This window comes from Bradyrhizobium sp. WYCCWR 13022, assembly GCF_030435535.1.
Lineage (GTDB): Bacteria > Pseudomonadota > Alphaproteobacteria > Rhizobiales > Xanthobacteraceae > Bradyrhizobium.
Genome location: NZ_JAUIZJ010000010.1, coordinates 224,222 through 281,139 on the forward strand (window position 1 = coordinate 224,222; position 56,918 = coordinate 281,139).

The 56,918-nt window shown below is 65.4% G+C and carries 52 protein-coding genes (2 of these 52 running past the window's edge); 39 read left to right on the plus strand and 13 right to left on the minus strand.

Translation table 11 applies throughout. From position 1 onward, the window contains the following. A protein-coding gene (locus tag QY049_RS16770; protein ID WP_301269639.1) for a hypothetical protein crosses the window boundary here: on the plus strand, positions 1-27 show its end. Its footprint begins 525 nt before the window's first position; the window shows 27 of its 552 coding nt (coding positions 526-552); its start codon lies beyond the left edge, outside the window; its stop codon occupies positions 25-27. A gap of 182 nt (positions 28-209) precedes the next feature. Beyond that, a complete protein-coding gene (locus QY049_RS16775; RefSeq protein WP_301269640.1) occupies positions 210-2,531 on the plus strand; it encodes a molybdopterin guanine dinucleotide-containing S/N-oxide reductase in 2,322 nt (773 codons plus the stop codon). 229 nt (positions 2,532-2,760) lie between these two features. Here QY049_RS16775 and QY049_RS16780 read toward each other — a convergent pair whose 3' ends face one another. Further along, entirely contained in the window at positions 2,761-3,336 is a 576-nt protein-coding gene (locus QY049_RS16780) for a TetR/AcrR family transcriptional regulator (protein WP_301269641.1), read from the minus strand. Positions 3,337-3,492: 156 nt separating this feature from the next. On the opposite strand from QY049_RS16780, the gene QY049_RS16785 reads away from it, so the two are divergent. The 9 genes from QY049_RS16785 (at position 3,493) to QY049_RS16825 (ending at position 13,404) form a co-directional block, all read left to right on the plus strand. Then, positions 3,493-4,935: an MATE family efflux transporter gene (locus tag QY049_RS16785; RefSeq protein ID WP_301269642.1), complete on the plus strand. Its 1,443-nt coding sequence runs from the start codon at positions 3,493-3,495 to the stop codon at positions 4,933-4,935. A 365-nt stretch (positions 4,936-5,300) separates the two neighbouring features. After that, positions 5,301-6,335 carry a putative FMN-dependent luciferase-like monooxygenase gene (locus tag QY049_RS16790; RefSeq protein WP_258765575.1) on the plus strand — a complete coding sequence of 345 codons (1,035 nt, stop codon included), beginning with the start codon at positions 5,301-5,303 and terminating at the stop codon, positions 6,333-6,335. A gap of 32 nt (positions 6,336-6,367) precedes the next feature. After that, positions 6,368-6,985: a CMD domain protein gene (locus QY049_RS16795; protein ID WP_301269853.1), complete on the plus strand. Its 618-nt coding sequence runs from the start codon at positions 6,368-6,370 to the stop codon at positions 6,983-6,985. Beyond that, positions 6,982-7,560, plus strand: coding sequence for an alkylhydroperoxidase domain protein (locus QY049_RS16800; protein WP_301269643.1), 579 nt, complete (start codon positions 6,982-6,984; stop codon positions 7,558-7,560). Before QY049_RS16795 ends, QY049_RS16800 begins: the two co-directional genes overlap by 4 nt. A gap of 61 nt (positions 7,561-7,621) precedes the next feature. Beyond that, positions 7,622-8,773 carry an ABC transporter substrate-binding protein gene (locus QY049_RS16805; RefSeq protein ID WP_301269644.1) on the plus strand — a complete coding sequence of 384 codons (1,152 nt, stop codon included), beginning with the start codon at positions 7,622-7,624 and terminating at the stop codon, positions 8,771-8,773. 53 nt (positions 8,774-8,826) lie between these two features. Beyond that, positions 8,827-10,650 (plus strand): ABC transporter permease, encoded by a 1,824-nt coding sequence (locus QY049_RS16810; protein WP_301269645.1) that lies wholly within the window; start codon positions 8,827-8,829, stop codon positions 10,648-10,650. Continuing rightward, complete coding sequence (locus QY049_RS16815) at positions 10,650-11,498, plus strand: ABC transporter ATP-binding protein (RefSeq protein WP_301269646.1); 849 nt, start codon at positions 10,650-10,652, stop codon at positions 11,496-11,498. Before QY049_RS16810 ends, QY049_RS16815 begins: the two co-directional genes overlap by 1 nt. Beyond that, entirely contained in the window at positions 11,495-12,235 is a 741-nt protein-coding gene (locus tag QY049_RS16820; RefSeq protein ID WP_301269647.1) for an ABC transporter ATP-binding protein, read from the plus strand. The genes QY049_RS16815 and QY049_RS16820 overlap by 4 nt, the downstream gene beginning before the upstream one ends. A gap of 104 nt (positions 12,236-12,339) precedes the next feature. Further along, complete coding sequence (locus QY049_RS16825) at positions 12,340-13,404, plus strand: HoxN/HupN/NixA family nickel/cobalt transporter (RefSeq protein WP_301269648.1); 1,065 nt, start codon at positions 12,340-12,342, stop codon at positions 13,402-13,404. Here QY049_RS16825 and QY049_RS16830 read toward each other — a convergent pair whose 3' ends face one another. Then, complete coding sequence (locus tag QY049_RS16830) at positions 13,405-14,916, minus strand: ATP-binding protein (protein ID WP_301269649.1); 1,512 nt, start codon at positions 14,914-14,916, stop codon at positions 13,405-13,407. A gap of 360 nt (positions 14,917-15,276) precedes the next feature. Between QY049_RS16830 and QY049_RS16835 the strand changes: the two genes are divergently transcribed. After that, positions 15,277-16,341 carry a ketopantoate reductase family protein gene (locus QY049_RS16835; protein ID WP_194479761.1) on the plus strand — a complete coding sequence of 355 codons (1,065 nt, stop codon included), beginning with the start codon at positions 15,277-15,279 and terminating at the stop codon, positions 16,339-16,341. Between the two features lie 826 nt (positions 16,342-17,167). Further along, positions 17,168-18,055 carry a dienelactone hydrolase family protein gene (locus QY049_RS16840; RefSeq protein WP_301269650.1) on the plus strand — a complete coding sequence of 296 codons (888 nt, stop codon included), beginning with the start codon at positions 17,168-17,170 and terminating at the stop codon, positions 18,053-18,055. A 25-nt stretch (positions 18,056-18,080) separates the two neighbouring features. On the opposite strand, the gene QY049_RS16845 is transcribed toward QY049_RS16840, so the two are convergent. Next, positions 18,081-18,944 (minus strand): SDR family oxidoreductase, encoded by an 864-nt coding sequence (locus QY049_RS16845; protein WP_301269651.1) that lies wholly within the window; start codon positions 18,942-18,944, stop codon positions 18,081-18,083. A gap of 146 nt (positions 18,945-19,090) precedes the next feature. On the opposite strand from QY049_RS16845, the gene QY049_RS16850 reads away from it, so the two are divergent. Next, positions 19,091-19,837, plus strand: coding sequence for an HAD family hydrolase (locus tag QY049_RS16850; protein ID WP_301269652.1), 747 nt, complete (start codon positions 19,091-19,093; stop codon positions 19,835-19,837). Between the two features lie 13 nt (positions 19,838-19,850). On the opposite strand, the gene QY049_RS16855 is transcribed toward QY049_RS16850, so the two are convergent. Together QY049_RS16855 and QY049_RS16860 are read right to left on the minus strand one after the other, a co-directional pair. Continuing rightward, a complete protein-coding gene (locus QY049_RS16855) occupies positions 19,851-20,258 on the minus strand; it encodes a nuclear transport factor 2 family protein (RefSeq protein ID WP_194479765.1) in 408 nt (135 codons plus the stop codon). Between the two features lie 89 nt (positions 20,259-20,347). Then, on the minus strand, positions 20,348-21,817 hold the full coding sequence (locus QY049_RS16860; protein WP_301269653.1) for a mannitol dehydrogenase family protein: 1,470 nt from the start codon (positions 21,815-21,817) through the stop codon (positions 20,348-20,350). A gap of 145 nt (positions 21,818-21,962) precedes the next feature. On the opposite strand from QY049_RS16860, the gene QY049_RS16865 reads away from it, so the two are divergent. From QY049_RS16865 to uxuA, 3 genes are all read left to right on the plus strand, one after another. Then, complete coding sequence (locus QY049_RS16865) at positions 21,963-22,772, plus strand: FadR/GntR family transcriptional regulator (RefSeq protein ID WP_301269654.1); 810 nt, start codon at positions 21,963-21,965, stop codon at positions 22,770-22,772. Between the two features lie 66 nt (positions 22,773-22,838). Further along, positions 22,839-23,888 carry an L-idonate 5-dehydrogenase gene (locus tag QY049_RS16870; protein ID WP_301269655.1) on the plus strand — a complete coding sequence of 350 codons (1,050 nt, stop codon included), beginning with the start codon at positions 22,839-22,841 and terminating at the stop codon, positions 23,886-23,888. 13 nt (positions 23,889-23,901) lie between these two features. Next, complete coding sequence (uxuA, locus tag QY049_RS16875) at positions 23,902-25,092, plus strand: mannonate dehydratase (RefSeq protein WP_301269656.1); 1,191 nt, start codon at positions 23,902-23,904, stop codon at positions 25,090-25,092. On the opposite strand, the gene QY049_RS16880 is transcribed toward uxuA, so the two are convergent. Further along, complete coding sequence (locus QY049_RS16880) at positions 25,086-26,024, minus strand: LysR family transcriptional regulator (protein ID WP_301269657.1); 939 nt, start codon at positions 26,022-26,024, stop codon at positions 25,086-25,088. The genes uxuA and QY049_RS16880 overlap by 7 nt on opposite strands. A gap of 212 nt (positions 26,025-26,236) precedes the next feature. Here QY049_RS16880 and QY049_RS16885 point away from each other — a divergent pair, with 212 nt between their 5' ends. From QY049_RS16885 to QY049_RS16910, 6 genes are all read left to right on the plus strand, one after another. Further along, positions 26,237-27,316, plus strand: a complete 1,080-nt coding sequence (locus QY049_RS16885; RefSeq protein ID WP_194479771.1) for an ABC transporter ATP-binding protein — start codon at positions 26,237-26,239, stop codon at positions 27,314-27,316. Between the two features lie 35 nt (positions 27,317-27,351). Continuing rightward, complete coding sequence (locus QY049_RS16890; protein WP_258765593.1) at positions 27,352-28,065, plus strand: HAD family hydrolase; 714 nt, start codon at positions 27,352-27,354, stop codon at positions 28,063-28,065. 14 nt (positions 28,066-28,079) lie between these two features. Further along, positions 28,080-29,387: an FAD-binding oxidoreductase gene (locus QY049_RS16895; protein ID WP_301269658.1), complete on the plus strand. Its 1,308-nt coding sequence runs from the start codon at positions 28,080-28,082 to the stop codon at positions 29,385-29,387. Between the two features lie 22 nt (positions 29,388-29,409). After that, the gene (locus QY049_RS16900) at positions 29,410-30,456 is read left to right on the plus strand and encodes an ABC transporter substrate-binding protein (RefSeq protein ID WP_194479774.1); all 1,047 of its coding nucleotides are present in this window, start codon (positions 29,410-29,412) and stop codon (positions 30,454-30,456) included. Positions 30,457-30,524: 68 nt separating this feature from the next. After that, positions 30,525-31,337, plus strand: a complete 813-nt coding sequence (locus QY049_RS16905; protein WP_194482606.1) for an ABC transporter permease — start codon at positions 30,525-30,527, stop codon at positions 31,335-31,337. Continuing rightward, positions 31,334-32,119 (plus strand): ABC transporter permease, encoded by a 786-nt coding sequence (locus QY049_RS16910; RefSeq protein WP_258765595.1) that lies wholly within the window; start codon positions 31,334-31,336, stop codon positions 32,117-32,119. Before QY049_RS16905 ends, QY049_RS16910 begins: the two co-directional genes overlap by 4 nt. Positions 32,120-32,125: 6 nt before the next feature. Here the strand turns inward: QY049_RS16910 and QY049_RS16915 are convergent, their stop codons facing one another. Further along, on the minus strand, positions 32,126-32,776 hold the full coding sequence (locus tag QY049_RS16915) for a TetR/AcrR family transcriptional regulator (protein ID WP_258765596.1): 651 nt from the start codon (positions 32,774-32,776) through the stop codon (positions 32,126-32,128). A 213-nt stretch (positions 32,777-32,989) separates the two neighbouring features. Here QY049_RS16915 and QY049_RS16920 point away from each other — a divergent pair, with 213 nt between their 5' ends. Both QY049_RS16920 and QY049_RS16925 read left to right on the plus strand, forming a co-directional pair. Further along, entirely contained in the window at positions 32,990-34,327 is a 1,338-nt protein-coding gene (locus QY049_RS16920; protein WP_194479777.1) for an MFS transporter, read from the plus strand. 20 nt (positions 34,328-34,347) lie between these two features. After that, positions 34,348-35,844 (plus strand): carboxylesterase/lipase family protein, encoded by a 1,497-nt coding sequence (locus QY049_RS16925; protein ID WP_301269659.1) that lies wholly within the window; start codon positions 34,348-34,350, stop codon positions 35,842-35,844. 60 nt (positions 35,845-35,904) lie between these two features. On the opposite strand, the gene QY049_RS16930 is transcribed toward QY049_RS16925, so the two are convergent. Next, complete coding sequence (locus QY049_RS16930; RefSeq protein ID WP_301269660.1) at positions 35,905-36,990, minus strand: transporter; 1,086 nt, start codon at positions 36,988-36,990, stop codon at positions 35,905-35,907. A gap of 302 nt (positions 36,991-37,292) precedes the next feature. Here QY049_RS16930 and QY049_RS16935 point away from each other — a divergent pair, with 302 nt between their 5' ends. From QY049_RS16935 to QY049_RS16950, 4 genes are all read left to right on the plus strand, one after another. Continuing rightward, a complete protein-coding gene (locus QY049_RS16935; protein WP_301269661.1) occupies positions 37,293-39,974 on the plus strand; it encodes an arylsulfatase in 2,682 nt (893 codons plus the stop codon). A gap of 22 nt (positions 39,975-39,996) precedes the next feature. After that, positions 39,997-40,446: a DUF2721 domain-containing protein gene (locus QY049_RS16940; protein WP_246755701.1), complete on the plus strand. Its 450-nt coding sequence runs from the start codon at positions 39,997-39,999 to the stop codon at positions 40,444-40,446. A 635-nt stretch (positions 40,447-41,081) separates the two neighbouring features. Then, positions 41,082-42,905: a cytochrome c3 family protein gene (locus tag QY049_RS16945; protein WP_367401195.1), complete on the plus strand. Its 1,824-nt coding sequence runs from the start codon at positions 41,082-41,084 to the stop codon at positions 42,903-42,905. 149 nt (positions 42,906-43,054) lie between these two features. Further along, positions 43,055-43,213 carry a hypothetical protein gene (locus tag QY049_RS16950; RefSeq protein ID WP_194479781.1) on the plus strand — a complete coding sequence of 53 codons (159 nt, stop codon included), beginning with the start codon at positions 43,055-43,057 and terminating at the stop codon, positions 43,211-43,213. A 15-nt stretch (positions 43,214-43,228) separates the two neighbouring features. On the opposite strand, the gene QY049_RS16955 is transcribed toward QY049_RS16950, so the two are convergent. Both QY049_RS16955 and QY049_RS16960 read right to left on the minus strand, forming a co-directional pair. Beyond that, positions 43,229-44,596 (minus strand): MFS transporter, encoded by a 1,368-nt coding sequence (locus tag QY049_RS16955; RefSeq protein ID WP_301269663.1) that lies wholly within the window; start codon positions 44,594-44,596, stop codon positions 43,229-43,231. Positions 44,597-44,809: 213 nt separating this feature from the next. Next, positions 44,810-45,538: an aspartate/glutamate racemase family protein gene (locus QY049_RS16960; protein ID WP_194479783.1), complete on the minus strand. Its 729-nt coding sequence runs from the start codon at positions 45,536-45,538 to the stop codon at positions 44,810-44,812. On the opposite strand from QY049_RS16960, the gene QY049_RS16965 reads away from it, so the two are divergent. Further along, positions 45,537-45,665, plus strand: coding sequence for a hypothetical protein (locus QY049_RS16965; protein WP_301269664.1), 129 nt, complete (start codon positions 45,537-45,539; stop codon positions 45,663-45,665). The two genes, QY049_RS16960 and QY049_RS16965, sit on opposite strands and share 2 nt — an antisense overlap. Here the strand turns inward: QY049_RS16965 and QY049_RS16970 are convergent. Then, positions 45,662-46,498, minus strand: coding sequence for a transporter substrate-binding domain-containing protein (locus tag QY049_RS16970; protein ID WP_194479784.1), 837 nt, complete (start codon positions 46,496-46,498; stop codon positions 45,662-45,664). The genes QY049_RS16965 and QY049_RS16970 overlap by 4 nt on opposite strands. Before the next feature lie 218 nt (positions 46,499-46,716). Between QY049_RS16970 and QY049_RS16975 the strand changes: the two genes are divergently transcribed. The 9 genes from QY049_RS16975 to QY049_RS17015 all read left to right on the plus strand — a co-directional run bounded on the left by QY049_RS16975 (position 46,717) and on the right by QY049_RS17015 (position 54,889). Then, positions 46,717-47,634 carry an NAD(P)-dependent oxidoreductase gene (locus QY049_RS16975; protein WP_301269665.1) on the plus strand — a complete coding sequence of 306 codons (918 nt, stop codon included), beginning with the start codon at positions 46,717-46,719 and terminating at the stop codon, positions 47,632-47,634. 19 nt (positions 47,635-47,653) lie between these two features. Continuing rightward, entirely contained in the window at positions 47,654-48,007 is a 354-nt protein-coding gene (locus QY049_RS16980; protein ID WP_194479786.1) for a RidA family protein, read from the plus strand. A gap of 111 nt (positions 48,008-48,118) precedes the next feature. Further along, positions 48,119-49,780: a thiamine pyrophosphate-binding protein gene (locus tag QY049_RS16985; RefSeq protein ID WP_301269666.1), complete on the plus strand. Its 1,662-nt coding sequence runs from the start codon at positions 48,119-48,121 to the stop codon at positions 49,778-49,780. Between the two features lie 3 nt (positions 49,781-49,783). Further along, complete coding sequence (locus QY049_RS16990; RefSeq protein ID WP_301269667.1) at positions 49,784-51,049, plus strand: FAD-binding oxidoreductase; 1,266 nt, start codon at positions 49,784-49,786, stop codon at positions 51,047-51,049. A 9-nt stretch (positions 51,050-51,058) separates the two neighbouring features. After that, complete coding sequence (locus QY049_RS16995; protein ID WP_194479789.1) at positions 51,059-51,802, plus strand: aspartate/glutamate racemase family protein; 744 nt, start codon at positions 51,059-51,061, stop codon at positions 51,800-51,802. Positions 51,803-51,907: 105 nt separating this feature from the next. Continuing rightward, positions 51,908-52,609, plus strand: coding sequence for a GntR family transcriptional regulator (locus tag QY049_RS17000; protein ID WP_194479790.1), 702 nt, complete (start codon positions 51,908-51,910; stop codon positions 52,607-52,609). 314 nt (positions 52,610-52,923) lie between these two features. Then, complete coding sequence (locus QY049_RS17005; RefSeq protein ID WP_301269668.1) at positions 52,924-53,454, plus strand: thiamine pyrophosphate-binding protein; 531 nt, start codon at positions 52,924-52,926, stop codon at positions 53,452-53,454. A gap of 5 nt (positions 53,455-53,459) precedes the next feature. Next, complete coding sequence (locus tag QY049_RS17010; protein WP_301269669.1) at positions 53,460-54,050, plus strand: thiamine pyrophosphate-dependent enzyme; 591 nt, start codon at positions 53,460-53,462, stop codon at positions 54,048-54,050. Between the two features lie 56 nt (positions 54,051-54,106). After that, complete coding sequence (locus QY049_RS17015; protein WP_194479793.1) at positions 54,107-54,889, plus strand: SDR family NAD(P)-dependent oxidoreductase; 783 nt, start codon at positions 54,107-54,109, stop codon at positions 54,887-54,889. Positions 54,890-54,896: 7 nt separating this feature from the next. On the opposite strand, the gene QY049_RS17020 is transcribed toward QY049_RS17015, so the two are convergent. Both QY049_RS17020 and QY049_RS17025 read right to left on the minus strand, forming a co-directional pair. Next, positions 54,897-55,691 carry an IclR family transcriptional regulator gene (locus QY049_RS17020; RefSeq protein WP_194479794.1) on the minus strand — a complete coding sequence of 265 codons (795 nt, stop codon included), beginning with the start codon at positions 55,689-55,691 and terminating at the stop codon, positions 54,897-54,899. Between the two features lie 20 nt (positions 55,692-55,711). Next, positions 55,712-56,918: the 3' portion of an FAD-dependent oxidoreductase gene (locus QY049_RS17025; RefSeq protein ID WP_301269670.1), read on the minus strand. It continues 527 nt past the right edge of the window; the window shows 1,207 of its 1,734 coding nt (coding positions 528-1,734); the start codon falls outside the window, past its right edge; it ends in the stop codon at positions 55,712-55,714.

A 56,918-nucleotide genomic window follows, 5' to 3' on the forward strand; every position in this document is an offset into this window, starting at 1 on the left:
ACGAGCCAGGTCGACGCCCGGAGCTGAGCGAAGCGCACGGGTTGCGAGGGGCGCGCCGCAGGTCGCCGTGCGATCTGCGGGATGCCGCCATGCGTCCGGTTCCAGACTTCGGTAATCCGTTGCCCTGCATGCGCGGCCCTCATTATATTGGCGCGATGATTGCGACCGGAAGCCGCCTGCTTGGCGTTTCCTGCGATGAGGGCCACGCGATGGACGATACGATTGGCTTCCCCGACCCCGGCCTCGATTTGTCTGATGGTTTCAAGCCGCACACTTCGCATTGGGGCGTGTTCTCCGCGCGCAATGGCGCAGCCGGGCTGGAGGTGAGGGCCTATGCGGGGGATCCCGATCCGAACGGCATCATCGACAATTTTCCCGGCGCGTTGCGCCACCAGGCGCGCATTGCCCAGCCCGCCATCCGTCGCGGCTGGCTCGAGCGTGGGCCGGGTCCAGATAGCAGGCGCGGCCGCGACGAGTTCGTCTCCGTCAGCTGGGAGAAGGCGCTGGATCTGCTCGGCGACGAGCTGGCGCGCATCCGCGATACGCGCGGCCCCGGTGCCGTGTTCGGCGGCTCGTATGGCTGGTCGAGCGCCGGCCGGCTGCATCATGCGCAGAGCCAGGTCCATCGTTTCCTCAACATCGCGATGGGCGGCTATGTCCGCTCGGTGAATTCCTATTCCTCGGGCGCGTCCTCTGTGCTGCTGCCGCAGATCATGGCGGGCTACGAGGATATCACCAAGCGCAACGTCACCTGGGAGCAGATCGCTGATAAAACCGAGATCGTGCTCGCGTTCGGCGGCATGGCGCTGAAGAATTCCATGGTGGCCGGTGGCTCGATCAGCAAGCATGTCGAGCGCGACGCCATGGTGGCGGCACGCCGGCGCGGCTGCGAGTTCATCCTGATGAGCCCGTTGCGCGAGGATCTGCCGGTCGAGGCCGGCGCGGAATGGATGAGCTGCATTCCCGGCACCGACACCGCGCTGATGCTCGGCATTGTCCACACGCTGGTCAGTGAGGGCATGCACGACCAGGCCTTCCTCGATCGCTACACCGAGGGATGGCCGGTGTTCCTGCGCTATCTCACCGGCGAGAGCGATGGGCAAGCCAAGGATGCCGCATGGTCCGCAGCGATTTGCGGCGTCGATGCCGATGCGATCCGCAAGCTGGCGCGACGCCTTGCCGGCAAGCGCGCGCTCATCACCGTCTCGCACTCGCTGCAGCGCGCGGAGCATGGCGAGCAGCCGGTGTGGATGGGCATGGTGCTGGCGGCCGCGCTCGGCCAGATCGGTCTTCCCGGCGGCGGCTACGCCTATTCGCTCGGCGCGATCGGCTATTACGGCCGCCGCGTCAACGACGTGCCGGGGCCGACGCTGGGGCAGGGCCGCAACGGTGTCCGCGATTTCATTCCGGTGGCGCGCATCGCCGACATGCTGCTCAATCCCGGCAGCACTTATCGTTACAATGGCGAGACGCGTACCTATCCTGACATCCGCCTGGTCTATTGGGCCGGCGGCAATCCGTTCCATCACCACCAGGATATCAACCGCTTGCGCAAAGCCTTCGCGAAAGTCGACACGCTGGTCGTGCACGAACTCGCCTGGACCGCGACCGCGCGCCACGCCGACATCGTGCTGCCCTCGACTATGACGCTGGAGCGCGAGGACATCGGCTACTCCACCAACGATCCGCTGATGGTCGCGATGCACCGCATCGCCGAGCCGTTCGGGCTCGCGCGCGACGACTATGATATCTTTGCAGATCTCGCAGATCGCCTCGGCGCCCGCGAGCCGTTCACGGAGGGCCGCACCTCGCGGCAATGGCTGGAGCATCTCTACGAGCCGACCCGCGCCTCGCTCGCCAAGCGGGGCCTGGAGGCCCCGAGCTTCGAGGAATTCTGGCGGCGCGGCAGCCTGGTCGTGCCGCAGCAGCCCGACGATGGCGGCCGCCTGCGCAGTTTCCGCGAGGATCCGGTCGCGCACGCGTTGCCGACGCCGAGCGGACGCATCGAGATCTACTCCGCGAAGATCGCCGGACATGGCGATGCGGATTGCCCGGGCCATCCGGTCTGGCTCGAGAAGAGCGACATGCCCAAACCCGGCGCGCCGTGCTTCCTCGTCGCCAACCAGCCCGTAACGCGGCTGCATAGCCAGCTCGATTTCGGCGGTCATTCGCTCGCGGCAAAGCATTGCGGCCGCGAGGTCGCGCGCATGAATCCGCGCGATGCGAGCGCGCGCGGCATCGTGGATGGCGACATCATTCGCCTGTTCAACGAACGCGGTGCGTGCCTTGCCGCAGTGCATGTCACCGACGGCATCGCGCCCGGTGTCGTGCAGCTTCCGACCGGCGCCTGGTACGATCCGATGGACCCGGAAGACGAGGCGCCGCTCTGCGTTCACGGCAATCCGAACGTGCTCACCCGCGACATCGGCACCTCCTCCTTCGCGCAAGGCTGCACCGGCCAGCTGACGACGGTGGAGGTGGAGAAATTTACCGGCAATTTGCCGCCGATCCGGGCGTTCGATCCGGCGTAGCACGGCGATCGAAGCGATCGGTGGAGCGACGCTGAATCCGAACCGCCGCCTGACAGCAGGGTCAGGCGACGGTGCGGTGCGAACTCAGTGAACTTGGGGAAGTTGTAAGGCCGCGAAGAGACGCTAGCCCGGCCGCAGAGGGCACTCAAGTTTCGCTGTGTTGCCGCGGCCAGAGATTCATTTCAGCCGCCCCCAAACCGCCATAGATGGCGGCCGGTCCTTCGAAGGCTCAGCGCTGGCTTGCGATCGTCACCGCCGCGTCCACCGCATTCTCCAGGATCTCGTCGGACAGTTGCTTGTCGTTGACGGCGCGCGCCAATTGCAGCGCGCCGACCATGATCGAATAGATCGTGATCGCCTTGCGCCGCCGGTCTTTCGCGGAGCGATGCCTGATCTGCTCCGCCATCAGCACGATGATGTCGGCAACCTTGCCGGTGAATGCGTCGCGCGTGGCCTTGGGATGCCGCGCGATCTCGGCGACCAGCGCAGCGGTCGGGCAGCCCGTGCCGGCGCGGTCGCGATGCCGCGCCGAAAGATAATCGCGGATCGTGGTTTCCAGCGCGACGCCGTTCTCCAGATTGGCCTTGTGCCGCTCCTCCCGCCTCGTGAGCGCATCGGTCAGCACCTCTCGCACCAGATCTTCCTTCGAAGCGAAGTGCGTGTAGAAGGCGCCGTTGGTGAGGCCTGCCTCCGACATGATGCCGGCGAGACCGACCGCGGCGATCCCGCTTTCGCGGAATTTTGCCGAGGCGACATCGAGGATGTGCCGGCGGGTTTCGTCCTTGTGTCCCTTGTCGTAGCGCATGGACCTCAACTCCGTGCCGCCGCCCGGCCTGAAAGGCGAGCCACGGGATCGTGAGCGACTTGCTATTGCATTACGATCATAATAATACATTATGGGTGTAATGCAATGGCGGCTCGGCGGGGCGGGCGGCCTTCGAAAGGCAACAGGATCCCAGGAATGTCAGTCGAGGACGTCGCCGCACCGCCTTTGTCCGCCATGGAGGCCCCTGCGCGAAGCACGGCCGCGCCCCGCCCGGCCGCCACGACCGCCGACCTGCGTCGCAACGCGCTTCTGACCGCGCCGATCCTGCCGACCCTGCTCAAGCTCGCCGCACCGACCGTGACCGTGCTGGTAGCGCAAACCGCGGTGAACATCGCGGAGGCCTATTATGTCGGCTATCTCGGCACCGACGCGCTGGCCGGCGCGGCGCTGGTGTTCCCGATCTTCATGCTGATGACCATGATGTCGAATGGCGGCTTCGGCTCCGGCGTTGCCTCGTCCGTGGCGCGGGCGGTCGGCGCCGGCCGCCGCGACGACGCCGACGCGGCATTGTTCCACGCCATCGTGCTCGCGATCATTGCCGGCGGGCTGTTTACGCTCGGCGCGCACTTCGGCGGCCCGGCGCTGTTCCGCGCGCTCGGCGGCCGCGACGGCGCGCTCGACGCGGCCATCACCTATTCCAGCTATCTCTTCGCCGGCGCAATTCCCGTCTGGATCGTCAATCTTCAGGCCGCCGCGTTGCGCGGCTCCGGCAACGTCAAGGTGCCGGCGCTCGTGACGCTGATCGGCGCGATCGTGACCATTCCTGTTTCGCCGCTGCTGATCTTCGGCTTTGGACCCGTTCCAAGCCTCGGCATCGGCGGCGCCGGCATTGCCTTTGGACTTTATTACAGTGCGGCGATGTTGTTCCTGCTGCGCTACATGTCCTCGGGCGCATCCGGCCTGCGGCTGCACATCGTGCCCCTGCGCGCACGCATTCTAGGGGATATGCTGAAGGTCGGCATCCCCACCGCGTTCAACGCCGTGCTGACCAATCTCACCGTCATCCTCGTCACCGGCGCGGTCGGCCTGTTCGGCACGTCGGCGCTGGCCGGTTACGGCATCGCCTCGCGGCTGGACTACATCATGATCCCGCTGCTGTTCGGCATCAGCACGGCGACCCTGACCATGGTTGGCGTCAACATGGGCGCAGGCCAGACCGCGCGGGCGGAGCGGATCGGCTGGGTCAGCGGCGCCGCCGGCATGATCATGACGGGCTCCATCGGGCTTCTAGTCGCGGTCTTTCCGACCGCGTGGCTGCATCTCTTCAGCCACGACGCCGACGTCGTGAACGAGGGCATGACCTATTTGCGCATCGTGGCGCCCGCCTATGCGGCGCTGGGATTTGGCTTCGTCTCGTCGTTCGCGGCCCAGGGCACGGGCCGGGCGATGGGTCCGCTCGTGTCCGCGATCGCGCGCATCCTGATCGCAGCCGGCGGCGGTTGGGTTGCGGTCGCCTATTTCGGCGCGGGAATGACCGGGCTCGCCACCATGGTCACGGTATCGCTCGCCGCCTACGCCGTGATCTGCATACTGATCATGCTGTCGCCGTCGACCTGGCGCGCCGAGCCGCGCGCGTAGGAAGGGCTTGCGCGCGGCGTGCCGCTGCCTCAATCTGCGTTCGTTTCCTATTTGCCTGCGAACGGAGAAGCGTTGCCCGCCGCAGGCGGCCAATATGAATTTTCATTTCATTGATTTCGTACCGAGGAGAAGCGAATACGGTCCCACTCATTGTCGTCGAGTGATGGAGACCAAGATGTCGTTTCGCCCGTCGTCCTCACCGGGTTCAGGGGCGCGGTGCTGCCGAGCCGTTAGGCAGCCTACCTAGCCAAAGTCCTGCGCAGGGGGCCGATCCCGGCGGGCAGCCTTGCGCATTGACCGCTTGTCTCGCGCCCCCGCAACCGACATCATCAGGGCCGTGGCCATCCTCGCCCGACAGGGGTCGTATGAAACGCCTTGCAAACCTGAAACGTCTGGGATTCTTCACGCGGCTTCTCGATGAGGCCCCTCCGGCCGAGCGCTATCGTTTCGCCGCCGAGCAGATCGTGCGTGCCGAGAAGGCGGGCCTCGATTCCGCGTGGATCGCGCAGCACCATTTCCACGAGCGCGAGGGCGGGCTGCCGTCGCCCTTTGCCTTCCTCGGCTATGTCGCGGCCCAGACCTCGCGCATCCGCCTCGGCACCGGCATCGTCACTCTGCCGCTGGAAAGCGCGGTGCGGGTGGCGGAGGACGCCGCTGTCCTCGATCTGCTCTGCAACGGCCGGTTCGAGCTCGGGGTCGGTACTGGCGGCAATCCGTCCGCCTTTACCGCCTTCGGCCTCGACGGCACCCAGCGCAACGAGATTTTTGCGCGCAATCTGGAGGTGGTGCGCAAGGCGCTGACCGGCCAAAAGCTTGATGGCGGCGACACGCTCTATCCGCAGCGGCCGCAACTGGACAAGCGCATCTGGCAGGCGACGTTCTCCGTGGCCGGCGGCGCGCGCGCCGGCAAGGCCGGCGACGGCCTGCTGCTGTCGCGCACCCAGCCCCGGGCCAAGGACGCGCCAAAGGCCACGCTCGCCGAGATCCAGAACCCGATCATCGACGCCTATCTCGCCGCGCTCCCGGCGGGCGCCGAGCCGCGCATCATGGCCTCGCGCAGCGTGTTCGTCGCTGACGATCATCGCGAGGCGTTGCGGCTGGCCGATATCGGCCTGCGGCGTGCCCTGCCGCAGTTCATGAAGGGCGGTCACCTTCCTCCGGGCGAGACGCTGGAGGAGATGATCACGGCGTTCGACACCCATGTCGGCGGCGCCGACGAGGTGATTGCCTCGCTGCGCACGGATGCCACGCTTGAGCGGGTGACCGATCTGGTGTTCCAGGTCCATTCGGTCGATGCGCCGCACCCCTACGTCCTGCGCTCGATCGAACTGGTGGCGGACAAGGTCGCGCCGGCATTGGGCTGGGCCCGCACCGCGCCCGACGTGGCGCTGGCAGGCTAGCCGAGGTTTATGGAATTTCACGAGGCTGAATGATGGCGACGACGGATATCATCGACACGCTTGCCGGAATCGAACCGGGATCGGCCCTGGACGCCATCCGCGCGCGGCGCCTGCAAGCGCGCGAGAACGCGCAGAAGAGCTATCTCTCGCTGTTCGAGCCGATCGACGCCGGAGATTTTTCGCTGCTCGAACGCGCTGCGGTCGCGGCGTTCGTGACGGGGCTCCATGGCGAGTCGCCCGTTTCGACCTTCTATCGCGACAAGCTTGCGGCGATCGCAGGCGGCGCCGCGCTGCTTGAAGCGATCGATGCCGAGATCGCGCGGGGCAAGACCTCGGGTCCGTATGGCTCATTTCCGGCAGGTCCGCTGTCGGTCGAGAACACGGCCGGCTTGATCTATCGCGTGAACGCGGCGGGCAGGTCCATTCTCGGTGCCCGGCTCGTCGCAGCGCTCGAGCATGCGCACCTGCTGGTGTTCCGGCCGCGCGATGCGGCATCCAGCGACATGAAGGCGCTGCTGGCCGCTGGCTGGTCCAACACCGGCATCGTCACCTTCTCCCAACTCGTCGCGTTCCTGTCGTTCCAGGTGCGGGTCGTCAGCGGCTTGCGCACGCTCGCCGCCGCGAACGCACAAGAGGAGGCCGCATCATGAGCGCCACCGTCAATCCGCCTGTCGTCTTCACCCAGGATGAACTCGGCTGGGTCGCCTGGATCGAGCCGTTGCCCGAGGCCGAGCTCACCGAGCGGCATTTCGCCGGTCTCGTCGATCGCGCCCGTGCCAAGTCGGAATATTTCCGCCTTTTGGTGCGCGACCCCGAGGTGCTGGAAGCCCGCACCAGGACCGACAAGGACATCTTCTACAACGTCGCCGACGGCCTGCCGCGCGCCGAGCGCGAGCTCGCTGCGGCCGCGACCTCGCGCTACAACGGCTGCATCTACTGCGCCTCGGTGCATGCGCGCTTCGCCAGCACCTATTCCAAGCGCCGCGAGGACGTACAGAAGCTGCTCGACCAGGGCGTCAATGCCGATCTCGGCGAACGCTGGAACGCCGTGGTCAAGGCCTCGGTGGCGCTCGCCGCGACGCCGATCGCATTCGGCCCCGACAATATCAAGGAACTGCGCAGTGCGGGCCTCGACGATGCCGAGATCGTCGACGTCATCAACGGCGCCTCGTTCTTCAACTGGGCGAACCGGCTGATGCTGTCGCTCGGCGAGCCCTCGAAATAGGCAATCTCACCGGCACAAGACTTGCTGCTTGTTTTCAAAACCTGACGGGATGGAGTCGTGCATGAGCAACATCAATCGCCGAACCCTGGTCAAGGGCTCGCTCGCCCTGATGGCGGGCGCCGCCTTTTCGCGCGCCGCCTTCGCCGACGCCGATCCGATCCTGCTCGGCGTCAGCGGTCCGTTGACCGGGCCGAACGCGCAATATGGCACGCAATGGAAGCAGGGCTTCGATCTCGCCCTCGACGAGATCACGGCTGCGGGCGGCATCAACGGCCGCAAGCTCGCCTACACCTTCGAGGACAGCCAGAGCGATCCGCGCCAATCGGTGGCGATCGCGCAAAAGTTCGTTTCCGATCCCCGCATCGTGCTGGAGCTCGGCGATTTCTCAAGTCCCGCCTCGATGGCCGCCTCGCCGATCTATCAGCGCGGCGGCCTCGTGCAGTTCGGCTTCACCAATTCGCATCCCGACTTCACCAAGGGCGGCGACTTCATGTGGAGCACGTCGGTCAGCCAGGCCGACGAGCAGCCGCTGCTGGCGCGATATGCCGTGAAGCGCCTCGGCCTCAAGAAGCTTGCGGTCCTGCATCTCAATACCGATTGGGGCCGCACCAGCCGCGACTATTTCAACAACGCGGCCAAGGAATACGGTGCGGAGATCGTCGTCACCGAAGGCTATATCCCCGAGGAGCGCGACTTCCGCTCCACCCTCGTGCGCGTGCGCGATGCCAACCCGGACGGCCTTGTCCTGATCTCCTACTACTCCGACGGTGCGCTGATCGCGCGCCAGGCGCGGCAGGTCGGGCTGAAGCAGGTGATCTGCGCTGCGAGCTCGGTCTACTCGCCGAAATTCATCGAGCTCGGCGGCGAGGCCGTCGAGGACGTGCATGTCGGCACACGCTACTTTCCGGAAGATCCGCGGCCCGAGGTGCAGAAGTTCATTGCCGGCTTCAAGAAGAAGTACAACGGGCAGGAGCCCGACGCCTTCAACGCCTACGCTTACGACGCGATGAACATGGCGGCGGCCGTGCTGAAGATCGGGGGCACCGACCGCAAGGCGATCCGCGATGCCTTCGCCAAGGTGAAGGACGTTCCGAGCGTGATCTTCGGCACCGCGACCTTCGACGTCGCCACCCGTCGCGTCAAGGGCGCGATGAATGCCGAACTCGTCGTGCGCAAGGGCCAGTTCACGGTTTGGGACGGCAAGCCGACCTGACATGATGGCCGGAGCGATCGCTGCGGCCCTTCTCCCTCGATTAGGAATTCTGCGTGTCTTCCTGGCTCGACTACACCATCAACGGGCTGATCGTCGGTAATGTCTACGCGCTCGTTGCGGTCGGGCTCGCGCTGATCTTCGGCGTCAGCCGGCTGATCAACTTCGCGCAGGGCTCGATCTATCTCGTCGGCGCCTATATCGGCTGGGTCGCGGTGGTGCAGCTGCACACGCCGCTGCCGCTCACCATCATCTTCGTCGCGGTGGTGGCCGCGCTGGTCGGGCTGATCATCGAGCGGTTCGGCCTGCGTCCGCTGCAGAATTCGGTGCGCATCGCGCCGCTGCTGGCGACGATCGGCATCAGCTTCGTGCTCGATCAGCTGGTGATGTTGACGTTCTCGCCCAATCCGCGCGCCTTGCCGAGCCAGTTGCCGGATGTGCGCTTCCAGGTTGGTGGCGGCACCATCGGGCCGCTTGATCTCTTGATTGCCGGTGTCGGGATCTCCAGCGCGCTGCTGCTGTTCGTGTTCTTGCGCTATACCAAGCTCGGCTGGGCGGTGCGCGCCGCTTCGCAGGACCGGGACGCGGCGATGCAGATGGGGGTCGACGTCAACCGCGTCAATCAGACGGTCTTTGGCATCGCGGCTGCACTCGGCGGCATCTCCGGCCTCTTGGTCGGCATGTACTACAACCAGATCGACACCGCGATGAGCCTGCAGGCGACGCTGAAGGGCGTCGTCGCCGAGGTCGTCGGTGGCGCCGGCAATGTGCCGGGCGCGGTGGCCGGCAGCCTGCTGCTCGGACTGGTCGAGAGCTACGGCGTCGCCGTGTTCGGCACCAGCTATCGCAACCTGTTCGCCTTCCTGCTGCTGGTCGTGGTGCTGGTGCTGCGGCCGAACGGCCTGTTCGCCAGCGCGCGGCAGGCGCCGCCCGAACCGCTCACCGGCACCTTCATCGCGCCGAGCCGGCCGGTGCGCATTCCGCGCTGGGCCCTGGCTGTCGCGGTCGCCGTGTTCGCCATCCTGCCGCTGCTGCCGGTGTCGTTCTACGTGCTGCAGACGCTGATCAACGCCTGGCTGCTCGGCTTGCTCGCGCTCAGCCTGACGCTGGTGGCGGGAACGATCGGGCAGGTTTCGCTCGGTCACGCCGCGCTGCTCGCGATCGGTGCCTATACGTCCGCGCTGCTGTCGCTGGCGTTGAACGTGCCGGTCGGCCTCGCCATCATCGCCGGCGGCCTGATGAGCGCGGCGCTCGGCACGATCCTGATCTCGCCCTCGTTTCGCCTTCGCGGGCACTACGTCTCGATCGCGACGCTCGCGATCGGCGAGATCGTGTCGCTGGTGATCCTGAACTGGGAAAGCGTGACGCGCGGGCCCATCGGCATCTCCGGCATCCCGCCGCTGTCGCTGTTCGGCTACGATCTGATCAGCCCAGCCTCGGTGTACTGGTTCGCTTTCGCGGTCATGGTCGCGCTCGCGCTGCTCCAGGTGCGCCTGCTCGGCTCGCATCTCGGCCGCAGCTTTCGTGCGATCCGCGACGACGACATCGCCGCGCGGGCCTATGGACTCAGCCTGAACCGCTACAAGTCGCTCGCCTTCATCTTCGGCGGGTTCGCCGCCGGTGTCAGCGGCGGCATTGCCGCGCATCTCTATTCCTACATCAACCACGAGACTTTCAATACACAGCAATCGATCCTGGCGCTAACGGTCGTGATCCTCGGTGGTCTCGGCAATGTCGTCGGCGCCATCGTCGGTGCGGTTGCTCTGGTCGGGCTGCCGGAAGTGTTCCGGATCGCGGCCGAGTACCGCATCCTGATCTACGGCATCGTGCTGCTGCTGCTGGTGCGGTTCAGGCCGCAAGGCCTGTTGGGGACGATCTGATGGCGGACACGAACGCACCGCTGTTGTCCCTGCGCGGACTGACCCGCCGCTTCGGCGGCCTGACGGCCGTCGACGGCATCGATCTCGATCTCGCCAAGGGCGGGCTTGTCAGCATCATTGGCCCGAACGGCGCCGGCAAGACCACGCTATTCAATCTCGTGACCGGGCTCGACCGGCCGGATGCGGGCGCTGTCAGTTTCGAGGGACATGACGTCACCGGCTTTTCGCCGGAACGACTGGCGGGCCAGGGCATCGCGCGCACGTTCCAGCTCGGCCGCGTCTTCGGCAATCTCAGCGTGATGGACAACGTCCTGATCGGCGCGCACACGCGCTTGCGCGCGGTGAGGCCTGCGGTGCCGGTGATCGGTCCGCTGCTGGAATTGGGACTGGCGCTGTTGCGTCCCTCCAGCGTCAAGGCGGAGGAAGAGCGGCTGCGCGAAGAGGTCAAAGCCATCCTGGCTCGCTTCGGCGAGCGGTTGCTGCCGCGCATCGACCAGCCCGCCTACAGCCTGTCCTATGCCAACCGCCGCCGCGTCGAGATCGCCCGCGCGCTGGCGCTGAAGCCGCGCCTGTTGCTGCTGGACGAGCCGACCGCCGGCATGAACCCGAGCGAGACCGCGGAGATGCAGGCGCTCGTCGCCGAACTGAAGGCGGAGGGGCTGACCATCCTCCTGATCGAGCACAAGCTCGAGATGGTGATGCGCCTCTCCGACCGCGTCATCGTCATGGACGAAGGCAAGAAGATCGCGGAAGGGCCGGGCGAAGAGGTGCGTGGCGACCCCAAGGTGATCGAGGCCTATCTCGGCCACGGGCTATCGGGAACGGCCGAGCAGGAGAGCGCGGCATGACCACGAGCGCGCCCGAACCGCTGCTGGCGCTGACCAACGTCAACACCTTCTACGGTCAGGCCCAGGTGCATTTCGACCTGTCCATATCGGTCGGCCGCGGCCATATCGTCTGCCTGCTCGGCGGTAACGCCAGCGGCAAGTCGACGACCATGAAGATCATTCTGGGCCTGGTGAAACCGCGCTCCGGCGAGGTGACGTTCGACGGCGCCTCGCTGATCGGGTTGACCACGCCGCAGATCGTCCGGCGCGGCATCGCCTCGGTCCCGGAGGCGCGGCGGCTGTTCGCGGACATGAGCGTGCGCGAGAACATCTTGATGGGTGCGTTCGTGCGCAGCGACCGCGACGCGGTTGCGCAGGATCTCGAGAAGATGCTCACGCTGTTCCCGAAACTCGGCCAGCGGCTGTCGCAACGCGCGGGTTCCTTGTCCGGCGGCGAGCAGCAAATGGTCGCGATGGCGCGGGCGCTGATGAGCCGGCCGCGTCTGATCGTGATGGACGAGCCAACCATGGGGCTGTCGCCGCTCTATGTCGACCGCGTGCTGGAACTGATCCGCACCATCAACCAGGAGGGCGTCTCGGTCTTCATGGTCGAGCAGAACGCCAGCCTCGCACTCGAGATCGCGCACGAGGCCTACGTTCTCCAGACCGGCAAGATCGTGCTGTCGGGCCCAGCGCGCACGCTGAAAGACGACCCCCGCGTCCGCGACGCCTATCTCGGTGGGTCGCAGGCCGCGTAGGTCGGCCATGCGCGAAAATTGTCCCGGCCGCGCCGGATTGCGCTGGTCGGTATGATCATTGTGTGAAAAGATCATACCGTTGACGCAATGAGGCGCGCAGCGGGATGAGTTTCGTGACGAGGTTTTTGCGGGCGGTCGAGCCCGCTACCGTGCTCCTGTTCGGCGTGCTCGTCGCCGCCAATGTCGCCGCTTGGGCCTGGGCTCTTGCGGCGTTCGGCGATCGGCCAACGATCATGGCGACGGCGTTGCTGGCCTGGGTGTTCGGCCTGCGCCACGCCGTTGATGCCGACCACATCGCCGCCATCGACAATGTCGTGCGCAAGCTGATGCAGGCGGGCGATGCGCCGCGCTCGGTCGGCCTCTATTTCGCGCTCGGCCATTCCTCCGTGGTCGTGGTCGCGACCATGCTGCTCGCGCTCGGCGTGGTCGGCATCGGCGGTGACAGCCTGTTGAAGGACATCGGCAGCCTGATCGGCACCTCGGTGTCGGCGCTGTTCCTGCTGGCGATCGCCGCCATCAATCTCGCCATCTTCGCGGGCCTGTGGCGGACCTTTCGCCTGGCGCGCGAGCAGGGCGTTCATGACGCCGCCGGGTTGGAGGCGCTGCTCGCCCAACGCGGCTTTCTGGCGCGGCTGCTCGGCCCGATGTTCCGCCTGGTGACAAAACCCTGGCACATGTTTCCGCTCGGCCTCCTGTTCGGCCTCGGCTTCGACACCGCGACCGAGATCGGCCTGCTCAGCATTTCCGCCACCGAAGCCGCGCGCGGCGCCTCGCTCGCCGATATCCTGGTCTTTCCCGCACTGTTCGCCTCAGGCATGGCGCTGGTCGACACGGCCGACTCCGTGCTGATGGTGAGCGCCTATCGCTGGGCCTTCGTCGATCCCATGCGCAAGCTCTGGTACAACCTCACGATCACGGGAGCGTCCGTCGCGGTCGCGCTATTGATCGGCGGCATCGAGGCGCTTGGTTTGATCGCCGACCGGCTCGGTTTTTCCGGCGGCGTCTGGGCGCTGGTCGACGCTCTCAATGAATCGCTCGCCAATGTCGGATTCGCCGTGATCGCGATGTTCGTGGTCGCCTGGCTCGTCTCGAGCGTGCTCTACCGCCGCATCGACCGCCGGCCCCGCGTCGAGCCGGACGTGCTGGCCGACGTCACCGAGGCGGCCTGATCAAGCCGACGCCGCGCTTGGCATCTGCTCGGCCGACTGATCGTCGCCATTGGGATCGCCCGGCGCCGTCGCCCATGCCAATTCCACCAGCGTCACGAACCTGCGCCCGCCGCCGTCGAGCTGGACCACGATCAGGCCCTGCTCCTCCATGTAGCCGAGCAGGCGCTGGGCCCGGCGCAGCGAGTGCGAGCCGTAGGCACGCGCGATCGCGGCATCGCCGGGGCAGGGCCAGCCTTCCTTGGCTGCACGCGCGATCATCATGAACACGCCCTGCATGTCGTCGGGCAGGATCGAGGCGCGGAGCGTCACCTCCTGCCAGGAATCGTCCTCGGCAATCTCAGTGCCGAGTCCCGCGCGCGCATGCGTCAGCATGCGGCGGAATTCACTCAAGTCAGGCACGGACGCGCCGAGGCCTTCGATGCGGCAGCGGACCACGAATTCCTGATAGAGCACGCCGATGGCGCGGAAGCCGGCATCGGGCGCGGCCAGCACGGCGCGCAAGGTGCGATCCACGCGCTCGCGCCGCTCGGCGAGCTCTTCGGCGCTGACCGATTCCTCGACCCCCTCAGGGCTGATCTCGGGCGTTGCCGCCTTGGCCGCGCGAAGCTGTTCGAGCAGATCAGGCGCGGGCCGCCGTTGCGGCCGGCTGGCATCCGGCGGGGGCGCCGCCAGAATCACGGCGCGCATATCTTCCGTTGTCGCTTCCGGCAGCGGCATCAACCGCGGCGTCGAGTTGCGGGGGGAGGTGTCGGTCGGGCCGATGTTCAGACGCAGCGGACGACGCGACAGCGCAGGTCCGAGCGCCATGAATTGCCCGCGTTCGAGATCGCGAAAGGCTTCGGCCTGCCGTCGCTCCATGCCGAGCAGATCGGCGGCGCGCGCCATGTCGATGTCGAGGAAGGTCCGGCCCATCAGGAAGTTCGAGGCTTCGGCCGCGACGTTCTTGGCGAGCTTCGCCAGACGTTGCGTCGCGATAATGCCGGCGAGGCCGCGCTTTCGGCCGCGGCACATCAGATTGGTCATGGCGCCCAGCGACAGCTTGCGCGCCTCGTCCGAGACCTCGCCCGCGACCGCCGGCGCGAACAGCTGTGCCTCGTCGACCACCACCAGCATCGGGTACCAATGGTCGCGCTCGACGTCGAACATGCCGCCGAGGAAGGCGGCTGCGCGCCGCATCTGGTTCTCGGCATCCAGCCCTTCGAGATTGAGCACCGTGGAGACGCGATGCAGCCGGGCGCGTTCGCCGGCGACCTGCAGGCCGCGCTCGGTGTGATCCTCGGCGTCGATCACCAGATGGCCGAAGCGCTCGGCCAGCGTGACGAAATCGCCCTCGGGATCGATGATGGCCTGCTGCACCCAGGGCGCGCTCTGCTCGAGCAGGCGCCTGAGCAGATGCGACTTGCCGGAGCCGGAATTGCCCTGCACCAGGAGACGGGTCGCCAGGAGTTCCTCGAGGTCCATGGCCGCCGCGGCGCCCGCCGTGGTCAACCCCATCTCGATCGCAACCGTCATGTCCCCGACTCAAGCCCCGTCATTCGCGGCAAGGGACTTATCAATCGAAGCGGGACGCGTCGAGCGAAACACGAGGGAACATGCCGCGTTGCCCACGGCGGAATTTCAGTCGAGATTTGAAAGCCGTAGAAGTGCGGGCCAGAATGCCTGCGGGATCGGCGATGCGATCATATTTCGGTTAAATCGCAATATCTGCCGCGAGGAGACCCATCGGATTTCATCCGTTTAGCGGAATATTGCGCGCTTCCTTGTATGCATTATCCCAGTTGCCATTCCCGGCCGGTTTGCCTTACATGCTGCAGCGCACCCGCGGATAACGGCCGGGGCTCAAAAAATCACACACATGACGAGGGGACGACCATGGCACGTAACGTTCTGATTCTGGGTGCTTCCTACGGCTCCCTGCTGGGCACCAAGCTCTTGATGGCCGGGCACAACGTGACCCTGGTCTGCCGTGCCAAGACCGCGGAGCTGATCAACCGCGACGGCACCGAGGTGCGCATCAAGCTGCGCGACGAGGCGGTGCACCGCGCGATCTTCTCGCGCGACTTGCCCGGCAAGCTCGACGCGGTGACGCCGCAGAACGTCGACGTCTCCCGCTATGATCTCGTCGGCCTTGCGATGCAGGAGCCGCAATACACCAACCACACGGTCCGCATGCTGATGGTCAAGATCGCCGCGGCGAAGCTGCCGTGCCTGTCGATCATGAACATGCCGCCGCTGCCTTATCTCAAGCGCATCCCGGCGCTCGCCGACATGGATCTCGAAGAGGCCTACACCAATGCGCAGGTGTGGGAGCGCTTCGAGCCGGGCCTGGTGACGCTGTGTTCGCCCGATCCGCAGGCCTTCCGTCCGCCGGAGGAAGCGGCGAACGTGCTGCATGTCGGCCTGCCCACCAACTTCAAGGCGTCGGTCTTTGCCGACGAGAAGCACAACAAGGTGCTGCGCGAGCTCGAGGCCGATATCGACGCGGTGACGCTCGACGGCAAGGATGTGCCGGTGAAGCTGAAGGTGTTCGAATCGCTGTTCGTGCCGCTGGCGAAATGGTCGATGCTGCTCACCGGCAACTATCGCTGCATCACGCCGCACGAGCCGCAGTCGATCCGCGACGCCGTGCACGGAGACCTCGCGCGCTCGCAGACGATCTACGATCATGTCGACGCCATCGCGCGCCGGCTCGGCGCCGATCCCGAGGACCAGGTGCCTTTCGCGAAATACGCCAAGGCCGCCGAAAGCCTGCTGAAGCCCTCGTCGGCTGCGCGGGCCGTGGCCAGCGGTGCGCCCTTCATCGAGCGCGTCGATCTCCTGGTGAAGCTGATTTCGCATCAGCTCGGCACGCCCAATGCCGAGATCGACCGCACCGTCGAGACCGTCGACCAGAAGCTGAACGAGAAGATCGTGCAGGGCGGATCGGGAGCGCAGTAGCGGCGCGCCTCCGCGTTGCCCGGCGGGCAAAACACCTGTAGGGGCTGTCAATCCCGCTCGCGAAAAACATTCCGCTTTACCGAATTTCGGAAACGGCGTATGTGTCGCGCATCCCGGTTCATCCTTGAGGGGCGATCGTACGTCGTCACGAATTGCGAGCCGGAGTGCGGTGGACGCGGCAGCGTCGGCACGAGAGGGTGCGGGCAGGGCGGGTAGTCCCTGTGAGCCCGAAACCGCGTGCGGACGAACGGCGCTGTTCAGTTCGTCTCGCCAGCATTCTTGCGGCGCGTGTGCACACGTCTGCAAGACCCTGTGGCGGCAACGGACGCGCGTACGGCAAAACCGTGTGGTCCCGGCCGTCGTCGCTACGGTCAAGCCTGTCGCGGAGATGTGGAGCGTCCAACCGGATCAACCACATCGTCAATTCGCGGGGCGAGGGAGGCCAGAAGGAATTCGGCTCCCGGGAGAGCGCGGCATAAGCCGTCAACCCATCGCGCAGGGAAGGCCGTGTGTTGGGCTTCACCTGTATGCCGCTGTGCGGTCTTTCACTGCGCTACATTTCGCGCAGCGGACCGCGGGTGCCGCCGGCACCCGGCCTTCCCTGCACCCTCTTGGACAAGAGGGCGGAGAGAACGAGCAAAGCTCGGGCGAAACGCGTCGCGAGAGCGCGAAGGTGTGTCTGCGATTCGAAATGCAAACGCCGGCAAGGATCCGCCAGGTCTGATCCCGGCAAAAGCTCTCAGGCTGGTGATTTGCGTTTCGCCGGCAATTATTGGCGAATGCGCCGCCTGCGGGATCAGGGCCAGGCATCAGGAAGGATCGATCAATGAGTGTTGAAATAACCATGACGGCAGACGTCGTCGGATTGACGAAAGTCGCCCCGGTCTCGCGCCGCGGATTCATGAGCGCCACCGCGGCGGTTGCCGCCGGCTACACGCTTGCGGCGGGTCCCGTCCGTGCCGAGGTGATCACGACCGACACCGCTGGCCTTCAGGCCGGCGACGCCAGGATCAAGGTCGGTTCCGAGGAGATGCCCGCCTATTTCGCCCGCCCGGCCGGCAACACCAAGGCGCCGGTGATCATCGTGGCGATGGAGATCTTCGGCCTGCACGAATACATCAAGGACGTGACGCGGCGCCTCGCCAAGCTCGGCGCTTTCGCGGTCGCGCCCGACTATTATTTCCGCAAGGGAATGGACCTGACCAAGATCACCGACATCAAGGATCTGCTGTCGATCGTCAATGCCAAGCCGGACGCCGAACTGCTGTCTGATCTCGACGCGACGGTGGCCTGGGCTGGATCGCAGGGCGGCGACACCGCCAGGCTCGGCATCATCGGCTTCTGCCGCGGCGGCCGCACGGTCTGGGAATATGCAGCGCATAGCGGCACGCTCAAGGCCGGTGTCGCCTTCTATGGTCCGCCGGTCGATGCGCCCAATCCGCTCTGGCCGAAGAGCCCGCTCCAGCTCGCACCCGAGATGAAGGCGCCGGTGCTCGGTCTCTATGGTGGCGCCGATACCGGCATTCCCGTCGCCCAGGTGGAGCAGTTCAAGGCTGCGCTCGAGCAGAACAAGAAGGCGGCCGAATTCAAGATCTATCCGGGCGCGCCGCACGGCTTCCATGCCGACTACCGCAGCAGCTACCGCAAGGGCGCGGCGGAAGATGCCTGGAAGCAAGCGCAGGCCTGGTTCAAAAAATATGGCGTGTTGAGTTGACACCGAATATTAGGTGCCGCCCTTTTCATTTTGTCGGTGCCAGTCTCGCATCGTCGTCGCGCCAAAGCGCATCGAGACCGTGCCGATAAGTCGGATGGGCCAGCGTGACACCGAGTTCTTGCTTCAGCCTCGCATTGGAGACGCGGGCGCTGCTGGCATAGAAGCTGCGCGCCATCGCCGACATCTCCGCGGTCGCGAAGGCTTCTTCGGCCGGCGGCGCGACGCCCATGAGCTGCGCGGCAAGGGTGATCACGTCCTGCGGCGGTGTCGGCTCGTCGTCGCAGACGTTCCAGGTGCCGCCGCCCTGATGGCGAACCGCGGCCATGATTGCGCTCGCGATGTCGTCGACATGGATGCGGTTGAACACCTGGCCGGGCTTGATGATGCGCCGCGCCGCGCCGCCGCGCAGTGTCACCAGCGCGTTGCGGCCGGGGCCGTAGATGCCGGCAAGCCGCAGGACCGCGACATCGCCGTGCGTCGTCTCCGTCCAGGCCTGCTCGGCGGCGACCCGCATCCGCGCGCGGTCGAGGGAGGACTGTGGCGGCGTGCTCTCGTCCACCCAGCCGCCGGCGTGATCGCCGTAGACGCCGATGGTGGAGAGGTAGACGACCTTGCGGCGGCCCGACGCGAGCACATCGCCGAGCGCAGCCAGCGTGGGATCGCCGGTGTTGCCCGGCGGGATCGAGATCAGGAGGACATCGGCGTCGCGGATGCGCGCGACAGTGGCGTCAGCCGGACGGCTGCCGGAAAAACCGTGCAGCTCGATGCCGGCGAGGTCGTCCCGCTTGGCGGGATCGCGCACCGTCCCGGCGACATGCGAGAAGCTGTCGCCGAACCTGCCGACGAAATGCCGGGCGCTATAGCCGAGGCCGAGGATAAAGAGCCGCATGCGTCCCCATGCTGGGTTCGAGTTCCCGATCGCGCGTGCCCGCGCGCCCTCGCTCATAAGAGATTTTTGGGTCCGGCAAAAGATATTGCGATTTTACTCGCCCGGTGCCTCAGGCGATGCTCGCTCGTCACAGGGAGGCGCGGACCATGCAGGCGGAGGCGATCGCTCCAGCGGACGCGGCAGCGCTGATCCGGAACGCGGCCGCGCTGATCTTCGATGTCGACGGCACCCTTGCCGAGACCGAGGAGCTGCATCGACGGGCCTTCAACCACGCCTTCGCCCGCCGCGGTCTCGACTGGCACTGGGACCGTGCCGTCTACCGGGATTTGCTGCGGGTGACCGGCGGCAAGGAACGCATCCGCGCCTTCCACGCCAGGCAGTGGATCGCGCCGCCCTTGTCGGACGCTGACATCGCCGAGCTTCATCGCATCAAGACCGCGCACTATGCCGAGCTGATCGAGACCGGCTGCTGCCCGTTGCGGCCCGGCGTGGCCGAACTGCTCCCAGCGGCAAAGGCGCGTGGCCAGCGGCTGGCGATTGCGACGACGACATCGCACGGCAATATCGATGCGCTGCTGTCGCAGGCGCTGGGGCCGCGCTGGGCCGCGGATTTCGACGCGATCGTTGCCGGCGATGATGTCAGGCACAAGAAGCCGGCGGCGGACGTCTATCTCGAAGTGCTGGCGCGACTGAAGCTGGAGGCTGCCGACTGCATCGCGATCGAGGATTCCGCCAACGGGCTGATCGCGGCCTCGGGCGCCGGCATTCCCGTGCTCATCACCCGCAGCATGTATTTCCAGGACGATGATTTCAGCGCGGCGCGGGTCGTGCTGGACGACCTGTCGGAACTCGCTGCCAAACCGAGAATCGTAATACAACCCCATGCACAGTAGAACGGCGGCGCCGTCAGTGTACCCGGTGGCTCGCTCTATCGTCCTCGGCCTGTTCGACGATCTGCGCAATCGGGCTCGACTGATGGTGCACCAGGCGCCAGCCGTCGCCGACGCGGCGAAAATGGTTGGCTGCGGCGAGCGCGGTGCCGTCGACGATCTCGATGCAGAGCACGCGGGCGCTGTCGCCGTCGACGATGGCCTGCGGCTCGGCGCAAGCGATCTGCGGCCTTTCAGGATTCTGCAGGATGTCACGCCAGCTTCCGATCACGGTGGCGTGGCCGACGATCGCGGGCCAGCCGGGGTGAATGCAGGAAATGGCGTCGTCATCCGCCCACATCCGCTTCATGCCGTCGAAATCGCCCGTCGAGAAGGCGGCGTAAAAAGCCGCGTTCGCGGCGATGACCTTGCTGTCCTTTGCCATGCCTCTCGGGTGAGCCAATGGCCGTCAAAAATCAAGCGCGACTTCAGGCCGACTTTGAACGCAGTGCAGCATCGCTGCCCACTTTCTGGTCACGCCGAAACAAGCGTCTCCACCGCGCCTCGCGCGCCCTGGCTGTAGAGGCGCCCGAGGGCTGCGGTCACGGCCTCGCGCAGCCGTGGCTCGGCACTGAGCGGCCCGAACACTTTCGTGACGCCGAGCAATGCGGGGGCAAGTCGTTCGGCGACGGGACCGGCCTCGCGCGCCAGCGCCGCCAGCTCTCCTGCGAGGGGATCGCGCACGTCGATGGCGCGGCCCTGCTCGTCGAGCGCGGTGACGTAGCGCATCCAGCCGGCCACCGCGAGCGCATGCGTCGCGATCGGCAGATTCTTGGCGAGCCGATCCTGCATCGCGCCGAGCAGGCGCTGCGGCAGCTTTTGCGAGCCGTCCATCGCGATCTGCCAGGTGCGGTGACGCAGCGCCGGGTTGGCGAAGCGCTTGAGCAGCGAGGCGCGATAGGCCGAAAGGTCGGTGCCTGCGGGCATCGTCAGAGTCACCGCGGCCTGTTCCATCACCTGCGCTGCAAGATGCGCGAAATGCGGATCCTGCATGGTGTCGGCGATGGTCTCGTAGCCGGCGAGATAGCCGAGATAAGCCAGCGCCGAATGGCTGGCGTTGAGCAGCCGCAGCTTCATCAGCTCGAACGGCTTGACGTCAGCGACGAGCTCGACGCCTGCGGCGGCGAGATCGGGCCGGCCCGCCGCAAAGCGATCCTCGACCACCCATTGCGTGAACGGCTCGGTCATGACAGGCCAGGCGTCACGCATCCCAAGCGCCGCGGCGACCGCGTCGCGATCGGCATCGGTTGTCTCAGGCACGATGCGATCGACCATGGTGCAAGGGAAGGTCACTGCGTCCGCTATCCACTTGCCGAGGTCCTTCGACCGGAGCGCCGCGAATTGGGTGACGATCCGCTGCACGGTGTGGCCGTTGGCGGCGAGATTGTCGCAGCACAGCACGGTGAAGGGCGCAATGCCAAGCGCCCGCCGTCGCGCGAGCGCGGCCACGATGAAGCCCGGCGCCGAGCGCGGCGCATCGACATTGTTCAGATCGTGCACGACATCAGGATGCCGCTCGTCGAGATCGCCGGTCTGCGGCGTGTGGCAATAACCCTTCTCGGTGACCGTGAGCGAGACGATGCGGATGGCGGGATCGGCCATCCGCTCGACCAGCGCGACCGGCTTCTCGCGCGCGACGACGCTGTCGAGCAGTGCACCGATGACGCGGTGCTCGGTGCCTTCGGCCGCGCGTACGGCGACCGTGTAGAGATGATCCTGCGGGGCGATGGCGTCGCGTGTGTCCGGACTGCGCAGGCTCGCGCCGACGATTCCCCATGACGTGGCGCCGCTGGCCAAGCAATCGTCGATGACGACGGCCTGATGGGCGCGATGAAACGCGCCAAGGCCGAGATGCACGATGCCGGAAGTGACGCGCGCGCGGTCATAGGCCGGGCGGCGGATGCGAGGTGCCAGCCGATCGAGATTGGCGCGGCCGAGCCGCATGGTCGTCTCCCCTGTGTTTGGCTGCTGCTTGACATGGCGGCCGTCCTCGGTCAATGCTCCGGTCAATTGGTAAGACCAATTTTCCAAAAATTGGCGGGCCGCCGGGCTGAGACCTTCCCGGCGAGACCCTCCAGGGGAGGCCAGCGTGCCGCTGGAAGCTGTGGAGGCGAGACGGCTCTATCGCCAGGTCGCCGATCAATTGCGAAGCCTGATCGACAGCGGCGAGTACGCGGTCGGCAGCCGCTTGCCGACCGAGCGCGAGCTAGCGGAGCAGCTGAAGATCTCGCGGCCCACGGTGCGCGAGGCCCTGATTGCGCTCGAGGTCGAGGGCCGTGTTCGCATTCGCGTCGGCTCCGGCATCTACGTGACAGAGCCCGCTGACGCCGCGGCCGCGCCATCAGCCGTCATCGAAGGACCGTTCGAGCTGCTGCGCGCCCGCGAATTCCTCGAAAGTGCCATCGCAGAACAGGCCGCGCGCGTCGCGACCAGGGACGATGTCGCGCGAATCGATGCCGCGCTGGTCGCGATGGAGAACGTCGAGCATCCCGGTGAAGCCTCGATGGTCCATGACCGCGCCTTCCATATCGCAATCGCTGGATGTCTCGGCAACGCCGTGCTGGTGCGCGTGGTCGGCGAGCTGTTCGACCAGCGCCTCAATCCCTATTTCGCGCAGCTTGCGCAATATTTCGAGAACCCCACCACGTGGCGGACCGCGCTTAGCGAGCACCGGGCCGTGCGCGATGCCATCGCGGCGCGCCGGCCAAGGGCGGCCCGCGATGCCATGCGCGATCACCTCGCGCATTCGCAGGAGCGGTTTGCGCAGAATTTTGGCGCCGAGAGCACCGCAGGCGCGCCAGCGGCGCGGAAGCGGACGGCGCGATCCGGAAGGGAGCCGGCGAAGCCAAAGCGACGGTCTGGCGTACAAGTCAAGAGCGGCAGTGCGCGGCGGCGATGAGATTGGACGGCTCGTCTCGTTCCTGGGGCGGGTGAACGAAGCTGCAGACACAATGGGACTCTCCAAATGACCTTGACCTCACTCGCCGCAACCCTGTTCGGCCCCGAAGACCTGCGCATGATCGAGCATCCGCTCGACAAACTCGCCGATGGCATGGTGCGCATCCGCTTCGGCGCCGGCGGCATCTGCGGCTCGGACATGCACTATTTCCGCCACGCTCGGACCGGTGATTTCGTGGTGAAATCACCGCTGGTGCTCGGTCACGAGATCTCGGGCCAGGTCGTCGAGATCGCAGGCTCCGCCGCGAACCTGAAGGTTGGTGATCGCGTCGCCGTCAACCCGTCGCGCTGGTGCGGTCATTGCGGCGCCTGCCGCGAGGGCCGCCAGAACCTTTGCGAGAACATCTACTTCATGGGCTCGGCGTCGAAGACGCCGCACATGCAGGGCGGTTTTGCCAACTACTTCGACGCGATCCCGGCGCAGTGCGTGAAGATTCCGGACCATGTGTCCTATCAGGCCGCAGCGCTGGCCGAGCCGCTCGCCGTCTGCCTTCACGCGGTCGCGCGCGCCGGCAACATCCAGGACAAGCGAGGCATCATCTTCGGTGCCGGCCCGATCGGGCTTCTGACCATGCTCGCCGCACGCCGCGCCGGCATGGCCGACGTCACGGTGGCCGACATCGCGCCGGCGCCGCTTGCGTTCGCGACCAGGCTCGGCGCGTCCCATGTCGAGAACGTCTCTGGTGGCGAAGAGGGCCTGAAGGCGCAGGCCGCGTCGCGCCCCTATGACGTCGCCTTCGAGGTCTCGGGCACGGCCGCGGGCCTTGCCAGCGCGATCGGCATTGTCAGGCGCGGCGGCGTGGTGGTGCAGATCGGCAACCTGCCGGGCGGCCAGATTCCGACGCCGTCCAATGCCGTGATGGCGAAGGAGATCGACCTGCGCGGCTCGTTCCGCTTCGGGCTTGAATTCATGACGGCGGTGGAATTGATTGGTGCCGGCAGCGTCGATGTGCTGTCGCTGGTCACCGCCGAGCGTCCGCTCTCGACCGCGCCGGATGCGTTGCGCCTGGCACTCGACCGCTCGCAGAGCGTCAAGGTCGTGCTGACCGCGAACTGATCGGAGAGGGCCGATGATGCTAGAGGGATGGCGCTGGTACGGGCCGAATGATCCCGTGTCCCTGGATGACGTCAGGCAGGCCGGCGCAAGCGATATCGTCTCGGCGCTGCATCAGGTGCCGATCGGCGAGGCCTGGACGCGCAAGGCGGTCGAGGAGCGCAAGAACTTCATCGAGAACGGCCAGCCCGGCCGCTCCCAGCTGACCTGGTCGGTGGTGGAATCGATTCCGATCCCCGACGACGTCAAGCGTCTCGGAGCCAAGGCGGCGAAGTCGATCGAAGCCTGGATCGCGAGCCTGGAAGCGGTCGCCGCGTCCGGCATCAAGATCATCTGCTACAACTTCATGCCTGTCGTCGACTGGTGCCGCACGGATCTCGAATGGGAACTGCCGAACGGGGCCCGCGCCCTGCGCTTCGACCAGGACCGCTTTGCGGCGTTCGAGCTGCATATCCTGGAGCGCCCCGCCGCCGTGCAAGAGTATTCGCCCGAGCAGCAGGCGCGCGCCAGGAAGCTGTTCGAGAAGATGAGCCAGGCCGATATCGACTATCTCATCATGGTCATCGCCAGCGCGCTGCCGGGCTCGACCACCGAGCCGATGACGATCCCGCAATTCCGCGACAAGCTGGATGCCTATCGCGACATCACGCCAAAAATCCTGCGGCAGCATCTTGCCGAATTCCTGGCGCGCGTCGCGCCCGTCGCCGAGCAGCTCGGCGTATCGCTGACGCTGCACCCGGACGATCCGCCGCGGCCGCTGTTCGGCCTGCCGCGCATCGCCTCCACCGCTGAGGATTACCAGGCGCTGTTCGATGCCGTGCCGTCAAAAGCCAACGGCATCTGCCTGTGCACGGGCTCGCTCGGCGTGCGCGCTGAGAACAACCTGCCCGCCATGGCCGAACGGTTCGGCCCGCGCATCGGCTTTGCCCATCTGCGCGCGACCAGGCGCGAGGCCGACGGCCTGTCCTTCCATGAGTCCGATCACCTCGACGGTGACGTCGACATGATTGCGGTGCTGAAGGCGCTGTTGAAGGAAAGCGCGCGGCGTTCACCGGACGAGCGCATCGTGTTTCGCCCGGATCACGGCCACCGCATGCTCGACGATCTCGCCGCCACCAAGCGCACCAACCCCGGCTACACCGCAATCGGCCGCCTCCGCGGCCTCGCCGAGCTGCGCGGCGCGATCCGGGCGATCGAGCATCAATAACACGCCGCCATCGCGCCGAGCTTCGGATAGAGCCGGTCGATCGCCGCGATCTCGCTGTGCATCTGGTCGATGATCCAGTCGCGGATCTCGGCGGCGATGGGGCGCATCGGGCGGTTGCGTGGCGGCAGGAATTCGCAGATGCGGCGCGTGGTGGTGAGCCGGTCGGAGGCCGGCACCAGCGCGCCGGTCAGCAGCCAGTGCGAGGCGACCGTCAGCCAGCCGAGCGCGATGCCCTGCCCGAGCAGGGCGGCCTGCACCACGACGGCGTAGTCGGTGAAGCTCAGCCCCTTGGCCGCGCCGCGGCGCCCTGTGAGCAGCGAAGTATAGTCCGCCGCCCAATCGCCCGGAGTCTCGGCGAGGCGGATGATGGTGTTGCCCTCGGTGGGATCGGCGTCGCCGAGATAACCGGGGCTGCACATCGGCAGCATCACTTCCTTCATTACCAGCGTGCCGCCGGACGACGGCTCCTCGCGATCACGGAAGCGCATGCCGAGGTCGACATTTTCCACCGGCCCGCGCAGCGCGCCGGAGATCAGCTGGAATCGCAGGTCGATCTGCGGAAACCGCTTCTGCAGCTTGTCGATCCGCGGCATCAGCCAGTGCGTGGTGAAGGCGGAGGACACCGACAGCGTCACCGTCTCGGTGCCCTTGCGGCGCCGCTCGATCTCGACAAGGCCAGTCTCGATGCTGCGAAAGCCGTCGAGCACGCGGCGATAGAGCAGCTCGCCTTCCTCGGTGAGCACCGCGCGGCCCGCCTTGCGATCGAACAGGCGAACGCCGAGGTGCTCCTCGAACTGTCCGAGCATGCGGCTCACCGCGGGCTGCGTGACGTTCAATTCGGCGGCCGCAGCCGTGAAGCTGCCATTGCGCGCTGCTGCGTCGAAGACGAACAGGGCGTTACTGGAGGGCAGCATGCGGCGCAGCTCTGGCATAACGTCATGTTATGAGCGCGGTGAGAATTTGGCAATTGCCCAGTTTTGCCAAGTCTGTTGTCATCGGCATCACAGCCTAAAGACAGGGCTCATGCGAGAGGTTTAGGTGCGCTGCACGCTTCAACCGTGAGTGCGCGAGTTTCCTGTCTATAAAGCAGGCTTATGGCGCGCAGTGAGGCACGCCATTGCAGGGGAACGGGCGAGGTCGATCGTTGGACAAACGAGCGGAAAGCGTCGAGATCAGGTCCGCGAGCAAGGCGTATGGTGCCGTTCGCGCCCTCGACGACGTTTCCCTCAATGTCGGGGCCGGCGAATTCGTCTCGCTGCTCGGTCCCTCCGGCTCCGGCAAGACCACGCTGCTCGGCATTCTGGGCGGCTTCATCCTGCCGACCTCAGGCACGATTCTGTTCGGCGGCCGCGACGTCACCTACATGCCGCCGCACAAGCGCGACATCGGCGTGGTGTTCCAGAACTACGCGCTGTTCCCGCACATGAGCGTCGGCGAGAACGTTGCGTTTCCCTTGCGGGCGCGGCGCCTGCCGAAAGCGATCTGGCCCGACAAGGTGCGCGCGGCGCTCAGCATGGTGGGCCTTGCCGGCTACGAGGAGCGCGGCATCGCGCAGCTCTCCGGCGGCCAGCGCCAGCGCGTCGCGCTCGCGCGCGCCATGATCTTCGAGCCGCAGCTGATCCTGATGGACGAGCCGCTCTCGGCGCTCGACAAGCAGCTCCGCGAATCCATGCAGATCGAGCTGCGCGCGCTGCACAAGCGCATCGGCGCCACCATCATCTACGTCACCCATGACCAGCGCGAGGCGCTGACCATGAGCGACCGAGTCGCCGTCATGAAGGACGGTCGCCTGATCCAGATCGACGCGCCAGAGCGGCTGCACGATCATCCCGCCGATTCCTTCGTCGCGAGTTTCATCGGCGAGGCGACGATGTTGCCGGTCCGCCGCGTCGATGCCTCCAGCGTCGCGCTCGGCAACGCGCTTCTGCGCAGCGCCCGCGCCATTCCCAATGGCGACGCCCTGATGCTCGCCGTGCACAGCGAAAAACTGCTGATCGACGACGGCGCGCAGGATGCCGCCTGCAACCGGCTCACCGGGACGGTCACCGACATCGTCTACCAAGGCGAGAGCTTGCGCATTTTCCTGGCGCTCACTGACGGCATCGCGCTCAGCCTGCGCCAGCCGAGCTACCACCAGGCCTATAGCCGTATCCCGCCGCTCGGCGGCAGCCTCACCGTCACCCTTCACCCAGAGGACACCATCGTGGTGCCCAGGGTGGACTGAACATGAATCTGGTCCAACTGAGAGAAGAGACTGATATGTCGACCCAAGCCGCGTTCAGCAATTTCAAGGTTCTCACCTTCGACGTCGTCGGCACCTTGATCGATTTCGAGACCGGCGTGCTCAACGCGGTGCGCAAGATCTCGGGCAAGACGCCGGCCGAGCTCAGCGACGAGCAGATCTTCGAGCCCTACAAGCGCGGACGCGACAGGCACTACGAGCGCTCCAGCGAGGCGATGTTCCACGTCTACCGCCATCTCGCCACCGAGCTCGGTCTGCCCGCCGACGATGCGTCCTGCGACGTGTTCCAGCTCTCGGTGCTGCGCTGGGGGCCGTTCTCCGACTCGGTGGAAGCGCTCAAGCGCCTGCGTACCAAATTCCGGCTTGTTGCGATGACCAATGCCGACCGCGTTGCGCTGTCCTGCTACGCTCACGCACTCGGCAATCCCTTCGACGACACCGTCTGCGCCGACGACACCGGCGTCGCAAAGCCGAACCCGGAATTCTTCGCCTACAACAAGGGTCGGCAGTCGGCCTTCGGCTACAAGCAGTCCGACATCCTGCACGTCGCGCAGAGCCAGTACCACGACATCGGGATCGCCCGGAAGCTCGGCTACAAGGTCTGCTGGATCGAGCGCCGCCAGGGCATCGCCGGCTTCGGCGGCACGCCCGCCGTCGAGACGCTGACCAAGCCGGACTTCCATTTCCCGACGCTGAGGGCGCTGGCCGACGCCGCCATCGGCCCGGCGTAAGGAGGACCGCGGACATGACACCAGACTGGAACGCGCTGCCATCGGCCAACTCGCTGTGGGAAGCCACAGCCGAGCCGGCGCGCGAATTTCCGGTCCTGTCAGGTGAGCAACAGGCGGATGTGGTGATTGTCGGTGCCGGCTATACCGGCCTCTCCGCCGCGCACCACATCGCTAAGAGCGGGCTCGCGCCTGTTGTGCTCGAGGCCGTCAGGCCCGGCTGGGGCGCGAGTGGCCGCAATGGCGGCGTGATTACCGCAAAGTTTCGCCTCTCGTTTCGCGAGATCGACGCCGCGCATGGCCGCGCGATGGCCAGGCGCATGTACGAGATCGCGCATGAATCGACCGACATGGTCGAGGAGCTCGTCTCCGAATTCGGCATCACCCGCGCCAATCTGACCCGCACCGGTCAGGTGAAGGCTGCCCATAACGAGACGACGCTGAAGGCGGCCATCGACGAAGCCAATTGGATGACGCGCGAGATGGGCTCAGCCGAGGTCCGCATCCTCGACAAGCGCGGCGTGCGCGAGGAGACCGGCTCCGACATTTTCGTCGGCGGCGTGCTCAATCCCGGCTCGGGCGGCATTCATCCGCTGAATTATCTGCGCGGCCTCGCCGATGGCGTGGCGCGCCGCGGCGTGCCCGTCTTCCAGGAATCGCCGGTGATCAAACTGCGGCGTGAGGGCGACGGCATCGTCGCCGAGACGCCGCAAGGCGCGGTGCGCGCCAAACAGGCGATCATCGCCACCAACAGCTATTCCGATCTCACCGGAGCGACCGCGCATCTACAGCGCACGCTGATCCCGTTCCGCAGCGCCCTCATCGCGACCGAAAAACTGCCGCGCAATCTCGCTGGCAAATTGATGCCGACGGGACGCACCTATACCGAGACCAAGCGCATGATGCGCTGGTTCCGCATGGTCGACAATCGCGTCATCTTTGGTGGTCGCGGCGCCTTCGGCAAGCAGGATTCGCAAGGCGCCTTCGACGCGCTGCGCAAGGCGATGGTCGGCATCTTCCCGGATCTGGCCGAGGTCCCGCTCGCCTACAAATGGTCGGGCCTCGTCGGCATGACCTTGGATTCGGTGCCGCATATCGGCCGGATCGACGACCGGACGTTGGTCTCTATGGGCTACAACGGCGCGGGCGTCGCGATGTCGAGCCTGATGGGCCGCTATCTCTCTGCCTTCGTGCGCGGCGAGACGCCCGACGTCGGACTGCTCGACGTCAGCCGCATGAAGGCGATTCCGTTCTATCCGCTGCGCGAGCCTGCCGTGCGCATGGTCGCGGGCTGGTACCAGTTTCTCGATGCGATCGGTCAGTAGGATCACTTTGGAGGAGGCGAGGATGACGATGAAACGGAATTTGCGACTGGGCTGCGTGCTGCTGGGCGCAGTCGGATTGACGACCGCGGCCGACGCCGCCGAGCAGATCACCTTCGTCTCGCAAGGCGGCGCCTATCAGCAGGCGCAGACGGTGGCGATCCTCGATCCCTCCGCCAAGAAGCTCGGCATCACCATCAACCAGGATTCCATTCCCGACGCCTGGCCTGCGATCAAGACGCAGGTCGGCAGCGGCAAGCCGATCTGGGACGTCGTCGACACCCCGACCGGCTACTGCCTGCGCGGCGGCGAGCAGGGCCTGATCGAGAAGCTGGATTTCTCGAAGATCCCGAACGCGGCGGCGATGCCGGAGGCCTATCGCAGTCCTTATTCGGTGTCCTACGAATTCTATTCGAGCGTGCTGGCCTACAGCCAGAAGACCTTCCCGAAGGACGCACCGAACAGCTGGGCCGATTTCTGGGACGTCAAGAAATTCCCCGGCCGACGCGCGCTGCGCAATCATCCGATCGCCACGCTCGAGGCCGCACTGATGGCCGACGGCGTTGCGCCCGACAAGCTGTATCCGCTCGATGTCGATCGAGCCTTCAAGAAGCTGGAAGAGATCAAGCCCAACATCACGGTGTGGTGGACCTCGGGCGCGCAATCGGCGCAGCTCCTCAACGACGGCGAGGTCGACATGGAGATGGCCTGGAACGGTCGCGTCAGCGCGGTCGCGAAGGAAGGCGCCAAGGTTGGCTTCACCTACAACCAGGGTATCCTGCAGAGCACCTCGCTCTGCATCCTCAAGGGCGCGCCGAATCTCGACACCGCCGTGAAATTCCTCAATGAAGCCGTCGATCCCGTGCACCAGGCCAATCTGCCGCTGCAGATCGACTATGGCCCCGGCAACCCGAAGGCGTTCGAGACCAACGTGATCAAGCCCGAGCGCGCGGCGCAATTGCCGAGCGAGCCGGTCAATGCAGCCAAGCAAGCGCTGATGTCCTACGCCTGGTGGTCCTCGCCGGCCGGCGAAGCCGCCGAGAAGCGCTGGGCCTCGTTCATGCAGAAATAGGCGAGGCAGCCTTGGCGACATCAGTGCCAGATCCATCCGAGAAGCATCAGCGCCGCGAACACGGCCTGATGCTGGCATTGGTGTCGCCGGCGCTGCTGGTGATCCTGGCTCTGATCGTGCTGCCGGTCGGCTGGCTCGCCTGGCAGTCGATCTACCATGACGGCTTCACGCTGGAGAACTATCGCCGCGTCTTCACCGAGGACATCTACTGGCGCAGTTTTGCGCTGACCTTCGAGATCAGCCTCGCGGTCACCGTCATCGCGCTGCTGCTCGGCTATCCCGTGGCCTACCTTGCCAATTCGGTGCCGAAGGGCTGGAGCATCCTCATTCTGTCGCTGGTCGTGCTGCCGTTCTGGACCAGTGTGCTGGTGCGGGCCTATGCCTGGCTGGCGCTGCTCCAGCGCACTGGCGTAATCAACCAGTTGCTGCGCTATCTCGATGTGATCTCCGAGCCGCTCGCGCTGGTGCACAACACCTTCGGCACGGTGGTGGCGACCGTGCACATCCTGCTGCCGTTCATGGTGCTGCCGCTCTACGCCACCATGCAGAAGATCCCCGGCGATCTCATGCAGGCCGGCGCCAGCCTGGGCGCGAGCCCGTCGCTGACATTCTTCCGCGTGTTCCTGCCGCTGTCGCTGCCGGGCGTGCTCGCCGGGTGCACCATGGTGTTCGTGCTCTGCCTCGGCTTCTACATCACGCCGGAGCTGCTCGGTGGCGGGCGCACGGTGATGGTGTCGATGCTGGTGAGCCGCAATGTCGAGCTCTACAACCAGTTCGGCGCCGCGAGCGCAGTCGCGGTGGTGCTGCTCTTGAGTGTGCTCGCGATCTTCTTCGTCGTCAGCCGCTTCATCTCGCTCGATCGCGTACTGGGGCAGAAATGATGCGCGCCTCGCCCGCCCGGATTGCCCTCTATGTGATCAGCGCGCTGGTGCTGGTCTATCTGATCCTCCCCGTTCTGATCATCGCGCCGATCTCGTTCTCCAGCGCGCGCTTCCTGACCTTCCCGCCGCCGTCGTTTTCGCTGCGCTGGTACCAGCAGTATTTCGCCAATCCGGCCTGGATGCAGGCGACGCAGGTGACGCTGACGGTGGCTTTCCTCACCGTTCTGATCGCGACGCCGTGCGGCGTCGCCGCCGCCTATGCCATCAGCCAGTCGAAGCTGCGGATCATGCGCGTCATCCACATGGCGCTGCTGCTGCCGCTGGTGGTGCCGATCATCATCACGGCGGTCGGCATCTTCTTCGTCTATGCCAAGGTCGGCCTGGTTGCGACCATGCCAGGCCTCGTGCTGGCGAACGTGATGCTGGGATTGCCTTACGTCGTCATCTCCGTGCTGGCGGGAATGCAAAGCTTCGACCCCGCGCAGGAGATGGTGGCGCGCAGCCTCGGCATGAACCGCCTGCGCAGCTTCTTCGCGGTGACGCTGCCGCAGATCAAGTCCAGCGTGGTCGCCGGCGGCATCTTCGCCTTCATTTCGGCGATGGACGAGACCATCGTCGCGCTGTTCATCTCCGGCGGCCAGTATCAGCCCCTGACCAAGCGCATGTTCACCGCGCTCCGCGACGAGATCGACCCGACCATTGCCGCGATCTCGACGCTGATGACGGCGGCGTCGTTCCTGCTGGTGCTCGCAGCGAGCGCGCGGCAGAAGAAGACGGGGTGAGGGCAGCTAAGCCTTCGCCCCCAGCCACGCCAGGATCATCTCCACGATCTGCGTCCTGCTCTTCGCCAGCACCTTCGGCTCGCTCAGGTCCCGATCGAACAGCGCACCGAACGTATGCCGGTTGGCGACGCGGAAGAAGCAGTAGGAAGAGATGGCCAGATGCAGATCGATCGCGTCGACGTCGTCGCGGAAGACACCCTCGGCGCGGCCGCGCTTGAGGATGCCGTCGAGCGTCGCGATCACGCTGGCGTTGAGCTGGCGCAGCTGCAGGTTCTGCTTGAGGTGCTTGCCGTGGTGGATGTTCTCGATCGAGACGAGGCGGATGAAGTTCGGGTTGCGCTCGTCGTGGTCGAAGGTGGCTTCGATCAGCCGGCGCAGGCCCTCGCGCGCGTCGCAGCTGGCGATGTCGAGCTGATCCTCCAGCGCGCGGATGCTGCGATAGGCCTCTTCCAGCACCGCGAGGTAGAGCTGCTCCTTGCCGCCGAAATAATAATAGATCATCCGCTTCGACGTGCGGGTGCGCGCCGCGATCGCGTCGACGCGGGCGCCGGAATAGCCCTCCGAGGCGAATTCGGCCATCGCCACTTCGAGGATGTCGCGCTTGGTGCGCTCGGGGTCGTTGGTGCGCTTCGATGGGGGTGGCATGCGCTCGAGCATCACTGTTTCTCCCGCCCGTTTCTATGGATCACCTTGATGGTGAAGGCAAATTTCGTCCAATCCGGCGCTTTTCGGCGCGGCCTTGCATAAACGTACTAGTTCGTACATTATGGGCGAAACCAAGGTTGCGGCAACCAAAAGCAATAAACGCGCGCAAGGCCGGACGGGCATGACGCGAGCTGCATCCGCCAGAGCACTCGGGGAGGAATTTTGATGAGCTTGACCTCAACTGCATCGCTGCATGCGTCATCCGGCGCGGACGTTTCGCAAGCCAAGCTGCCGAAGCGCGCCGCGCTCGTCAGCTTCGTCGGCAGCATGCTCGAATACTACGACTTCTTCATCTACGGCACCGCGGCGGCGCTGATCTTTCCAAAAGTGTTCTTCGCCAACGTCGACCCGTCGACCGGCACGCTGCTCGCGCTGTTGTCGTTCGGCATCGGCTATATCGCGCGGCCCGTCGGCGCCGTGATCCTCGGCCATTTCGGCGACCGCATCGGTCGCAAGACCGTGCTGCTGTTCACGCTGGTGATCATGGGTGCCTCGACGCTGGCGATCGGCCTTTTGCCGGATGCCAAGACCATCGGCAATGCAGCGCCCATCATCCTGACGCTGCTGCGCCTGTTGCAGGGCCTGTCGGCGGCCGGCGAGCAGAGCGGAGCGAACTCGCTGACGCTGGAGCATTCCGCCAATTCCAACCGCGCCTTCTTCACGAGCTGGACCCTCAGCGGCACCCAGGCCGGCGCGATCCTGGCGACGCTGGTGTTCATCCCGGTGTCGAGCATGCCGGAAGATCAACTGCTGAGCTGGGGCTGGCGCATTCCGTTCCTGCTCTCCGCGCTGGTGCTGCTGGTTGCCTATCTGGTGCGGCGGACCATGCCGGAAACGCCCGTGTTCGAGGACATCAAGGACAAGGCGCAGGTCGCGCGCTTCCCCGTCATCGCGCTGCTGCGTGACTACTGGCCGGATGTGCTGCGCGTGATCGTCTGCGCGCTGATTGCGACTGTCAGCACCATGACAGCGGTGTTCACGCTCGGTTATGCCACCAGCAAATTCGGTGTCGCGCGTCCGACCATGCTGTGGGCCGGCGTGCTCGGCAATGTGGTGGCGCTGTTTGCGCAGCCGCTCTGGGCGCTGCTCGCCGACAGGATCGGCCGCAAGCCGGTGTTCATCGGCGGCGTGCTCGGCTGCGCCGTGCTGCTGTTCCCCTATTTCATGCTGGTGACCTCGGGGAGCACGCCCGCGATCTTTGCCGCCGCGATCGGCCTCTACATCATCTACTCCGCGCCGAACGCGATCTGGCCGTCGTTCTACGCGGAGATGTTCGAAGCGCGCGTCCGTTATTCCGGCACCGCGATCGGCACCCAGCTCGGCTTCCTTGCCGCCGGCTTCACGCCGCTGGTGAGCGCGAGCCTCGTCGGCGAGGGACCGCACGGTTGGATTCCGGTCGCGATCTTCGTCGGCGGCTGCTGCGTCGCCTCCGCCTTGGCCGCGATGACCGCGCGCGAGACCCACAAGGTCGACATCGCCGATCTCGGCAAGCGGCGCGCGTGAGCGCAAGGACCATCGATCGCATGTTGACCAACGCAGTTCAGACCACGCTCGGCCCGATCATGGGGGCCGAGCAGGTGACCGTCCGCGCCTTCAAGGGCGTGCCGTTCGCGACCGCGCGGCGCTTCGCCAAGGCGATGCCGCCACCCGCGTGGACGGAGCCGCGTCGTTGCACGGACTACGGCGCTTACGCGCCGCAGCCCGGGCATCTCGATCAGGCGGAAGAATCCTGTCTCAGCTTGAACATCTGGACGCCTGTTGGGACAGGCCGCCCACTGCCGGTGCTGTTCTTCATCCACGGCGGGGCCTTCGTCACCGGTGGCGGCGCCGACTATGACGGCGCCTTCCTCGCCGCGCATGGCCCGGCCGTCATCGTCACCATCAATTACCGGCTCGGACCGCTCGGCTTCCTGCAACTGCATCGTCACGGACTGGCCGAGGCCAACAATCTCGCGATCTCGGATTCACTTGCCGCGCTCGACTGGGTCCACGCCAACATCGCCAATTTTGGCGGCGATCCTGGCCAGGTGACGCTGTCGGGCCAGTCGGCCGGCGCATCCATGGTCATCGCCCTCGGAACGCTGCCGCAGGCGAAGGGCAAGTTCGCCCGTGCGCTGGCGCTGAGCGCGCCCGGCCGCAACATCATGAGCGCTGACCATGCCGACATCGTCGCGCGCCGCGTGCTGGCCGAGCTCGAATTGGACGACGATCCGGGCGCTATCGCATCCGTACCGCTGTCAAACCTCTTTGCAGCCGTCGAGCGCGTCGGCCGCAGGATCGCGGACGAGACCGATTCAGGCACGGTGTTCGGCCCGGTGCTCGACGGCACCGTGATCCCGCGCGAGCCGCGCGACGTCTTTGCCGCAGGAGGTTTGCGCGACATTCCGCTCTGGCTCGGCTCCTGCCGCGACGAGATGGTGATGTTTTTGAAGAGCACGCCGCCGGCCGCGATGATCCGCACCACCGAGCGCAATGTGCGCGTCGCGTTCGGCGATGCCGGCTGGGAACGCCTGCTGGCCTGCTATCGCGGTTCGGCGCGCGTCGACGAGGATCCCTACGAGGCGCTGCTGTCGGATGCGTTCTGGCATCGCCCGATGGCCGATCTGGCGCGAAGCCACGCAGCTGCAGGCGGTGCGGTGTGGCTGAGCCGGTTCGACCATCGCCCTGCGCTGGAGCCGTTTCTCTCGCAAGGTCCGACTCACGGCGCCGACAATGCCTGCCTGTGGGCACATTTGCCCGAGTTCATCGATCGCCCGATCCTGAAGCGCAAGGGCGGCCCGATGACGCCTGCCGATATCGACGTGGCGGCGCGGTTTCAGACAAGCCTGTTGCGCTTCGTGACATCAGGCGCACCTGATATTGTGGAAGCTTGGCCTCGGTTCGAGGCAGCTAAGGAGCCGCTCGCCATCTTCGGCCAGCCGTTTCACATGATTCCTCTGAACGAAGGCGTGCGCTTTCGCCTGTGGGCGGAACTGAGCACTGGCGCCAACGATAAGAAGAACCTCAGGGAGGCGGTATGAGGACTCGGTAAGGTGCCGCGATAGCCTCACTGGCCCGACCACTATTCGCGCTGATGACCATCACTTGGTGACAATGTGCCTGGCTGGCGCAGCGGGCGTCGGCGCTGCAGGGGAGATCGAGAACGTCAGCCAGGTGTTCCAGCCCGACGGCCGCCGGTCCGCACCGAACTCATAGTAGCCTTTCAGATTGAGGTAGCCCTGCTGCCCGGCAATTGGAAAGATGTACCCGACCTGCGGTCCGATGCCGGCCACGCGCGACTTGTTCTCGCCGAGGATCGGAAGCGCGCCGCTGTCCGCCGTGAGCTGATTGTAGACATAGCCGACGGCACCGACGTGGAGTTGCTTCGACAGGAACTGTGACATGCCCCAGTCAAGGTGCCAGTCGATGCCGTTCTGATAGCCGGTGGCATCGTTTCGCAGATTGTACGTCAGCCCGGTGACGGCCGACAATTCGAAGCCGCTCTGCTGATTGAAATAGGTGTAGCCCGCGCCGCCGTCGATCGCACCGTGGCCGATGCCGAGATTGGCGAGCCGTTGAGCGTCGTAGTCACCAACCGGTATGTCGCCGGTCAGGTAGGTCATGAAGTTGCTGTTGCCCATGTTCCAGCGCAACGTCATCTGCGGATACAGATCGCCGAAGCCGGTGAGTGTGCTGTCAATCGCGCCGGCCCGCGTGGTCGTGAATCCGCCAACGCCCGCGGTGATGGTTCCGTCGAGCGTGGTGTGATTGCGGCCCGCAATCGCCATCACGCCGAGTGAGAATTGTCCTCCGAGGACGGGAGTTGCGAATGTGTAGGAGGGGTTCAGCAGAAGCAGATCCGCCCGGGCGCCGAGATTGGCGTCCAGGCTGACATTTGCGGTCGGATTGAGTCTGCCCAGCGTGATCTGGCGGGCCGCGGCGACCGAACCTGAAGCGCCGACTGCGGTATGATAGTAGATCGAATTCAGCGCCCATCCCGGCTGTTGCGGAAGGGCAGCAAGGCTTCCGTAAATTCCGGGAAGCCAGAAGCTGACGCCACCTTCGTCGGCCTGCGCAGTACTCGCACTCGCGCAGGTGCCGATCAGGAGCGCGGCGAACCAGCGAGCGGCCTTGGCACTACGTTCATTCGATGATGGGCGCGCGCACTGCGCGCATGCATGTCCCATGATCCGCCCCCAGACTCATAAATGAATTTTCGAAATGGACGTCCAACACATCTCGCGAATGTGCTGACCGCCTTGATCTAGATCAATGAGGCGCGGCCAGTCCCGTCGTCGCCGAAAGTGTGGTGCCCTTTTGCAACGCCTGACGTGTTTCGCTCGCCGCGATGCGGTCTCAGCGCCATTGCCGGATTCCGATAGCACGCTTCTGCGCGGTCAGTTCGGTGCAGTTGATTTGAGTCAAAGCCGCTGATCCGGCCGCGGTTCAGGCTACGATTTTTAGCACCCTGATCTGGGGAGAATTTGCAATGATCATTCGGACGATCTTTGTTGCAATTGCTGCGGCATCCGTGATCTCCGGGCCTGCGTTCGCGCAAACGGCTCAATCGGCCGCGCCGCCTCCGGGCTCTCCAGCCGCCACCATCACCATTCCCGGCAACCAGCTTCCGCCGCCGCCGCAAAAGTTCGGCGGCAAGATCGAGCGTGACGCGCGCAATTCGAAACCATTTTGGCCGGCGCGGGTCGTACCTCCCAAGGGCGCTCCAAACGTCCTGCTGATCATCACGGACGATGCCGGCTATGGCGTGCCTAGCACGTTCGGCGGCGTGATCCCGACGCCGGCGCTCGACCGGATCGCGCAAAGCGGATTGCGCTACACCAATTTCCATTCGACCGCCCTGTGCTCGCCGACGCGCGCGGCGCTGATCACCGGACGCAACCACCATTCGGTCGGTTATGGCGTGATCGCGGAGCAGGCCACCGGCTATCCGGGCTATGACAGCATCATCACCAAGGACAAGGCCACGATCGGCAGAATCCTGACCGACAACGGCTACCATACCGCCTGGTTCGGCAAGAACCACAACACGCCCGAATACCAGGCGAGCCAGGCCGGCCCGTTCGATCAGTGGCCGACCGGCATGGGTTTTGAATACTTCTACGGCTTCATGGGTGGCGACACCAATCAGTGGGAGCCCGGTAACCTCGTCCGCAACACCACGCCGATCCATCCCTATGTCGGCAAGCCCGGCTGGAATTTGATGACAGCAATGGCGGACGAAGCGATCGACTACGTGAACCGCATGAACGCGCTGGCACCCGACACGCCTTTCTTCATCAAATTCGCGCCGGGTGCGACGCACGCGCCGCATCACCCGACGCCCGAGTGGGTGAAGAAGATCAGCGAGATGCATCTTTTCGACCAGGGCTGGAACAAGCTTCGTGACACCATCTTCGAGAACCAAAAGAAGCTGGGCGTCATTCCGCAGAATGCGAAACTCACGCCATGGCCGAAGGATCTGATCAAGGAGTGGGACCAGCTTTCCGCTGACGAGAAAAAGCTTTTCGTCCGCCAGGCGGAAGTATTCGCGGCCTATGCTGCCTATGCCGACAACGAGATCGGGCGGGTGATCCAGTCGATCGACGACCTCGGCAAGCTCGACAACACCCTGATCATCTACATCGAGGGTGATAACGGGACGAGCGCGGAAGGTCAGCCGAATGGCACGCCGAACGAAGTCGCCATGTTCAACCAGATCAACCCGTCGGTCGAGGACCAGCTCAAATATTTCTACGACGTCTGGGGCACCGATCGCACCTACAACCACATGTCGATCGGCTGGGCCTGGGCATTCGACACGCCATTCTCCTGGACCAAGCAGATCGTGTCGCATTTCGGCGGCACTCGCCAGGGCATGGCGGTCTCGTGGCCGGCGGTGATCAAGGACAAGGGCGGCATTCGGGCTCAGTTCCACCATGTCATCGACGTCGTTCCGACCATTCTCGAGGCGGCGCATATCAAAGCGCCTGACATGGTCGACGGCATCAAGCAGAGTCCGATCGAGGGCGTCAGCATGATGTACACGTTCGACGAAAAGAACGCGAACGCCCCGTCGACGCACACGACGCAGTATTTCGAGATGTTCGCCGATCGCGCGATCTACAATGACGGCTGGATCGCCTCGACCAAGGTAATGCGACCGCCGTGGGTCACGGTTGCAAAATTGCCGGCGCCTCAAGACTACCCTTGGGAACTCTATGACCTCCACAACGACTGGACGCAGGCCGAGGACGTTGCCGCCAAATATCCCGACAAGCTGAAGGAGCTGCAGGCGCTGTTCTGGCAGCAAGCGGAAAGATATCAGGTGCTGCCGCTCGACTCGTCAGTGGCAACCCGGATGATCACGCCGCGTCCGAGCCTCAGCGCCGGCCGCACCAGCTTCGCCTGGACACGGCCGCTGAGCGGCACGCCCAACGGCGATGCACCGAGCTTGCTCAATGCCTCCTACACCTTCAAGGCGGATGTCGATATCCCGCAGGGTGGCGCGGAAGGCATGCTCGTCACACAGGGCGGCCGCTTCGGCGGCTATGGCTTCTACGTCGTGAAGAACAAGCCCGTCTTCACGTGGAATCTCGTCGACCTCAAGCGCGTGCGCTGGGAGGGTCCAGAGTTGACGCCTGGCAAGCACCTGATCGAATTCGATTTTAGATATGACGGCCTGGGCGCTGGCACCATGGTGTTCGGCAACTATAGCGGCATCGGACAGGGCGGCACGGGAACGTTGAAGGTCGACGGCAACATCGTGTCCACAGAGAAGATGGAACACAGCCTGCCGTTCATCCTGCAATGGGACGAGGCGTTCGACATCGGCTCCGACACCGGCACGCCGGTCGACGACAACGACTATCAAACGCCGTTCGTCTTCACCGGCAAGCTCAACAAGGTGACGCTGGACATCGACCGGCCGAAGCTGAGCCCGGACGACGTCAAGCGGCTGCAGGACGCGGCGCGCGCGGCGGGTGACGGTCCGTCGGACGACGCCGGCAAGTCGGCCTCTGCCGAACCGCAGGTTGGCACCGTTGGCCTCAGTCTCACCGACAAGATTCAGTTGCGGATCGACAAGCGCGAGGGCTGCCGCAAGCAGGCCGAAGCGCAGGGGCTCGGCATGATGGATCGCATCAAGTTCGTCCAGCAATGCGCTCAACAGTGATGCCGGTGCGGAACCTTGACCAATGACCATGGTCGAGCTGCTGCCGGTCACCCCGTCGATCGATCAGCTCGGGCGGATCATCACAAGCGTGGCCGCTCCGGCATTCCTGTTGGGAGCGGTCGCGGCCTTCATCTCGGTGCTGATATCCAGGATCAATCGGGTGATTGATCGGTCACAGTTCATTCACGGCATACCGGCTGACGATGCGCGGCGGGCGTATCTCAAGGCCGACCTCCCGCGGCTCCGCCGGCGAGCTGCCCTGTTGAACCGGTCGCTGCTCTGCGCGATCATTGCAGCGATCCTGACCGCCTTGATCATCATTGTCGCGTTCGTCAGCGCACTGCTTCAGCTCGCGCACGAATTCGGCGTTGCAATCCTGTTCATGGCGGCGATGCTGATGTTCTGCGGCTCACTCGTTGATCTGGCTCGCGAGACGCGAATCGCGCTTCACGACCACGATCTCCGTGTGTAGTTCAGAACGACGCATTCGGCTGGGGTCGGCGAACTCGCGTGGCAAAAGTCTCGGGAAAGGATCGTAAGCGCCGAAGGGGCCGCGCCGAGAGGCGGTCCGCGCCGCCCGTGGCGTCAGGCCAGCCGCAGGGCACCGCGCGGACCGGCGTCTTCCGTCTGGCGGCCGGCATCGGTCTGGCCCTTCTGGGGATGGTCGCGGCGGCATTCTACTGGATTGGGCGGCCGGAGCGTCCGCTTGTCTCGCGGCCGGCGTCCGAGCTGAGCTTCGTCGGCAGCCAGACCTGCGGCGAGTGCCACGCAATGCAAGCGAAGCTCTGGCAGGCTTCGCAGCATCGGCACGCGATGGAGCATGCGACGAACCAGTCCGTGAAGGCGGATTTCAATGATGCGGTCTTCGACTATGCGGGGACGCGCTCCCGTTTCTTCCGGAAGGACGGCAGGTTCTTCGTCGAGACGGACGGACCCGACGGCAAGCTTTCGGCGTTCGAGGTCAAATACACGTTCGGGGTTGATCCGCTCCAACAATATCTGATTGCATTCCCCGACGGCCGTATCCAGGCGCTTTCGATTGCCTGGGACACGCGGTCGAAAGATCAAGGCGGCCAGCGCTGGTTTCATCTCTATCCGGATGCTGCCGTGACCAGCAGCGATCCCCTGCACTGGACCAGACCCAGCCAAAACTGGAATTTCATGTGTGCCGAGTGTCATTCGACCGCCGTGCGCAAGAACTACGATCCCGCCACGGACCACTTCACAACGACGTTCTCCGAAATCAGCGTGGGGTGCGAGGCTTGCCATGGCGCGGGCTCTCGGCATGTCGCCTGGGCGAGAGGCGACCGCGGGGCAGCCGGGTCCGCCAAGGATCCGGCGAAGCATCTCGTCGTCAAGTTCGACGAGCGGAGCGGGATCACATGGTCAGCCCAAGCCGGTACGCTGACGCCCGTTCGCAGCGCGCCCGCAGTGGCCCTGCGCAAGGAGGTCGAGACCTGCGGGCGTTGCCACGCACGGCGTGGCCAGCTTTCCGAGGAATGGACGCCGGGGCGGCCGCTGTCGGAGACACATCGGGTGTCGCTGCTCGAGCCTCAGCTTTTCTCCGCCGATGGTCAGATGCGTGACGACGAGGAAACCTACAACTACGCGCCATTCAAGCAGAGCAAGATGTTCGCCAAAGGGGTGACATGCAGCGACTGCCACGACCCGCATAGCGCGGCATTGAAGACACCGGGTGACGGCGTCTGCTCGCAATGCCATCTGCCGGCCCGGTATGAATCCACGGCGCACCGACACCATGCCGACGTCTCGCCGCCGCTGTCCTGCGCCTCCTGCCACATGCCGGAGCGGCGCTACATGGTGATCGACCGCCGCCATGACCACGGCTTTCGCGTGCCGCGCCCGGATGTCTCCGTGCAGACGGGCGTGCCGAACGCCTGCAACGACTGCCATCGCGACAAGCCGGCGAGTTGGGCAGCCGACAAGGTCGAGAGCTGGTTCGGTCAGGAACGGCGAGGCTTTCAGACCTACGCGCAGGCATTCGGCGCTGCCTGGATCGAGGCGGCCGATGCGCAGGCGCTGCTGGCGGCGATAGCGGGAGCCGGGGAAGTCCCCGGTATCGTGCGTGCGAGTGCGTTGGCCGAATTGCCCGCACCCGATGTCGAGCTGATCCGTCGTGTCCTGTCCGACCCCGATCCGCTGGTCAGGCTGGGTGCGCTCGATGGCCTGGAAAGGATGCCGGCCGACCAGCTCTGGTCGCTTGCATCTGCGCAACTGGTTGATCCCGTTCGTGGCGTGCGTATTCGCGCCGCCGATCTTCTTGCGTCGGTGCCGCGGGCGCAGCAGCCGTCTGCGGATCGCGACCGGTTCGCTCGAGCGGCCGCCGAATTCATCGCCGCGCAGAGATTGAACGCGGATCGTGCGGAAGCGCGGACGGCGCTCGGCAATTTCTACGCGCGCCAAGCCGATGCTGCCGCCGCGGAGACCGAATATCGCGCCGCGCTCAAACTCGATCCCTTCTTCGCGGCTGCCGCCGTGAACTTGTCGGACCTCTATCGGCAACTCGGGCGCGACGCCGACGGAGAGCGGATCCTGCGCGAGCAGTTGTCCAGGTCGGCGCAGGACGCCTCGCTTCATCACGCGCTTGGCTTGGCCTTGGCGCGTCAGAAGCGCACCGAAGCGGCTCTTGATGAATTGCGCCAGGCCGCCGTGCTCGATCCGGGTCAAACCCGGTACGCCTACGTCTATGCCGTCGGGCTGCATTCCGCGGGCCGGCGCGACGACGCGCTGTTCGTGTTGAACGAGAGTTTGCGTACACATCCTGATGATGTCGAGCTGCTTTCAGCTGCAATCAGTTTCAGTCGCCAGAAGGGAGATGCCAGGGCCGCTCTGGAATACGCCGAGCGCTTGGCACGGCTGCGGCCTTACGACTCAAGCCTGGCCGAGCTGATCAGGGAGTTGAACCGGTAGGATACTGCGCAAGGAGCCGACATGCCCGCTAGCCCGCGACCGATCATCGAGGCGCACCTGTAATCTGCTTCACAGGCGGATGCGCCGATCTGCGCTAGTCTAGATGAAGTCAGGCCCGCCTCCATGCGTGGCCGGCTTCGGAGCTGGCGATGATTGCTGCACTGGCAAGAGCAATATCCCGCGCGACGGGAACGAATGTCGACGTCGAAACCTTGCAGATCCTCGTGATCTTCTCGGGCGCGGGCCTGCTGGTCTCGCTCGTAGCCGTGATGATTTATGGACCGGCCTTCAACGCCGCTCTGTTCTGAGCGCGTTGCAATCCGTCAGGCTACCGGTTCCTTGGGACGGCTTCGCTCGCGCGGCGCAAGCGGCGGTGCCTGCTTCAGCGGAGCAGTTTCGCGTGGCGCAGTGTCGCTGCCTGAGGCGCGCTCGACGGGTGCGGGGCCGGTGTCGCGCCAGGCGACGATCCAGATCAGAAAGCCGAGGATCGCCAGGGCGGCGCCGACCGGGCCGGTGGAAGTCCAGCCCAGACCCTGGCGAATGGCGAGGCCGCCGAGGAACGGGCCAAGCGCATTGGCGGTGTTGAACGCCGAATGGTTGAGCGCGGCGGCAAGCGCCTGTGCATCTCCAGCAACGTCCATCAGCCGTGTCTGCAGGACGGCGCCGAGCGCGACGCTGGCGCCGATCGCGAAGATGTCGATCGCGAGCAGCCAGGGATTGCCGGCGACAACAGGAAAGGCCAGCAGCGCGGCGGCTGCAAACACCAGGATGGCGCCAGCCGTCGGCATCAGCGCGCGGTCGGCGAAGCGCGGCACGACCAGATTGCCGAGCGTGGCGCCGATGCCGAAGATCGCCAGGAAGAACGGGATGACCTCGGTGCTGACCTTGGTGACCTCGATCAACGTCGTCGCGAGATAAGTGTAGACGGCGAACATGCCGCCGAAGCCGATGGCGCTGATCGCGAGCGTCGTCCAGACGCGACGGCTCCTCAGCGCGCCGAGCTCGCGCAGCGGATCCGACCGGCCTGCCTGGTCGCGCGGCGCGAACAGCGCGCACAGCAGAACCGTGAGCAGGGCCAACACCGACACGAGGCCAAAGCTCGCGCGCCAGCCGACCGACTGGCCGATCAGATTGGCCAGCGGCACGCCGATGATGGTGGCGACGGTCAGGCCCAGCATGACCTGGCCGACCACCCGCGAGCGGCGGTGTTGCGGAACGAGCGAGGCCGCCACCAGCGCGGCGATGCCGAAATAGGCGCCGTGCGGCAGGCCCGAGAGGAAGCGGGCGGCGACCATCGAACCAAAGCCGGGCGCCAGCGCGGTCAGGGCGTTGCCGAGCGCGAACACGGCCATCAGCGCCAAGAGCTGCGTGCGCCGGGCGAACTTGGCGCCGAGCACGGCAATCAGCGGCGCGCCCAGTACCACGCCGAGCGCGTAGGCGCTGATGGCGTGTCCGGCGGTCGGCTCGTCGATATGAAGATCGGCCGCGAAGAACGGCAGCAGGCTCATCGACGCGAATTCGGTGGTCCCGATCGCAAAGCCGCCCATCGCGAGCGAGAACAGGACGACGGCGAGATGAGGGGGCGTGGAAGCCGATTTCGGTATCGCGCGTGGCGAGGTCGCGTGAGGCGAGGTCGTCATGTGTCCTGCATGGGTGACGGCAACGGGAACCAGCCCAGCGAACGTCGCCATCCCTGCAGTCTTTGTCTCACCTACTTAAACGCGCATGGATTCGCGTCAACACCGGAAGCGCCACGTCAGGGCGCGCGCATATCAGCGTCCCGGTTTGCTCAGGGCATCCGCGGCAATATGCCCGGTGAATTCGGCTCAAAGCCGTCAGCCACTCGCTGCGCGGCTGGCGGTCGGTGTCCTCGCGGCGCGTGGGCGAGCGTCCGCCTGTCGTGCTCAGTTCAGGAACGGCACCGGATTGGCCGCTCGATAGAAGAAGTTGATCAAGGTGTTGATGTCGAACACCGGCAGGTTCGAGACCTCGGCGACGTCCTTCGAGAACGGGCACATGTTGGTGCACTCGAACAGGATTGCGCCGGGATTCGTGCACGACGCCATGAAGGCTTCCGTCATTTCGATCATCTCGGCGCGCAGCACGTCGGTGTCCAGCTCCTCTCGGCCGAGAATGTAGGTCGCGGGAAATTGCGCGTCGGGCTTCATGCCCTGGACTTGAACGGGGATATCGTTCTGCGACCAGCCGACGCCGCGGAAATGCCCGTCGTTCATGTGATGGCCGCGTTCCGTAAAGATGCCGATGACCTTGCCGGGTGGCAGCATGGCGTGGATCAGCGGCGCCTGGATCAGGCTCGAGGTGAACACCGGGATGTTCACCGCGGCGGCGAGCTGCTTCTGGAACGGCGCGAGGAAGCCGCAGCTCGTCGTGATCGCCTTGACGCCCTCCGACTCCAGTTCGCGGGCGGCGACGATGAACGGATCGAGCAGGTTTGGATCGGGATGATCGCCCATGATCCTGGTTGCGTGGGCGCCGCGCACGATCTTGTAACGTATGGGAAAGTCATAGGAGCGCGCGTTTCCGATGTCTCCGCGTGGGCGGGGAAATCGCGTGTCGAGCATCAGCACGCCGATGGTCTCGCCGTAATTCGTGAAGCCGCCGCGGAGTTTCATGGATGTCCCCAAGCGATTCGGGATGGTCGCGAGCCCGGTCGTCAAACGCGTCCACGGCAGCACCGAGCTCCAGCACGGTGCCGCCTTGCACAAACTGCCGGCGATCAGGTCGATCGCAGCGGCCTAGAACTGCACTTCGCCCGGAATGTCGTCGGCGCTGAGGCCGACGGTTTGATAGGCCTTCAGCAGCCATTCGCGGGTCTGGCCGAGCGAACGGTTGTAGTCGGCCCAGGCGCTGAGGAAATCCTTGTAGCGGCGATCGGCTTCGGCGCGGATGCCGAGATTGGTCGGCAGCGTCAGGATCGGCCGCGGGATCGCGAGATCGCCGAGCGTCGGATTCTTCTTCAGCGTGAAGATCGACAGCACCGCGAGCGAGACGTTGCAGTCGGCGCGGCCGGTCGACACCGCGAGGATCGCCTCGTCGCGGGTCTTGAAGCCGAGGATTTCGGCCTTCGGGCAGTAGCGGCGCGCGATGGTCTCGTGCGTCGAGCCGATGTCGACGGCGATCTTGACGTCGGGCTTATTGAGCTCGGACCAGGTCTGCGGCTTGGCAAAGCCCTTCTTGGTGATGACGGTGAAGGAGTGCACCAGGATCGGGGTTGAGAAGTCGATGACGAGCGAACGCTCCGGCGTCGGGTTCACGGCGAAGGCGAGGTCGATCTTGTCGGCCTGCAGGTCGAGGATCTGGTTGCCCCAGGTCGATTCCAGCGTCTCGACCTTGGCACCCAGCTTGCCCGCGATGTCGTTCGCCATGTCGATGCAGGCGCCCGACCATTGATTGGTGGCGAGGTCCTTGTGGAAATAGGGGTCCTGGCCGGCGATGACCGCGATCCGCAGCACGCCGGTCTTCTTGATGCGATCGAGCGTGGAGGTCGGCGCCGTGTCGGCCTTGGCTGAGCCGGCTGCGGCCATTGCGGCGCCCGCCAGCGCGACGGTGGTGAGTGCGTCCCTGCGGTTCATCGTCAGTACTCCCTGGGGAATGGGGATCTATCGGCTCCGGCTGGTGGACTATTTCTGTATTCAGTCCATAATGCAATATGGTATTGCGGCTTTGCCGACGATTTGTGCGACGAGGCAGGTTGGGGCCTAGTCCTTTGGCAAAGCGAGAGAAAACTCCCTGAAGCCGCGCCGGATATTGGACCGGCAAGCGGGTTATCGGGATTGAGAGGAGAAAGTCCGTGCGTGCTGTTTTTGTCGATGCCAACGACACCCTGGCTGCGGTCACCGAGAAGCTGCTCTCCGCCGCGAAGCTGCCGGTCGGCATCATCAGAAATCCCTCCATCAAGCCCGGCGATCTCCCCGCCTTGCTCGGCGATGCCGAGATCATGATCGTCGACCATACGGCGGTGCCATCCGCGATTGCGGCGACGTGCGCCGGGCTGAAGCATGTCGTCTTCCTCGGCACCGGCGCGCGCAGCTACATGAATCCGGAAGAGCTTGCTGAGCTCGGCATCGCCGTCCACACCATCAAGGGCTATGGCGACACGGCGGTGGCCGAATGCGCAATCGCGCTGATGTGGGCATCTGCCAAGAGCTTTGGCGAGATGGATCGCGGCATGCGCGAAGGCAACTGGCTGCGCCGCGACGCCGTGCAGCTCACCGGCAAGACGCTCGGCCTCATCGGCTTCGGCGGCATTGCGGCTGAAGCCGCACGCATGGCGGCCGGCTGCGGCATGAAGGTGATTGCCTGGAACAGAACGCCGAAGACGCATCCGGGTGTCGAATTCGTGTCGCTGGAGAAGCTGCTGGCCGAGAGCCACGTCGTCTCGCTGCACCTGCTCCTCAACGACGAGACCAAGGGTTTCCTGTCACGCGAGCGCATCGCGCAGATGCGCAAGGGCAGCATCCTGATCAACACCGCGCGCGGCGCGATCGTCGACGAAGATGCGATGCTGGACGCGCTGCGCTCGGGCCACATTGCTCATGCCGGTCTCGACGTCTTCACTGTCGAGCCGCTGCCCGCAGGTCATCCGCTTACAAAGCTGCCGAATGTGACGCTGTCGGCGCATTCGGCGTTCCGCACGCCCGAGGCGAGCGACAATCTCATCGGCGCCGCGCTTGATCACTGCCGCCGCATCATCGCCACCGGCAAGTAAGGCAATAAGGAATCCCCCCATGTCTGATATCACCCGCATCGATCAGAACGCCCGCCGCAGCCGCGCTTCCGTGTTCGGCGATCTCGTTTTTCTCGCCGGCCAGGTCGCTGACACCAAGACCGCCGACATCACCCAGCAGACCAAGGAGGCGCTGGCGAAGGTCGACGACATGCTGGCGCGCGCCGGCACCGACAAGTCGCGCCTGCTCAGCGTGCAGGTCTGGCTGAAAACCATGGACGATTTCGACGCCATGAACGCGGTCTACGATGCCTGGGTCGTGCCCGGCAATGCGCCGACGCGTGCCTGCGGCAAGGTCGAGCTCGCCGATCCGGCCTACCGCATCGAGGTGATCGCAATCGCCGCGCGGCGCTGACATGCGTGCCGATGTCCTCTGCACTGTTTGCATCGGTCTTGCACCTTGTTTCCGCCTGTCCTACGCCACCTCGGAACAAAAGCGCATCGCCAAAGCCGTCAGGGAGCTGTCATGACCATCAGAAACACCCGCACCGGGGGCCAGATCCTGATCGACCAGCTGGTCGCGCAAGGCGTCGACCGCGTCACCTGCGTGCCCGGCGAGAGCTACCTTGCGGCGCTCGATGCGCTGCATGACAGCCCGATCGACGTCGTGATCTGCCGCGCCGAAGGCGGCGCCGCGATGATGGCGGAAGCCTACGGCAAACTCACGGGACGCCCGGGCGTCTGCTTCGTCACCCGCGGTCCCGGCGCGACCAATGCCAGCCACGGCGTTCACATCGCGATGCAGGACTCGACACCGATGATCCTGTTCGTCGGCCAGGTCGACACCGGCATGCGCGAGCGGGAGGCCTTCCAGGAACTCGACTACAGGGCCGTGTTCGGCTCGATGGCAAAATGGGCGGTCGAGATCGATCGTCCTGATCGCATTCCCGAACTGGTCGCACGCGCCTTCCGCGTCGCGATGCAGGGGCGCCCCGGTCCTGTCGTGATCGCGCTGCCGGAGAACATGCTTACCGAGACCGCGGCTGTCGCGGACGCGATGCGCATCGAGCCCGCCGTGAGCTGGCCGGCGCCATCGGATCTCGAGCAGGTCGGCGCGATGCTTGCGAGCGCCAAGGCGCCGCTGGTTATTCTCGGCGGCTCGCGCTGGACCGATGAAGCCACCAAGAGCATCGCGCGCTTTGCCGAACGGTTCGACCTGCCGGTCGCGACCTCGTTCCGCCGGGCCTCGCTGATCGACGCGGATCATTCGCATTATGCCGGCGATCTCGGCATCGGGCCGAGCCCAGGCCTGAAAGCGCGCATCGACAACGCCGATTTGATCCTTCTCATCGGCGGCCGCATGTCGGAGATGCCGTCCTCGTCCTACACGCTGCTCGACATTCCCTCGCCGAAGCAGAAGCTGATCCATGTGCATCCGGGCTCGGAAGAGCTTGGCCGCATCTACCAGCCGGCGCTGGCGATCCAGGCGACGCCTGCCGCGTTCGCTGCGGCCGTCGACACGCTCAAGCCTTCAGGCGCGGTTGCCTGGAAGGGCGAGGCCGCGAAGGCGCATGCCGACTATCTCGCCTGGACCGACAAGGCGCGCGAGCTGCCGGGCACGTTCCAGTACGGCCAGGTCATGACCTGGCTGCGCGACCGTCTGCCGAAGGACGCGATCGTCTGCAATGGCGCCGGAAATTATGCCGGCTGGATCCATCGCCATCACCGCTTCCACAGTTTTGCGTCGCAGCTCGCGCCGACCTCGGGCTCGATGGGTTATGGCGTGCCGGCGGGCGTGCTGGCCAAGCGGCAATATCCTGATCGCGTCGTCGTCGCTTTTGCCGGTGACGGCTGCTTCCTGATGAACGGCCAGGAATTCGCCACCGCCGTGCAATACGACGCGCCGCTGGTCGTCATCGTCGTCGACAACTCGCAATACGGCACCATCCGCATGCATCAGGAGCGCGACTATCCCGGTCGCGTCGTCGGCACCCAGCTCAAGAACCCCGACTTCGCGATGTACGCAAAGGCGTTCGGCGGCCATGGCGAGCGCGTCGAGCGCACCGAAGAGTTCGCGCCGGCGTTCGAGCGTGCGTTGGCCTCAGGCAAGCCGTCGATCCTTCACTGCATCATCGATCCCAGGGCGATCTCGGTCGGCAAGGACTTTACACCCGCGGTGAAGGCGTAAGCGATGTCGCAAGGCCGCCACGTCGCGATCATCGGAGCCGGTGCGATCGGCGTGATCAGCGCCATCGAGGCGCTGCGCGAGGGTCATCGCGTCACGCTGATCGACGCGGGCGAGCCCGGTGGCGAACAGGCGGCGAGCTATGGCAATGCCGGCTGGCTGTCATCGCATTCGGTGATCCCGCCGGCCGAGCCGGGCGTCTGGAAGAAGGTGCCGTTCTATCTGATGGACCCGCTCGGGCCGCTCGCGATCCGCTGGTCTTACTTGCCGAAGGCGCTGCCCTGGCTGATCAAGTACCTGCTCTCGGGCTGGACCGAGGCGCGGGTCGAGAAGACAGCGTTTGCCTTGCGCGACCTGCTGAAGGACGCGCCGCTGCTGCACCGGAAGCTCGCGGAGGAAGCGGGCGTGCCTGAGCTGGTCGAACGCAACGGCGTGATGCACGTGTTCCCGTCGCGCGGCAATTTCGACAACGATCTCGGCTGGCGCCTTCGCAAGAAGGTCGGCGTCGAATGGATGGAGCTCAACGCCGACGAGATGCGCCAGCACGAGCCGGACCTGCATCCGCGCTACACCTTTGGTGTGGTGGTGGAGGAGGCCGGCCGCTGCCGCGATCCCGGCGCGTATGTTGCGGCGCTTGCCCAGCACGCGCTGGCGAACGGCGCCGAGCTCGTCCATGCGAAGGCGACTGGTCTCAAGCTGAGCGGCAACAAGCTCGTCGCCGTCCTCACCGACACCGGCGAGATTCCGTGCGATGCTGCGGTGGTTGCGGCCGGTGCACATTCAAAGAAGCTCACTGCTTCCATTGGCGATCCGCTCCCGCTCGAGACCGAGCGCGGCTATCACGTCATGATCGAGAATCCGGAGACAGGTCCGCGCAGCTCGATGATGGCATCAGACGCCAAGATGGTGGTGAACTGGACCAACAAGGGCCTGCGTGCCGCCGGCACGGTCGAGATCGCTGGTCTCGAAGCTGCGCCGAACTGGAAGCGCGCCGAGATCCTGCGCAATCACCTGCTCGGCATGTTCCCGAAACTGCCGAAGGACATTCCGGCCTCGCGCATCAAGACCTGGTTTGGCCATCGCCCGAGCATGCCTGATGGCATTCCCTGCATCGGCCATGCGCGCGCCTCGCGCGACATCGTCTATGCCTTCGGCCACGGCCATATCGGCCTGGTCAGCTCCGCTCGCACCGGCCGTCTCGTTGCTCAGCTGCTGAGCGGCAAGGCGCCTGAAATTCCGCTTGCGCCGTTTTCGCCCACTCGCTTTCTCTGAGATCGCACCATGACCTATTCTTCCGGCTCCTCCTCCCGCATCGCCCGTGGCGGCAAGGCCATCTACGGCGCGCCGCTCGGCATCCTGATGCTGGAGGCGCGCTTCCCCCGCATCCCCGGCGACATGGGCAATGGCACGACCTGGCCGTTTCCCGTGCTCTACCGTGTGGTGAGCGGCGCCTCGCCGGAGAAGGTTGTGCTGAAGGGTGCCGCCGGCCTGCTGCCCGACTTCATCGATGCGGCCAGGGATCTGGTGCGGCTCGGGGCCGAAGCCATCACCACCAATTGCGGCTTTCTCTCGCTCTTCCAGAAAGAGATCGCGGCGGCGGTCGGCGTTCCCGTTGCGACCTCCTCGCTGATGCAGGTGCCGTGGGTGCAGGCGACGCTGCCGCCGGGCAAGCGCGTCGGTCTCGTCACGGTATCGGGCTCGACCCTGACGCCGGCTCATCTGGAAGGTGCCGGAGTGCCGCTCGATACGCCGCTGGTCGGCACCGAGCACGGCAAGGAATTTTTTCGCGTCCTGATCAAGGCCGAGAAGGACGATATGGATGTGGCCCAGGCCGAGCGTGACGTGGTCGAGGCCGGCAAGCAGCTGGTCGCGAAAAATCCCGATGTCGGCGCCATCGTGCTCGAATGCACCAACATGCCGCCCTACGCGGCGGCGCTGCAGGCCGAGGTCGGGTTGCCGGTCTACGACATCTATTCCATGATCACCTGGTTTCATGCTGGACTGCGCCCACGCGCCTTCAGCTGAGTCCGGCTGTCACAAAGCTCTTCACAACCTCTACTCTTGTCTGCATTGCAATCGCTGCCGCGCCCCCGATATATTGAGCTGTGTTCGTGCATGAATGCAGCTGATATGAGCAACGTGGAACTGGCTTCCGATAGTATCGTCGATCGCGTCTATGAACAGCTCAAGGCGATGGCCGTGAGCTATGAGTTCAAGCCGGGCGAACGACTCAACGAGGGTGAGCTGGCCAAGCGCCTCGGCGTCAGCCGCACGCCGCTGCGCGAAGCACTCAACCGCCTCAACACCGAAGGCTTCCTGCGCTTTACGCCGGGCAAGGGCTTCTTCTGCCGCGAGCTCGACGCGCATGAGATCTTCGATCTCTACGAGCTGCGCAAGTCGATCGAGGTCGCCTCGGTCCGCCTCGCCATCAAGCGCGCCAGGGACGAGGACATCGACGCGCTGCTGAAATTCCTCGAAGCCACCGGTCCCGATCCGGGCGAACGCACATCGGTGGAGCTCGTCGAGCTGGACGAGACCTTCCACGAGCGGCTGATGGCGATGTCGAACAATGCCGAGATGCTGCGCGTGCTGCGCAACGTCAACGCCCGCATCCGCTTCGTGCGCTGGATCGACATGGACAGCATCAACCGCTCCAATACCCAGGCCGAGCACCGTGCGGTCGTCGAGGGCCTGAAGGCGCGTAACGAAGAGGCTTGCGTGTCCGTGCTGGAGAAGCACATCGACCGCCGCCTCGATCGCATCACCTCGGCGATCAAGGAAGGCTACGCGCAGATCTACATGCCGGCCGCGGCGCGGGCTGGGGCGAACTAGCCTCCGAGCCGCAACGACGGTGTCGTCCGTTCTCCCCCTGTGGGAGAAGGTGGCGCGAAGCGCCGGATGAGGGGTATCTCTCGGCGTGTACTGATGCGTATGAGTGCTCGGGGAGATACCCCTCACCCCGGCGAGCGTGGATCGACCTGCGGCGATGCCCTCTCCCACAAGGGGAGAGGCGCAGTCATGTGCAGTTGCTCCATGACGACAAAAGTCAGCTATACAATCCTTCAATACCTGTTCGTGCCAGACGGTCAGAGCTTTCACGTCCAAACATCGCTAGAGTGCCGCTCGAAATTCACGGAGACCTCGCGGTGCATAGTCCCCAACCCAATCCCGAAATTGACTGGCCGTCCGAGCTCTATCGCGTCCTCAAGGCCGCCGACGTCCGCCAGATGTCCTACGTCCCAGATGCCGGCCACAGCCAGCTCATCCGCATGTTTTCCGCCGACGTTGATGTCACCACCAATGTGTTGACGACGGAAGAGGAAGGCATCGCGATCGCCGCGGGCGCATGGCTTGGCGGCCAGCGTAGCGTGCTGCTGATGCAGTCGAGCGGGGTCGGCAATTGCATCAATATGCTGTCGCTGTCGGCGATCGGCCGCTTTCCGCTGCTGATGCTGGTGACGATGCGCGGCGAATGGGCCGAGTTCAATCCCTGGCAGGTGCCGATGAGCCGGGCGACGCAGCCCTCGCTGGAAGCGATCGGGCTGAAGGTGATGCGGGCTGAGACGGCAGAGGACCTGATCGAGACCGTCGAATCCGCTGCAGCGCTCGCCTACGGGTCCGACCAGCAGATCGCCGTCCTGATCGGGCAACGCCTGATCGGCAAGAAGAAGTGGTGATAGCGATGTCCAATGCTTCCCAACTCGATCGCCGCGTTGCTGTCGCGGCTCTCCTGAAGAATCGCGGCGACACGCTGGTCGTGTCCGGCCTGGGTTCGCCGACCTACGATTTGCATGCGACGGGCGACCGCGACGACAACTTTTATCTCTGGGGCGCCATGGGCGGCGCCGCGCTGATCGGCCTTGGCCTTGCGCAGGCCCAGCCTTCCAGGCGCGTCCTCGCTTTGACCGGCGACGGCGAGCAACTGATGGGACTCGGAGGTATCGCCACCATCGGCGTCGCGCGACCGCGCAATCTCGACATCGTCGTGATCGACAACCAGCATTTTGGCGAGACCGGCATGCAGGCGAGCCACACCGGCCGCGGTGTCGATCTCACGGTGATCGCGACGGCCTGTGGCTTTGCCCTGACGGCCACTGCGCGAACGCTCGAGGAGGTGCAGCGCCTCGCTGCGCAAATTGCCGAGCCGGCCGATGGCCCGCGGCTTTTTGTCATCAAGGTCAGGGCCGAAAATCCACCGCGTTCGCTGCCCTCGCGCGATGCCGTCTTTATCAAGAACCGGTTCCGTGCTCATCTCGGTTTTGCGGCGGCCTAGCCTTCGGTCCTGATCCGGCGTAGGCCTGCCGCAAGCAGCTATTCTGGAGTGAGACCATGAAACTATCCGGCAAGGTCGCCGCCATCACCGGCGCAGCACGCGGTATCGGCAAGGCCTGTGCAAAGCGATTCCTCGATGACGGCGTCAAGGTCGTCATCTCGGATGTCGATGCCGAGGGGCTGGCCGCAACGGCTGCTGAACTGGGCCGGCCCGATGCCTTGCGGACCGTGGTCGGCAATGTCGCCAAGCGCGCTGACGTGGATCAGCTCGTCGCGACTGCCGTGAAGGAGTTCGGCCGGCTCGACATCATGGTCAACAATGCCGGCGTCGCGCGTAATCGCGACATCCTGGAAATCTCCGAAGCGGAATTCGACGAAATCATCGGCATCAATCTGAAGGGCGCGTTCTTCGGCGTGCAGGCGGCGGCGAAGCAGATGATCGCGCAAGGCAGCGGCGGCGGGGTCATCATCAACATGTCCTCGGTGAACGCGCTGCTGGCGATCCCGGCGCTTGCGACCTACGCCATGTCCAAGGGCGGCATGAAGCAGCTGACGTCGGTCGCCGCCGTCGCGCTCGCCCCGCACAACATCCGCGTCGTCGCAGTCGGGCCAGGCACGATCTTGACCGACATGGTGGCGTCGTCGATCTATACCTCCGAGGATGCCCGCAGGACCGTGATGTCCCGCACGCCGGCCGGCCGTGGCGGCGAGCCGAGCGAGGTCGCCTCCGTCGTCGCGTTCCTCGCCAGCGACGATGCGTCCTACATCACCGGCCAAACGATCTATCCCGATGGCGGCCGCCTGATCCTGAATTACACGGTGCCGGTGAAGGACAAGTAGGGCTCGTTCACTCCGCCGCCGCCGTCATCCCGTAGCCAAGTCGCTTCGAGATCCCGCCCGCGCAATCGCGCAGGGCGTGAGCGATCGGGCTGTCCCAGCGCGCGTCAAAAGTGCCTTCCGGCCCCATCGCGGTGATGACAAGCGCGACATGTCCTGAATGATCGAACACTGGCGCCGAGAATGCATTGACGCCGGGCAGGGGATCGCCGAGGGCGCGGGCAAGGCCGTGCTTGCGGACCTCCGCCAGCATTTCTGCGACCTTGGCGCCTTTCACCGCCCGCTTCGGATTGTAGCCGACGCCCTGGCGATCGAGCCCGCTTTCGAGTGCGGCATTGATCGTCTTCTCCGGCAGGAAGGCCGCGAAGGCGCGGCCCGTGGCGGTCTCCAGCAGCGCCATCACCGAGCCGGCGCGCATCACGATGTGGACGGGCTGGCCGGGCTCCTCGAGTTGCACCACGGTCGGACCATGCGTGCCCCAGACCGCGAGCGAGACGGCGTGGCCGATCTGGCTTGCCAGCGCTGCGATCTTCGGCTGCGCGATGCGCACGCCGGAGAGGCGGCGCAGGCTGATCAGGCCGAGCTCGAGCGCCAGCGCGCCGATCTCGTAGCGGCCGGTGGTCTCGTCCTGCTCGATCAGGCCAATGCGGGAGAAGCTGGCGAGATAAGGATGCGCCTTGGCCGGCGTCATCCCGGCTTCGCGGGCGAGATCGCGCAGCATCATCGGCTCGCCGCTTCTGGCGAGCGCACGGAGCAATTCTCCGCCGACCTCGATCGACTGGATGCCGCGGCTTTCTCTCTTCATGCGCCTCCGATGCGATTCGCCTACGCCGCGTTGCGCTTCGCGGCGCTGTCGGCGAGATGTCGTCCGGCAATGTAGCCGAAGGTCAGCGCCGGCCCAAGCGTGATGCCGGCGCCGGGATAGTTGCCGCCCATGATGCTCGCCATGTCGTTGCCGGCGGCATAGAGCCCGGGAATCACCCGTCCTTCCGCGTCCAGCGCCCGCGCGTTCTCGTCGGTGACGATGCCGGCATAGGTGCCGAGATCGCCGACCACCATCTTGATGGCATAGAACGGCCCGTTCTCGATCGGCGCGATGCAAGGGTTCGGGCCGTGCATGGCGTCGCCCTGGTAGCGGTTATAGGCTTTTGAGCCTTTGCCGAAGGTGGCGTCGTGCCCCAGCGGCGCGGTCGTGTTGAACTGCTTGACGGTATCCGTGAATGCCTTCGCATCGATGCCGGCTTTCGCCGCCAGCGCCTCCAGCGTGTCGCCGCGCATGAGGTAGCCGGTCGCGAGGTGATGACCCAGCGGCATCGGGAACGGCGGCACGCAGCCGAGGCCGTATTTCCGCAGCGTCTTGTGATCGCAGACGAGATAGGCTGCGATCTCCTCGCCGGGTTTTGCAGCCTTGATCATGGCCTGGACGAAGTCGTGATAGGAGTTGCCCTCGTTGGCAAAGCGCTTGCCGTCGCGCATCACTGCGATCACGCCGGGCTTGGCGCGGTCGATGAAATGCGGCATCACGCCCTTCGAGCCGTCCTTGCGTGTGGTCAGCGACACCGGCACCCACGCCGCCGCGTTCGGCAGGCGATCCTCGACATGCCCGCCCGCGCTTTCGGCAAGACGCAGGCCGTCGCCGGTGTTGCCGGGGGGGCCGGGTGAATAGTGCTCATTGCCGGTCGGCGCGTGCGGGAACATCTTCTTGCGCCGCTCGACATCATGCGGGAAGCCGCCGCAGGCGAGCACGACGCCCGCGCGCGCACGGATGCGGACGTCGCGGCCCTCACGCGACACGATCGCACCGGTGACAGCGCCGTTCTCGACCGTCAGCTCGCTTACCGGCGAGGACAACCACAGCGGGATCTTCAGATCCTGCGCGGATTTGGCGAGACGCCCCGCCAGCGCATTGCCGTTGGTCAGGGTCATGCCGCGGCCGTAGCGCAGCACGTCCATCAGGTGCCGCGACAGGCGCTTGGCGACGTACACCGCCGAGGTCAGCGACTTCGTCACCCGCATGAAATGGATGATCTCC

Bases quoted from the DNA above. Each gene is read 5' to 3' on its own strand.
- QY049_RS16775 (WP_301269640.1), top strand. From the start codon at position 210: ATGGACGATACGATTGGCTTCCCCGACCCCGGCCTCGATTTGTCTGAT.
- QY049_RS16780 (WP_301269641.1), bottom strand. From the start codon at position 3,336: ATGCGCTACGACAAGGGACACAAGGACGAAACCCGCCGGCACATCCTC.
- QY049_RS16785 (WP_301269642.1), top strand. From the start codon at position 3,493: ATGTCAGTCGAGGACGTCGCCGCACCGCCTTTGTCCGCCATGGAGGCC.
- QY049_RS16790 (WP_258765575.1), top strand. From the start codon at position 5,301: ATGAAACGCCTTGCAAACCTGAAACGTCTGGGATTCTTCACGCGGCTT.
- QY049_RS16795 (WP_301269853.1), top strand. From the start codon at position 6,368: ATGGCGACGACGGATATCATCGACACGCTTGCCGGAATCGAACCGGGA.
- QY049_RS16800 (WP_301269643.1), top strand. From the start codon at position 6,982: ATGAGCGCCACCGTCAATCCGCCTGTCGTCTTCACCCAGGATGAACTC.
- QY049_RS16805 (WP_301269644.1), top strand. From the start codon at position 7,622: ATGAGCAACATCAATCGCCGAACCCTGGTCAAGGGCTCGCTCGCCCTG.
- QY049_RS16815 (WP_301269646.1), top strand. From the start codon at position 10,650: ATGGCGGACACGAACGCACCGCTGTTGTCCCTGCGCGGACTGACCCGC.
- QY049_RS16820 (WP_301269647.1), top strand. From the start codon at position 11,495: ATGACCACGAGCGCGCCCGAACCGCTGCTGGCGCTGACCAACGTCAAC.
- QY049_RS16825 (WP_301269648.1), top strand. From the start codon at position 12,340: ATGAGTTTCGTGACGAGGTTTTTGCGGGCGGTCGAGCCCGCTACCGTG.
- QY049_RS16830 (WP_301269649.1), bottom strand. From the start codon at position 14,916: ATGACGGTTGCGATCGAGATGGGGTTGACCACGGCGGGCGCCGCGGCG.
- QY049_RS16835 (WP_194479761.1), top strand. From the start codon at position 15,277: ATGGCACGTAACGTTCTGATTCTGGGTGCTTCCTACGGCTCCCTGCTG.
- QY049_RS16840 (WP_301269650.1), top strand. From the start codon at position 17,168: ATGAGTGTTGAAATAACCATGACGGCAGACGTCGTCGGATTGACGAAA.
- QY049_RS16845 (WP_301269651.1), bottom strand. From the start codon at position 18,944: ATGCGGCTCTTTATCCTCGGCCTCGGCTATAGCGCCCGGCATTTCGTC.
- QY049_RS16850 (WP_301269652.1), top strand. From the start codon at position 19,091: ATGCAGGCGGAGGCGATCGCTCCAGCGGACGCGGCAGCGCTGATCCGG.
- QY049_RS16855 (WP_194479765.1), bottom strand. From the start codon at position 20,258: ATGGCAAAGGACAGCAAGGTCATCGCCGCGAACGCGGCTTTTTACGCC.
- QY049_RS16860 (WP_301269653.1), bottom strand. From the start codon at position 21,817: ATGCGGCTCGGCCGCGCCAATCTCGATCGGCTGGCACCTCGCATCCGC.
- QY049_RS16870 (WP_301269655.1), top strand. From the start codon at position 22,839: ATGACCTTGACCTCACTCGCCGCAACCCTGTTCGGCCCCGAAGACCTG.
- uxuA (WP_301269656.1), top strand. From the start codon at position 23,902: ATGATGCTAGAGGGATGGCGCTGGTACGGGCCGAATGATCCCGTGTCC.
- QY049_RS16880 (WP_301269657.1), bottom strand. From the start codon at position 26,024: ATGCCAGAGCTGCGCCGCATGCTGCCCTCCAGTAACGCCCTGTTCGTC.
- QY049_RS16890 (WP_258765593.1), top strand. From the start codon at position 27,352: ATGTCGACCCAAGCCGCGTTCAGCAATTTCAAGGTTCTCACCTTCGAC.
- QY049_RS16895 (WP_301269658.1), top strand. From the start codon at position 28,080: ATGACACCAGACTGGAACGCGCTGCCATCGGCCAACTCGCTGTGGGAA.
- QY049_RS16900 (WP_194479774.1), top strand. From the start codon at position 29,410: ATGACGATGAAACGGAATTTGCGACTGGGCTGCGTGCTGCTGGGCGCA.
- QY049_RS16905 (WP_194482606.1), top strand. From the start codon at position 30,525: ATGCTGGCATTGGTGTCGCCGGCGCTGCTGGTGATCCTGGCTCTGATC.
- QY049_RS16910 (WP_258765595.1), top strand. From the start codon at position 31,334: ATGATGCGCGCCTCGCCCGCCCGGATTGCCCTCTATGTGATCAGCGCG.
- QY049_RS16915 (WP_258765596.1), bottom strand. From the start codon at position 32,776: ATGCTCGAGCGCATGCCACCCCCATCGAAGCGCACCAACGACCCCGAG.
- QY049_RS16920 (WP_194479777.1), top strand. From the start codon at position 32,990: ATGAGCTTGACCTCAACTGCATCGCTGCATGCGTCATCCGGCGCGGAC.
- QY049_RS16925 (WP_301269659.1), top strand. From the start codon at position 34,348: ATGTTGACCAACGCAGTTCAGACCACGCTCGGCCCGATCATGGGGGCC.
- QY049_RS16930 (WP_301269660.1), bottom strand. From the start codon at position 36,990: ATGGGACATGCATGCGCGCAGTGCGCGCGCCCATCATCGAATGAACGT.
- QY049_RS16935 (WP_301269661.1), top strand. From the start codon at position 37,293: ATGATCATTCGGACGATCTTTGTTGCAATTGCTGCGGCATCCGTGATC.
- QY049_RS16940 (WP_246755701.1), top strand. From the start codon at position 39,997: ATGACCATGGTCGAGCTGCTGCCGGTCACCCCGTCGATCGATCAGCTC.
- QY049_RS16950 (WP_194479781.1), top strand. From the start codon at position 43,055: ATGATTGCTGCACTGGCAAGAGCAATATCCCGCGCGACGGGAACGAAT.
- QY049_RS16955 (WP_301269663.1), bottom strand. From the start codon at position 44,596: ATGGCGACGTTCGCTGGGCTGGTTCCCGTTGCCGTCACCCATGCAGGA.
- QY049_RS16965 (WP_301269664.1), top strand. From the start codon at position 45,537: ATGGATGTCCCCAAGCGATTCGGGATGGTCGCGAGCCCGGTCGTCAAA.
- QY049_RS16960 (WP_194479783.1), bottom strand. From the start codon at position 45,538: ATGAAACTCCGCGGCGGCTTCACGAATTACGGCGAGACCATCGGCGTG.
- QY049_RS16970 (WP_194479784.1), bottom strand. From the start codon at position 46,498: ATGAACCGCAGGGACGCACTCACCACCGTCGCGCTGGCGGGCGCCGCA.
- QY049_RS16980 (WP_194479786.1), top strand. From the start codon at position 47,654: ATGTCTGATATCACCCGCATCGATCAGAACGCCCGCCGCAGCCGCGCT.
- QY049_RS16985 (WP_301269666.1), top strand. From the start codon at position 48,119: ATGACCATCAGAAACACCCGCACCGGGGGCCAGATCCTGATCGACCAG.
- QY049_RS16990 (WP_301269667.1), top strand. From the start codon at position 49,784: ATGTCGCAAGGCCGCCACGTCGCGATCATCGGAGCCGGTGCGATCGGC.
- QY049_RS16995 (WP_194479789.1), top strand. From the start codon at position 51,059: ATGACCTATTCTTCCGGCTCCTCCTCCCGCATCGCCCGTGGCGGCAAG.
- QY049_RS17000 (WP_194479790.1), top strand. From the start codon at position 51,908: ATGAGCAACGTGGAACTGGCTTCCGATAGTATCGTCGATCGCGTCTAT.
- QY049_RS17010 (WP_301269669.1), top strand. From the start codon at position 53,460: ATGTCCAATGCTTCCCAACTCGATCGCCGCGTTGCTGTCGCGGCTCTC.
- QY049_RS17015 (WP_194479793.1), top strand. From the start codon at position 54,107: ATGAAACTATCCGGCAAGGTCGCCGCCATCACCGGCGCAGCACGCGGT.
- QY049_RS17020 (WP_194479794.1), bottom strand. From the start codon at position 55,691: ATGAAGAGAGAAAGCCGCGGCATCCAGTCGATCGAGGTCGGCGGAGAA.